Source organism: Prevotella sp. P6B4, from assembly GCF_000619985.1.
In the GTDB taxonomy this organism is placed as follows: Bacteria; Bacteroidota; Bacteroidia; order Bacteroidales; family Bacteroidaceae; genus Prevotella.
Genome location: NZ_JHVE01000026.1, coordinates 1 through 50,176, shown reverse-complemented (window position 1 = coordinate 50,176; position 50,176 = coordinate 1). Strand labels below are relative to the sequence as shown.

The 50,176-nt window shown below is 48.6% G+C and carries 47 protein-coding genes, 2 tRNA genes, 1 pseudogene and 1 riboswitch; of the genes and pseudogenes, 33 read left to right on the top strand and 17 right to left on the bottom strand.

Features of this window, described 5'->3' with window-relative positions; genetic code table 11:
- Positions 1 to 213: helix-turn-helix domain-containing protein (locus T491_RS17505; RefSeq protein ID WP_197018848.1), on the bottom strand; the 213-nt coding region annotated here is incomplete at its 3' end.
- 383 nt (positions 214 to 596) lie between these two features.
- Between T491_RS17505 and T491_RS0114170 the strand changes: the two genes are divergently transcribed.
- The gene (locus T491_RS0114170; RefSeq protein ID WP_028904467.1) at positions 597 to 1,091 is read left to right on the top strand and encodes a hypothetical protein; all 495 of its coding nucleotides are present in this window, start codon (positions 597 to 599) and stop codon (positions 1,089 to 1,091) included.
- A gap of 964 nt (positions 1,092 to 2,055) precedes the next feature.
- Here T491_RS0114170 and T491_RS0114165 read toward each other — a convergent pair.
- Positions 2,056 to 2,568 carry an alpha-L-arabinofuranosidase C-terminal domain-containing protein gene (locus tag T491_RS0114165; protein ID WP_028904466.1) on the bottom strand — a complete coding sequence of 171 codons (513 nt, stop codon included), beginning with the start codon at positions 2,566 to 2,568 and terminating at the stop codon, positions 2,056 to 2,058.
- Positions 2,541 to 2,999, bottom strand: a complete 459-nt coding sequence (locus T491_RS0114160; protein ID WP_155950159.1) for a hypothetical protein — start codon at positions 2,997 to 2,999, stop codon at positions 2,541 to 2,543. The genes T491_RS0114165 and T491_RS0114160 overlap by 28 nt, the downstream gene beginning before the upstream one ends.
- 171 nt (positions 3,000 to 3,170) lie before the next feature.
- On the opposite strand from T491_RS0114160, the gene T491_RS0114155 reads away from it, so the two are divergent.
- Positions 3,171 to 5,675 (top strand): alpha-L-arabinofuranosidase C-terminal domain-containing protein, encoded by a 2,505-nt coding sequence (locus tag T491_RS0114155; protein ID WP_369699760.1) that lies wholly within the window; start codon positions 3,171 to 3,173, stop codon positions 5,673 to 5,675.
- A 193-nt stretch (positions 5,676 to 5,868) separates the two neighbouring features.
- Here T491_RS0114155 and T491_RS0114150 read toward each other — a convergent pair whose 3' ends face one another.
- The 4 genes from T491_RS0114150 to dinB form a co-directional block, all read right to left on the bottom strand.
- On the bottom strand, positions 5,869 to 7,491 hold the full coding sequence (locus T491_RS0114150; RefSeq protein WP_028904463.1) for a hypothetical protein: 1,623 nt from the start codon (positions 7,489 to 7,491) through the stop codon (positions 5,869 to 5,871).
- Complete coding sequence (locus tag T491_RS0114145; RefSeq protein ID WP_028904462.1) at positions 7,491 to 8,519, bottom strand: HlyD family secretion protein; 1,029 nt, start codon at positions 8,517 to 8,519, stop codon at positions 7,491 to 7,493. The genes T491_RS0114150 and T491_RS0114145 overlap by 1 nt, the downstream gene beginning before the upstream one ends.
- Before the next feature lie 3 nt (positions 8,520 to 8,522).
- Entirely contained in the window at positions 8,523 to 9,905 is a 1,383-nt protein-coding gene (locus tag T491_RS0114140) for a TolC family protein (RefSeq protein WP_028904461.1), read from the bottom strand.
- 313 nt (positions 9,906 to 10,218) lie between these two features.
- Positions 10,219 to 11,325, bottom strand: a complete 1,107-nt coding sequence (gene dinB / locus T491_RS0114135) for a DNA polymerase IV (RefSeq protein ID WP_028904460.1) — start codon at positions 11,323 to 11,325, stop codon at positions 10,219 to 10,221.
- 295 nt (positions 11,326 to 11,620) lie between these two features.
- On the opposite strand from dinB, the gene T491_RS0114125 reads away from it, so the two are divergent.
- From T491_RS0114125 to T491_RS0114110, 3 genes are all read left to right on the top strand, one after another.
- Positions 11,621 to 12,337: a porin family protein gene (locus T491_RS0114125; protein ID WP_081773401.1), complete on the top strand. Its 717-nt coding sequence runs from the start codon at positions 11,621 to 11,623 to the stop codon at positions 12,335 to 12,337.
- 405 nt (positions 12,338 to 12,742) lie between these two features.
- Positions 12,743 to 12,928: riboswitch (cobalamin riboswitch) on the bottom strand.
- A 556-nt stretch (positions 12,929 to 13,484) separates the two neighbouring features.
- Complete coding sequence (locus tag T491_RS0114115) at positions 13,485 to 14,036, top strand: hypothetical protein (protein WP_155950157.1); 552 nt, start codon at positions 13,485 to 13,487, stop codon at positions 14,034 to 14,036.
- 18 nt (positions 14,037 to 14,054) lie between these two features.
- Positions 14,055 to 14,936: a hypothetical protein gene (locus T491_RS0114110; protein WP_028904456.1), complete on the top strand. Its 882-nt coding sequence runs from the start codon at positions 14,055 to 14,057 to the stop codon at positions 14,934 to 14,936.
- A 140-nt stretch (positions 14,937 to 15,076) separates the two neighbouring features.
- On the opposite strand, the gene T491_RS18275 is transcribed toward T491_RS0114110, so the two are convergent.
- From T491_RS18275 to T491_RS0114095, 3 genes are all read right to left on the bottom strand, one after another.
- A complete protein-coding gene (locus T491_RS18275) occupies positions 15,077 to 15,583 on the bottom strand; it encodes a HepT-like ribonuclease domain-containing protein (RefSeq protein WP_028904455.1) in 507 nt (168 codons plus the stop codon).
- A complete protein-coding gene (locus T491_RS0114100; RefSeq protein WP_028904454.1) occupies positions 15,570 to 15,866 on the bottom strand; it encodes a nucleotidyltransferase family protein in 297 nt (98 codons plus the stop codon). The genes T491_RS18275 and T491_RS0114100 overlap by 14 nt, the downstream gene beginning before the upstream one ends.
- Before the next feature lie 102 nt (positions 15,867 to 15,968).
- A complete protein-coding gene (locus T491_RS0114095; protein WP_028904453.1) occupies positions 15,969 to 16,184 on the bottom strand; it encodes a helix-turn-helix transcriptional regulator in 216 nt (71 codons plus the stop codon).
- A gap of 178 nt (positions 16,185 to 16,362) precedes the next feature.
- Here T491_RS0114095 and T491_RS0114090 point away from each other — a divergent pair, with 178 nt between their 5' ends.
- The 8 genes from T491_RS0114090 to T491_RS17760 all read left to right on the top strand — a co-directional run bounded on the left by T491_RS0114090 (position 16,363) and on the right by T491_RS17760 (position 22,488).
- Positions 16,363 to 17,310 (top strand): hypothetical protein, encoded by a 948-nt coding sequence (locus T491_RS0114090; protein ID WP_028904452.1) that lies wholly within the window; start codon positions 16,363 to 16,365, stop codon positions 17,308 to 17,310.
- A complete protein-coding gene (locus T491_RS0114085; RefSeq protein WP_028904451.1) occupies positions 17,282 to 18,214 on the top strand; it encodes a hypothetical protein in 933 nt (310 codons plus the stop codon). Before T491_RS0114090 ends, T491_RS0114085 begins: the two co-directional genes overlap by 29 nt.
- A gap of 288 nt (positions 18,215 to 18,502) precedes the next feature.
- Positions 18,503 to 18,811 carry a hypothetical protein gene (locus T491_RS17955; protein WP_197018880.1) on the top strand — a complete coding sequence of 103 codons (309 nt, stop codon included), beginning with the start codon at positions 18,503 to 18,505 and terminating at the stop codon, positions 18,809 to 18,811.
- Positions 18,812 to 19,024: 213 nt separating this feature from the next.
- A complete protein-coding gene (locus T491_RS0114075; protein WP_155950156.1) occupies positions 19,025 to 20,335 on the top strand; it encodes a hypothetical protein in 1,311 nt (436 codons plus the stop codon).
- Complete coding sequence (locus tag T491_RS0114070) at positions 20,248 to 21,249, top strand: CHC2 zinc finger domain-containing protein (RefSeq protein ID WP_081773400.1); 1,002 nt, start codon at positions 20,248 to 20,250, stop codon at positions 21,247 to 21,249. The genes T491_RS0114075 and T491_RS0114070 overlap by 88 nt, the downstream gene beginning before the upstream one ends.
- Positions 21,246 to 21,446, top strand: coding sequence for a hypothetical protein (locus T491_RS17765; protein ID WP_155950155.1), 201 nt, complete (start codon positions 21,246 to 21,248; stop codon positions 21,444 to 21,446). The genes T491_RS0114070 and T491_RS17765 overlap by 4 nt, the downstream gene beginning before the upstream one ends.
- Positions 21,447 to 21,657: 211 nt before the next feature.
- Positions 21,658 to 22,278 (top strand): HU family DNA-binding protein, encoded by a 621-nt coding sequence (locus T491_RS0114065; protein WP_231480264.1) that lies wholly within the window; start codon positions 21,658 to 21,660, stop codon positions 22,276 to 22,278.
- Between the two features lie 93 nt (positions 22,279 to 22,371).
- Positions 22,372 to 22,488 (top strand): smalltalk protein, encoded by a 117-nt coding sequence (locus T491_RS17760; protein ID WP_155950154.1) that lies wholly within the window; start codon positions 22,372 to 22,374, stop codon positions 22,486 to 22,488.
- Between the two features lie 103 nt (positions 22,489 to 22,591).
- Here T491_RS17760 and T491_RS0114060 read toward each other — a convergent pair whose 3' ends face one another.
- From T491_RS0114060 to T491_RS0114050, 3 genes are all read right to left on the bottom strand, one after another.
- Positions 22,592 to 23,419: a carboxypeptidase-like regulatory domain-containing protein gene (locus T491_RS0114060; protein ID WP_028904446.1), complete on the bottom strand. Its 828-nt coding sequence runs from the start codon at positions 23,417 to 23,419 to the stop codon at positions 22,592 to 22,594.
- Positions 23,420 to 23,809: 390 nt separating this feature from the next.
- A tRNA-Pro gene (locus tag T491_RS0114055) sits at positions 23,810 to 23,882 on the bottom strand.
- A 200-nt stretch (positions 23,883 to 24,082) separates the two neighbouring features.
- Positions 24,083 to 25,270 carry an aminotransferase class I/II-fold pyridoxal phosphate-dependent enzyme gene (locus T491_RS0114050; RefSeq protein WP_028904445.1) on the bottom strand — a complete coding sequence of 396 codons (1,188 nt, stop codon included), beginning with the start codon at positions 25,268 to 25,270 and terminating at the stop codon, positions 24,083 to 24,085.
- A 162-nt stretch (positions 25,271 to 25,432) separates the two neighbouring features.
- Here T491_RS0114050 and T491_RS0114045 point away from each other — a divergent pair, with 162 nt between their 5' ends.
- The 3 genes from T491_RS0114045 to T491_RS0114035 all read left to right on the top strand — a co-directional run bounded on the left by T491_RS0114045 (position 25,433) and on the right by T491_RS0114035 (position 26,825).
- The gene (locus T491_RS0114045; protein ID WP_028904444.1) at positions 25,433 to 26,470 is read left to right on the top strand and encodes a diacylglycerol kinase family protein; all 1,038 of its coding nucleotides are present in this window, start codon (positions 25,433 to 25,435) and stop codon (positions 26,468 to 26,470) included.
- A 56-nt stretch (positions 26,471 to 26,526) separates the two neighbouring features.
- Positions 26,527 to 26,727: a hypothetical protein gene (locus tag T491_RS0114040; RefSeq protein ID WP_028904443.1), complete on the top strand. Its 201-nt coding sequence runs from the start codon at positions 26,527 to 26,529 to the stop codon at positions 26,725 to 26,727.
- Positions 26,728 to 26,753: 26 nt separating this feature from the next.
- A tRNA-Cys gene (locus T491_RS0114035) sits at positions 26,754 to 26,825 on the top strand.
- A gap of 48 nt (positions 26,826 to 26,873) precedes the next feature.
- Here the strand turns inward: T491_RS0114035 and T491_RS0114030 are convergent.
- From T491_RS0114030 to T491_RS0114015, 4 genes are read right to left on the bottom strand one after another with little or no spacing between them, the layout of a single operon-like run.
- A complete protein-coding gene (locus T491_RS0114030) occupies positions 26,874 to 27,266 on the bottom strand; it encodes a YkvA family protein (protein ID WP_028904442.1) in 393 nt (130 codons plus the stop codon).
- A gap of 33 nt (positions 27,267 to 27,299) precedes the next feature.
- Complete coding sequence (locus T491_RS0114025) at positions 27,300 to 28,163, bottom strand: N-acetylmuramoyl-L-alanine amidase-like domain-containing protein (RefSeq protein WP_028904441.1); 864 nt, start codon at positions 28,161 to 28,163, stop codon at positions 27,300 to 27,302.
- Positions 28,160 to 29,251 (bottom strand): DUF4421 domain-containing protein, encoded by a 1,092-nt coding sequence (locus T491_RS0114020; RefSeq protein ID WP_036916169.1) that lies wholly within the window; start codon positions 29,249 to 29,251, stop codon positions 28,160 to 28,162. Before T491_RS0114020 ends, T491_RS0114025 begins: the two co-directional genes overlap by 4 nt.
- A gap of 13 nt (positions 29,252 to 29,264) precedes the next feature.
- Positions 29,265 to 30,257, bottom strand: a complete 993-nt coding sequence (locus T491_RS0114015) for a Gfo/Idh/MocA family protein (RefSeq protein WP_028904439.1) — start codon at positions 30,255 to 30,257, stop codon at positions 29,265 to 29,267.
- A 98-nt stretch (positions 30,258 to 30,355) separates the two neighbouring features.
- On the opposite strand from T491_RS0114015, the gene T491_RS0114010 reads away from it, so the two are divergent.
- From T491_RS0114010 to T491_RS0113930, 17 genes and pseudogenes are all read left to right on the top strand, one after another.
- Positions 30,356 to 30,970: a hypothetical protein gene (locus T491_RS0114010; protein ID WP_028904438.1), complete on the top strand. Its 615-nt coding sequence runs from the start codon at positions 30,356 to 30,358 to the stop codon at positions 30,968 to 30,970.
- On the top strand, positions 30,967 to 32,037 hold the full coding sequence (gene hisB / locus T491_RS0114005) for a bifunctional histidinol-phosphatase/imidazoleglycerol-phosphate dehydratase HisB (RefSeq protein WP_028904437.1): 1,071 nt from the start codon (positions 30,967 to 30,969) through the stop codon (positions 32,035 to 32,037). The genes T491_RS0114010 and hisB overlap by 4 nt, the downstream gene beginning before the upstream one ends.
- Positions 32,038 to 32,107: 70 nt before the next feature.
- On the top strand, positions 32,108 to 33,721 hold the full coding sequence (locus T491_RS0114000) for an ABC-F family ATP-binding cassette domain-containing protein (protein ID WP_028904436.1): 1,614 nt from the start codon (positions 32,108 to 32,110) through the stop codon (positions 33,719 to 33,721).
- Positions 33,722 to 33,771: 50 nt separating this feature from the next.
- On the top strand, positions 33,772 to 34,356 hold the full coding sequence (locus T491_RS0113995; protein ID WP_028904435.1) for a nucleotide exchange factor GrpE: 585 nt from the start codon (positions 33,772 to 33,774) through the stop codon (positions 34,354 to 34,356).
- A gap of 6 nt (positions 34,357 to 34,362) precedes the next feature.
- The gene (dnaJ, locus tag T491_RS0113990) at positions 34,363 to 35,523 is read left to right on the top strand and encodes a molecular chaperone DnaJ (protein ID WP_028904434.1); all 1,161 of its coding nucleotides are present in this window, start codon (positions 34,363 to 34,365) and stop codon (positions 35,521 to 35,523) included.
- A gap of 20 nt (positions 35,524 to 35,543) precedes the next feature.
- Positions 35,544 to 36,857 carry a folylpolyglutamate synthase/dihydrofolate synthase family protein gene (locus T491_RS0113985; RefSeq protein ID WP_028904433.1) on the top strand — a complete coding sequence of 438 codons (1,314 nt, stop codon included), beginning with the start codon at positions 35,544 to 35,546 and terminating at the stop codon, positions 36,855 to 36,857.
- A 107-nt stretch (positions 36,858 to 36,964) separates the two neighbouring features.
- Complete coding sequence (locus T491_RS0113980; RefSeq protein WP_028904432.1) at positions 36,965 to 38,056, top strand: aldose epimerase family protein; 1,092 nt, start codon at positions 36,965 to 36,967, stop codon at positions 38,054 to 38,056.
- A 33-nt stretch (positions 38,057 to 38,089) separates the two neighbouring features.
- Entirely contained in the window at positions 38,090 to 39,367 is a 1,278-nt protein-coding gene (locus T491_RS0113975; RefSeq protein WP_028904431.1) for an MFS transporter, read from the top strand.
- 26 nt (positions 39,368 to 39,393) lie between these two features.
- Positions 39,394 to 40,557 carry a galactokinase gene (galK, locus tag T491_RS0113970; protein WP_028904430.1) on the top strand — a complete coding sequence of 388 codons (1,164 nt, stop codon included), beginning with the start codon at positions 39,394 to 39,396 and terminating at the stop codon, positions 40,555 to 40,557.
- Positions 40,558 to 40,741: 184 nt separating this feature from the next.
- Positions 40,742 to 41,920, top strand: a complete 1,179-nt coding sequence (locus tag T491_RS0113965) for an aldose epimerase family protein (protein WP_028904429.1) — start codon at positions 40,742 to 40,744, stop codon at positions 41,918 to 41,920.
- 41 nt (positions 41,921 to 41,961) lie between these two features.
- A complete protein-coding gene (locus T491_RS0113960; RefSeq protein WP_028904428.1) occupies positions 41,962 to 43,641 on the top strand; it encodes a sodium:solute symporter in 1,680 nt (559 codons plus the stop codon).
- A gap of 13 nt (positions 43,642 to 43,654) precedes the next feature.
- Positions 43,655 to 44,329: an NUDIX domain-containing protein gene (locus T491_RS0113955; RefSeq protein ID WP_028904427.1), complete on the top strand. Its 675-nt coding sequence runs from the start codon at positions 43,655 to 43,657 to the stop codon at positions 44,327 to 44,329.
- 5 nt (positions 44,330 to 44,334) lie between these two features.
- Positions 44,335 to 45,045, top strand: a complete 711-nt coding sequence (locus tag T491_RS0113950; RefSeq protein WP_028904426.1) for an L-ribulose-5-phosphate 4-epimerase — start codon at positions 44,335 to 44,337, stop codon at positions 45,043 to 45,045.
- Positions 45,046 to 45,063: 18 nt separating this feature from the next.
- Positions 45,064 to 46,602: an L-arabinose isomerase gene (gene araA, locus T491_RS0113945; RefSeq protein ID WP_028904425.1), complete on the top strand. Its 1,539-nt coding sequence runs from the start codon at positions 45,064 to 45,066 to the stop codon at positions 46,600 to 46,602.
- Between the two features lie 23 nt (positions 46,603 to 46,625).
- Positions 46,626 to 48,212: a xylulokinase gene (locus T491_RS0113940; RefSeq protein WP_036916167.1), complete on the top strand. Its 1,587-nt coding sequence runs from the start codon at positions 46,626 to 46,628 to the stop codon at positions 48,210 to 48,212.
- A 15-nt stretch (positions 48,213 to 48,227) separates the two neighbouring features.
- Complete coding sequence (locus T491_RS0113935; protein WP_028904423.1) at positions 48,228 to 49,820, top strand: alpha-N-arabinofuranosidase; 1,593 nt, start codon at positions 48,228 to 48,230, stop codon at positions 49,818 to 49,820.
- A gap of 140 nt (positions 49,821 to 49,960) precedes the next feature.
- Positions 49,961 to 50,176: pseudogene (locus tag T491_RS0113930) on the top strand (IS5/IS1182 family transposase); the annotation flags it as partial.

Genomic DNA, 50,176 nt, shown 5'->3' with positions numbered 1-50,176 from the left:
CATGCGGGGACACTCGACATTGCGTGCTGGATACTTGGGCTTACTGGCAAGACAGATGTCCAACCCCTCCTCAGGATCCTCCCTGATAGAGGCCTCATACTCACGGACGTAACGTGTTACGGTCTTTCTGTTAAGACCTACTCTACGGGAAATCTCCCGTAAACTCAAACCATCAACACGATGGTAATGAAGGATTTGTTCTTTCTGATCCATCTCAATCATCTTTAAACTCTCTGTACGTTAAACAGCACTCATGCGAGCAACTATTATATAACGTAGAACTCTGATTGGATGGTATACTTTTCGATTATTATGGTGGTATACTTTTCAATTATTATCTACACTACAAATTGAATTCAGGCGTGTTCGCCTCAATTTTTGAAATTTTGTCTCTAAATTCAATAATTTTTTGCTCATATGCATTGAAATCCAAATTATTTTTGTATTTTTGCAGCAAAATTGCGTTATCCTTTTAAACAGAATTTTCAGAATTTTGTGCAAAGGTATAGTAAAACTTCTATGTTTTCAAACATTTGGAGTTAAATTTCAAATATTTCAATATTATTTAACAGATTTTTAAACTAATTTGCCAAGATATGAGACTGATAGACAGATTTGACGAGTACATGATGTTCAAGAAGCTGAACGATAACAAGGCTACGATTCAGCTTGGTTTTTCCGTTGGAACAATAGGAAAGTCTAGGGGCGAAGGACGCGACTTATCCAAGAAAGCCGTCCAGAGGATTCTAGCAGTGTACAACGACCTCGATGAGAGATGGCTTAAAACCGGTGAAGGAGAAATGATTTGTGAGCCAAGAAAGTCAAGAATCGGACTCTACGGAAAGGAAGAAGAGGATGTTAAGAGCATACCATCCAAATCCAACTCCTCAACATTGGACCGCTTGGTTGACCAGATTTTCAACAATAGTACGACTATTGACAAACTGGTTGATGAAATTGCCGTTGCACACTCACTCATTGCAAAGTCACAGGAACAAATATCAAAATCTCAGGAGCAGACAGACAGAATTCTAACCCTTCTTGAAATAGAGAAGGGAACTAAAACTCCTGAAGACATCAAGAAAGACTAATCATTCATTATCGTCTTTTATGGAAACGTCCGCAATTCATCAAAAAATGAACAGCGGACGTTTTTTTTGAAAAATATTCAGCAAAATCGTTTTTTATATTGAAAATTTTGCCTACTTTTGCATCAGATTTGAAAAAGGTTCGTCATTTCATGATGGATGATGAGTTCAAGAGTGATTCATCTCAAATCTTAAGAGATTTATTGAAACAGAATCGGTCCTTGCGTAAATAGCCGCAAAATAGCCGCAAAATAAAAATCAAAATGTGCGAAAATGCCGATAAATACAGGGGATTCCAGATATTCGAAACTCTGCTTGTGGTTCTGAATGTCGTGGGTTCGAGTCCCACCGGGCACCCCAAAGAAGTAAGCCCCTGTAAGTCGAACACTTACAGGGGCTTCACTATTTTAGCACCGCAAATTTTGATGGAACATTGATGGAACATTTTCAAATTGTTCCATCAAAATTAAGCCCAAAATGCCATAAAAAACCACTGAGTTTCACATAAATCGAACCGTTTTATGTATGTATCTTTTTAAGAGTCATAAGCATTCATTTCAATTATTGTCCATGAACGAAATCGCCACAAACAACCGAACAAATTCACAGCAAACGACCGAAAAGTTACTAAAAAATTTGGCAATAATATAGCAGTTGGCACAGATGATTTATAAAATGCAATTTAAAAGATATATTCTGATTCATCTGTCTGTGACATATCAGCTTCCGTACGCTCGGCTCTGCCGCTCCGCTCGTCGAAGAACATCACGAAATAGTCAACCAGATAGTCAACCTCTCCCTGCTTGCGGTTGTCGTTTCAAATAGTCTTCGATGTATGATGTAATCTTCCTATACAGCATGACCTTTATACACTTTTCAATGAGTTTTGATGGCAAAAAACTACACTTTTCAAATTAAACCACCAAATAAATCACGAAAAAAATGAGAAAAAGAGCCTGTTTCGCAGTCACGACGTTTTTATTGTGACGATGTTCAGCGAATATGGGGGCACGGTTAGCATCACGTGGTCATCAGCTGTCGAGAGTTGTTGCTCTACGGGATTAATGGTTGTGGGCTGCTGGAGCGTATTCTCCTCCATACCGTCGTTGGCAGCCAACCTCACTACTCGGGCTTCGCTTGGCGCAAAGTTCTTCAGACTAATACGAGCTGTGGTGGCAGCATCATCGTTGTTCACCACTTTTACAATAATCTCGCCAGTGGCGTCGTTGATGGTGGCCGATGAGTAGATACCCTTGGTGTGGTCGCGCTTGAGCACAGTATCAAACAGCTGCTCATTGTCGAGCCATACCTTCACACTGTCGCCTGCCACCTGCAGGGTAACATCATACCAGCGTCCTGCCTCAATGCGCCCACGCTTACTGTCGGTCAGCAGTTTGCCGCCATTGCTAATCTGCTCGATGGCATGCTGCGAGTTGGTCCATCCGCCAAGGTTCACCCAACAGTAGTTCTTGTCATCCACATAGTTAAAGATGACGATAAAGCCCTCGGCCCCTTCGTCTTTGCGACAGCGGAACTTACAGGCGCAGCTGGTGATGCCTTGACATCCAACTGCAGGGCATGGTGCTGGGCACTATTGAGCAGAGGCGTTTTCTTCGAGTCTTGAATGAGACGGGCGGCCAACACAGAAGGCTCTGCAGCCACGGTAGCCCACCCCTGCATGTCGGCAGGAGCACCAAAGCGCGGTCCATCCTCAAACGAGCGGTTTCTGATCAGTTCGGCATAGATGCCTCCATCAGCGGCATGGTTGATATCCTCATAAAAGATGCCATAAAGCATGGGGCTCACCTTAGGGCCTCGCTGCTGTGCATCGATATCAATGGTTATCTGAGCCTGTGCAGTGGCAGCCATAGCAGCCCAGCAGGCCATAAAGAGCGATTTTTTACAGTTCATAATAGTTCCAAAATAGTAACGTTTTAAAAAGATAGTAATAATCATATCGGGCGCAAATATACAAAAGTTTTTGAAGATATTTCCTTCCCAAGCAACTTTTTCTGAATTTCACTCGCATTTTTACGCTATAATTCATTACCTTTGCATCCTCAAAGAATTAATGACACAATAATGATGAAGAAATCAAGATTTTACCTCTTAGGCATTTTCGCCACAGCGTCTATCAGCGTTTGCGCTCAGACCACCAAGCGCGTGTTTGTCTATAGCCCAGGTGAGCACGCCGGCTTGCATGTAGCACAATTCACCCCCAACGGTTGGCAGGAGATGGGTCAGCTATGCTCGTCCGACTATGGCACATGGGGAGCCGAGAAGCGCATGTACCACCCCTCAGTGGCCCGCGCTGCCGATGGCACCTGGCGCCTGGTGTTTCAGGTCAACGACAGTTCACCACTCTTTGCCGCAGCCTATAGCCGCAACTTGGTAACCTGGCGCCCACAAGACTATCCTGTGATGTCAACGCCACAGTGCCTCAAGCCGGTAGTCTTTGCCAATGACAATGGCACCTTCGACATCTATTATCAGACGAAGACCGGCGACAAGCGCTGGGTATCTGCATCGGGCAACTTCCGTCAATTCAGCAAAGACCAGAAGAGCCTGATCGATCAGGCTGCCTGGACGCGCGACACCGCCACCATAGCAGGCAAGTTGCACGAGGGCAACACCTTCGACATCACAGCGCAGGAACTCAGCACCATCACTAGTCACTTCCAACAGTTGCAGGCCGACGCACGTCTCAGCAGTGAGCGCATGCACGACGATGCCAAGAATTCTCTGCTGCCCCATCAGCCTGTGACAGCCACACTTCACGTGAGCAACAGCGAGAAGACCATCAGCGACAAACTGATAGGCATCTTCTTCGAAGACATCAGCTATGCTGCCGATGGCGGTCTGTATGCCGAACTGATTCAGAACCGCGACTTCGAATACAACGCAAAAGATCGTCGCGAGTGGAACGCCACCACCGCCTGGCACTCAGCCAGTCCTATCGATATTTCCACCCAGCACCCACTCAGCAGCAACAATCCCCACTATGCTGTGATTGCTGCCGACACACTGTGGAACGAGGGTTGGGATGGCATCGCCGTAGAGGCCGGCCATAAGTACAACTTCTCGATGTATGTTCTGGCCGACGGTCAGAAGCAGAACTTCACGATTCAGCTAATAGGCACCGATGGCACCATACTTGCCAGCAGCAAACTCAAAACCCAGGGCACCGATTGGCAACAGTACACCTGCGTGCTCAGCACCAAGAAGAGCTGCACCAAGGCCCGTCTGGCCATCATTCCGCAGAAGTCCGTCCGTGTGGGACTCGATATGATTTCGCTCTTTCCACAAGAAACATTTATGAACCGTCCTAACGGTCTGCGTCGCGACTTAGCTCAGGTCATTGCCGACCTGAAGCCCAAGTTCGTCCGTTTCCCAGGCGGTTGCATGAGCCATGGTCAGGGCCTCGACAATATCTACCATTGGAACCACACCGTAGGTCCACTTCAGGACCGCAAACCCGACTTCAATATCTGGGGCTATCATCAGACACGCGGACTGGGATTCTTCGAGTATTTCCAGTTCTGCGAAGACATCGGTGCCGAGCCACTCCCAGTGCTTGCAGCAGGCGTTCCATGCCAGAACTCAGCCGCCAACGCCCAGGGTATAGGCGGTCAGCAGTGCGGCATCCCTATGGATCAGATGCCAGCTTACATCCAGGAGCTGCTCGACCTGATTGAGTGGGCCAATGGCGATCCCGCCACCTCCAAGTGGGCCAAGCTTCGCGCTGATGCCGGTCACCCCGCCCCATTCAACCTTAAATATATAGGTATAGGCAACGAGGACATCATCGGCACCGTGTTCGAAGAGCGCTACGAGATGATCTGCAAGGCCATCCGTCAGAAATATCCCGAGATTAAGATTTGTGGCACCGTAGGACCTTTCCACGCCCCAAGTGCCGATTACGTCGAAGGATGGGACTTCACCAAGCGCCATCCCGAGCTGCAGTATATGGTTGATGAGCACTACTACGAGTCAACCGGTTGGTTCATGCACCATCGCAACTATTACGACGGCTACGATCGCACCATGCCTAAGGTTTATCTTGGCGAATATGCAGCCTCAACCAATGTCAAGCGTCCCAATATCGAGACCGCACTGGCCGAAGCCCTCTATCTCACCGATGTTGAGCGCAATGGCGACGTGGTAGAGATGACCAGCTACGCCCCGATGCTGGCCAAGGATAAGCACCACAACTGGGATCCCGACATGATCTACTTCTCTAACACCGAAGTCCGCCCCACCCCTGCCTACCATGTTCAGCGCATGTTCTCGGTATATGGTGGCGACAAGTACGTGAGCACCGACATCCAGATTGCCCCCGAACTTAAACATCGCGTAGGCGTCAGTCTGGTTCGCCACAGTGCCACCGGCCGTCGCTATCTCAAGTTGGTAAACGCCCTGCCCGTAGAGCTCACCATCAAAGCCAACGGCCTCACTATCCCAGCCGACAGCAAGACCGAGGAGTTCAGCGGTCAGCCCACCGACCAGACGCTTGAGATGAAGCAAGGAGTAGCAGGCCCCAACGCCCTCACGCTACCCCCTTACACTTTCCGTGTGATAGAGTTATAAAAACAAGTTTATATAAAAGTTAGGCAATAATATAGCAGTTGGCACAGATGATTTATAAAATGCAATTTAAAAGATATATTCTGATTCATCTGTCTGTGACATATCAGCTTCCGTACGCTCGGCTCTGCCGATCCGCTCGAAACGACCCGGCAGAGAGAGAGAGAGAAGAGACGGGGGGTACCGCCCCCTCCAGTCAAATCCTCTTGGCCAGATATCTGATGGCCACCACAGGCCATAGCGGCACTTTGCGGATGTTGGTCCGCACAGCAGGAATATCGCACAACAGGAAGATGGACGCCAGCAGCAGCGCAAACCAGATGACGTAGCCATACACCTGCTTGATAGCCACAAGCATCATACTGTGCAGATAGCTGCCCCCCATGAACTCGCCAAAGCGGAAATGGGCCAGATCGAGGTTGGTGAGTGTCAGCTGGCGGCCGTAGTTCATCAGGTCCTCGTTCAGGAAATGCGAGAAGATGGTGGTATAGAACCCATAGCCCATGGCACCGCCCAGATACATGTGCGGAATGTTGAACACGAACAGGCCCATGAAGAACATCTCCAGACTGGGTACCGATTCGTCCAAGGCCCACATGAGGGTTGGCGCAAGCACCCCATAGGCAAAGCCGCGGAGCAGGATGGCCAGCCGGTACTGCTCGATGTTAACCGTCATACCAACCGTGGTGTACATGAGCCAGGCGTAGGCGCAGATGGACAGAAAGCTGATGCCTATCAGTTTCCATACCTTCCACTGCTGCACCTTCAGCCAGTAGAGATCGAGCGCGATGCCCAGAAACATGCCTGGCAATGCCCACATGTACTGGCTCTCCTTGGTGAGTTCCTCCAGGCCTACCACCTCGGTGTAGAGAATCTCCTCAAGCGTGTGCTCAGCACCAAAAGCCAATTCTGCCAGAATGGTAACGATGAGGATGGGAACCACGTTGCGGCATTTCAACAAACGAAGTTCGACGTATGGATAGCGATTGTGAATCAGACGGTAAAAGGCGAGTCCGGCAAAGAGGAGTGTAAAAGCACCCATTATGCGGATGTGATGGTTAGCAAACCACCTGTAGTGATCGCCATAGACAAAGATGTACGACAGCAGGATCATCGTTGTGCAGATGAGCAGGGCGCCCTGCCAGTCGGTACCCTTGAGCGAGAACCGGTTAGGCATGGGACAGAACGGCCGGCACAGCACCAGCTGCGACAGCAGCACGAACGACATGGTGCCCACGGTGAAAGCGTGCATCATCTGCCAGGTGAAATGATGCCCCATCCAGGCTGCCAACCAGCCGCTGCCCTCGATGGCACTGAGCAGCAGGATGTGGAGCACGGGGAAGAACACGGCGAAATCGCGCCTGGGCGTGATCCACAGCTGAATGTTGCTCATACACTCGAACGTGCCCTGGATCTTGGCTATGCCCGCAATGAAGCAGGCCACCATGAGGACTGGCATCGACTGGCTATGCATGGTGATAACATTGCAGACGCCCATCACGATGGCCGAGGTGCACAGCAGCTGCTGATTGGTGAAGCGGAACTTCATCCTGAACAGCATGGGGAACCACACGGCCATGCCTGCAAGCTGGGCATAGAGCAGGAACATCACATCCTCGATCATGAAGTTGGTGGTGCCACGAATCTCGTCGAGCGCACCCAGATAGACGCCACCCGAGAACTGGAAGCACAGCGCCGTGAGCACGTAGATCCAGGGCTGCAACCTGCGCGGCACCCACCCTTTCATCATCGGCATAGCGAAACCCATGCCGGCTGGTGGTGGTGGCGCCTTCATCAGAAATTCTGTCAGCTTTCCCATTACTCTTCTACCTTACAAACAACATTATAACCTCCATGCAGCTTGTTCACCTCATCGCAGGCATCAATACGTACACGCACCGTGACACGCTGCTCAACCTTCACAAAATTGCCTGTGGCATTGTCGATAGGCACCAGCGAGAACGCACTGCCTGTGGCATCGCTGATACGCTCTACCACACCGGTATACTCCACATCGGGCACGGCATCGGCAGTAAAACGCACCTTGTCGCCCACCTTGATATGCGGCATTTGCGACTCCTGATAGTTGGCCTCAACCCATTTCTCATGCTTATCGACGATGCTCACCAGGGTCTGACCGGGGTTAACCAGCTGTCCCACATGGATATCCTTGCTACCCACCACGCCATCGCAGGTGGCAATGATGTAGCAATACGAGAGGTTCAGACGGGCAATCTCCACCTGGGCACGTGCCAGCTCGATGGCTGCCTCGGAGGCCGAGAGATGATGTCCCTGCTCAGCCACAACGGCCGTTTGCGTGGTGCGCGAGCGAAGGGCCTGCTCATAGCCGGCCTTGGCACTCAGATAACCCGTGTGGACACGGTCGTACTGCTGCTGTGTGACGGCATCCTGCTGCAGCAGTTTCTGAAAGCGCGCATCCTCACGCTTGGCATTCTCCATCTGCACACGAGCCGCCTCAATGCCTGCCTCGGTCACGCTGATGCTGGTCTTGGTGGTATGGATACTGCTGGCCGTGCCCTGCGAGCCGTGCTGGGCACGGTTCAGGTCAGCCTCAGCCTGCGCCAGGCGAAGGCGGAACTCGGCATCCTCAATCACAACCAGCGTGTCGCCTTTCCTCACCTCCTGGAACTCGCTGAAGCGCACCTCGCGGATAAAACCCTGCACGCGGCTGTTCTGGGGCACGATATTCTGGCACACACGGGCATTGTCCGTTACCTGGCCACCTCCGAAATACATGAACTGACTGGCGGCATAAACGGCGCCACCCGCGATACAGAGTATCACGATTATATTATAAATATAGGTTGTAAGCTTATTCTTTTCCATATTTTACAGTGTATTTGTGATATATTTAAGTTTAAAATAGTTGTAAAGCATGCTGATGCGGGCATTCACCAAAGCCATATCGGCAGAGAGCTTCATGTTCGAGGCATCGAGCATATCGGTGAGCAGCGCCAGGTCGTTGTCGTAACGGTTCCTCACCACGGTGTAGTTCTGGTCGGCCAGCTCCACCTGTTTCTCCTGTGTGCGAACCTCGACCGAGCTGGTGAGCAGCTGGGTATAGCAGGCCTGAACGCCATTCTCGATGCCCTCCTGCGCCAGCTGCACACGCTCGCGTGCCTGGCGGCTCTCGTGCCGGGCCTTCCGGATGGCATGCTTGTTTTTCCATAGGCTCGACAAGCTGTACTTCACACCAATGCCCACAAACCACACGTTCACGTTGGCATCCTTGGGAATGAGGTCGGAGGTGTAAGGCCCCGTCAGGTGGTTCTCGGCCACCACAGCCACCGATGGGCGCGATGCCGCACGGGCGTTTCTCACCTGCTGCTCCGACATCTGCGTAGCAAGCGAAGCCTGACGGAGGTCGATGTTGTTTTCAGCGGCCGTCTGCTGCCACTCGCCTTCGGAGGTGAGCGACTGGAGCGCCACGCTCTGCTCTTCTACTGCCTGCGTATCCACATCAAAATCCTCGCCCTCAGGCAGATGGATGGTCGTGCCCAGCTGATGACGGATCACCTTCTGGGCATCAACCACCTGCGTCTGCGCCAGTTTGAGACTCTGCAGCTGCAGTTCGTAGCGTGTCAGGTCGTTCTTCAGCACCGTGCCCTGCTGTCGTCGCGCCTTCATCTGCTCGATAACCTTCTCTGTCAGTTCCATGTTTTTCGCAATCACCTGCAGCTGGTTCTGCAGCTTGCAGAGGTCGAGGTAATAACCGGTCAGCAGGAAACGCACCTCCTGACGGTTCTTCTCCACGTCGAGTTCAGCCAGCCGGCGCCCCAGCTTGGCCATCTCAATGCCAGAGCGGATGGCGCCGCCAGCATAGATCACCTGACTGGCCTGAGCGGTGAAGCTGTTGCCCCAATGCGGGGTGGGCTGTTTGCCATTCTGCACCTGCTGAGGACCCAATCCCGGAACGATATACTCTGTGGTGCCACTGGTGGAAAAGCCGCGCGACATGAGGAAAGCATTGCCCGTGTAAGAGCCCTGCAGGCTGAATTCAACACTTGGCAGCATGGCTGATTGGGCCGATGCCACCCCTTCTTCTGCTGCCTTCAATGCCGCCTCGCTCACCTTGATGCGCTGACTCTGCTGGTCAGCCAGGTCGAAAAGCGACTGAAGACTCATCTTTTGCTGTGCATACGTAGGGACACAGCTACCTGCTCCAACTATCGTCGAGACAGCCAGAGCACAAAAAATCTTGTGTTTACTCATTAAAATGTAACTTTTTCTCTTACTATTCATTACTCGTACTAAAAACATTCCTTCCCTCGGAAATACGAATAATGAACCTTCATAGTTCGGACAAACCTCCCGTTTGCCACAATGCGCTACAAACCTCCCGGATTAGGGAACAAATCCAGAGAAGAATTTCGAGCACTATTAATTACGAAATCCCAAAAACGGGTGCAAAGATACAAAAAAAACATTAAAAACAATACACTTTTCATCTTAAAAAATCGAAAAAGTGATGCTCTGTAGCGTTCAAGCAACGCCACCCGAAATGATAATGGTCATTATAATAATTTTACTCATCGGGCCAGGGGGCGAAGTCCAGTTCCAGTTCTACCCATTGCGGCTGCTGGCGCGAGGCTTGCTCACCGCCCAACGGGTGGCTACCTGGATTGGATACTCCCAAGCCCAGCAAACGGATGGGATGCGAGTGGAATTCCACCTGCTGCATCAGCTGCTTGGCCAATGGCAGGATATCGTCCTTGGTGCGTAGCAGATGATCGACGGTTATGCTGCGGGTGATCTGCTTAAAATCCAGAAATTTTACCTTCAGCGTCAGCGTGCGCCCCTCGAAGTCGTTCTTCCCGATACGACGCACCAGCTCCAGCACCGTGTGATAGAGTTGGATGGTAACAGCCGCGTTCTCGTTGATATCCGTCTCAAAGGTCTGCTCACAGCTCACGCTCTTCCGCTCCCACTCGCTGACAACAGGCCTATCATCGATGCCTCGCGCAAAGTTGTAGAACACCTGCCCCATCTTACCGAACTCCTGCGTCAGTCGTGTCAGCGAGGTGTTTCTAAGGTCAGAGCCCGTGAAAACACCCATGCGATGCATCTTTTCAGCAGTCTTATGCCCCACGCCCCATATTTTCTCCACCTTCAGTTGGGCGATGAAGTCGAGCGCCCTGTCGGGGTGTATCACCGTCAGTCCGTCGGGTTTGCGCCAGTCAGAGGCTATTTTCGCCAAGAATTTACAGTAGCTCACGCCTGCCGATGCCGTGAGTCCGGTGGTGCTGCGGATGCGCTGTTTGATTTCGCGTGCGATATCCACGCCCAGCTCTATGCCCCGTTTATTCTCCGTCACATCGAGAAAGGCCTCGTCGAGGGATATCGGCTCTATCAGGTCGGTATAGTCGTGGAATATCTCGTGCAATTGCGCCGACACCTCCTTATAACGCTGAAAGTGCGGCTCTACGATGATGAGCTGCGGACACAGACGCTTGGCCAACTGAATAGACTGTGCAGAATGCACGCCGAACCGTCGGGCCTCATAGCTGGCAGTCGACACCACGCCACGCTCGGCATCGTGGCCTACCGCTATCGGTTTGCCCTTCAGTTCCGGATTATCCCGCTGCTCCACAGCCGCGAAAAACTGGTCCATATCCACATGGATGATCTTCATGCTGCAAAATTACGCTTTTCGCCCGAGCCTATAGTAACAGCCGTAACCTCTTCTGTAACAGTGAGTTCGCTTGTATGTTTCTGTCCTATTTCTATCATCATTTCTTCTATCTTCATTGACGTTGCAAAGGTACAACGAATATCATCTATCACCAAATTATTTAAGCGAACGTTCCTTAAATAATGTTAACAGCAATACTGACAAATCATCCGGATTGGCGGTTTTACAAACTATTATCGTACCTTTGCACCTGATTTAAAATACACTTAAAATAACATTACTTAAATTAACGAAAATGAAAAGATTTGTTTTATTGGCTGCACTGGCCTGCTGTATGGGTGATGTGCAAGCACAAAACGAGAAAGGTGGATTTTCCATCAAACCTGTGGCTGGCGTCAACATCTCAACACTGGGCAACACCTCTACCGGGCTCTACCACACCAAAGTGGGAATGACGGGTGGTATAGAGGCAGAATACGGTGTGACCAACTGGTTTGGCCTTTCGCTGGGCATGCTCTATTCTGAGCAGGGTGCCAAGTTGAAAGGCGGTGCCTATACCATCGTTACCGAAAACAACCAGCAAACGATTGTTGCCACCACCATCAAGGGCAAGCTGAAGGCAACTTATCTGAACCTGCCTCTGCTGGCCAATATCTACATCCCAAAGATCAAGGGTCTGGCCCTGAAAACAGGTGTTCAGTTAGGCATTCTCACCAGCAGCAAGATGAACACCGATATCGCTATTGCCTCGGCATCCAGCATCCCGACTGGGGAAATACAGTTTAATGACCAAACAAACCAGTCAACGTATCAGGAGGGATCCTTCTCGGCTTCTGATGTGTGCAAGTCGGTCGACGTGGCTATCCCTGTAGGTATCTCTTACGAGTACAAGAACATCTCGCTGGACGCGCGTTATCACTTCGGTCTGACGAAGATTGACAAGACAGAGAATCCCGATACAGCCCACAACCGCTATCTGAGCCTCACCTTGGGCTATCGCTTCCATCTGTAACAGACACGCAACGGAGCCCCCAACCTCACACTAACATAGCGACAGGCGATGATTGACATTTGGGTCACAATAGTAACATTTAGGGAATATTGATCAGTTTGTGAGTTTGCAGCGAGAGATGCCAGTGGGGGTGATGCAGAATATAGTCGACACACTGCAGAATAAAGGGAGAAAGCATTGTCTCGCGACAGGTTTTCTCCCCGTTTTGAACTTATATAATAATAATACACGTATGCCAGCCATGAAGGCCAGGCGCCCCCCAAAGAGCGCCTATGCCTTGTGGTTATAATACCTGATAAGCATACCCACGCCAACAAAGGCGAAAAGGAATTCGATTGCGACTACAATAATGTACTGCATAATAAAATAAGTTTATGCTTCATGCCCTTACATCGAGAGCACTCGGCTGGGTTACCAATAGAAGGCTGGTCTTCAGACTTTCCTCCACTCCCAGACGCCTTCTCATCCAATTGGACAATGGCTTTATTGTCTGGAAGCCATAATGGAGTTCACTGCTGCGGGACAGTCGGAGATTCTCACTCACATTCCCAATTAATCGCGGTTAAGCAAACCTTCCTGGGTGAAGCCTCAATCTTCACATAGATTCTTCAGAATCACGGTGCAAAGATACAACTTTTTTTTAAAACCAATCGCATCCTTGCATTTTTTTTTTCATTTTTTCTCCTACAGTTACTTATAGCACCCTATTCTAACATAGTTACCTGCCCTTTAATCTCAATAGTAGAACTTAACAGGGGAATTTTTGATTATTGAAGATTCTTCTCGTACACTACAATGCACGTGGCAAAAGAGAAAAAGAGAAAAATTCGTCGTATTTTATGTATTTTTTTTATATAATTTGCGAAATACAATTTATTTTTCGTATCTTTGCCCCAGCATTCATCAAAGAGTGCAACGACATATTGGAACAACGAAGCGTTATGCTCGACTTGCTGATAGAAATGTGAGAAACTTCTGTAGTACGCAAGGAAAGTGTGGCGGTTCGCGCGTATAGCGTGGGCTGGTTACATTTCTCGTACTAAGGTAATTCTCACAACCTCTATCAGAAGAAGTGCATATCAGCACCACGCTTCTAATGTAAAAAAGGCTTTAAGGTGCTGAAGGCCGGATGGAAAAAAGCCTAATTATGGGAAAGACATTTGATTCTTTCAAGAGAGAAATTGGCAAAAATACAGGCAAAGCCGTTTCCAATTTCATTTTTGGCGACAGTCACTCAACACCCTATCGTCGTGTGGACGTAAATCGTATGGCACGTGCGCAGGAAGCTGCGTTGAAACACCAAGAAGAGAGCGATTTGAATTTATTAGACGGAGCAGTACTTAACAATGTAGACATTGTCCTGCAAACGCCAATTCCACAGGAAGAACAGGCATTACTGCAACTGATGTCAATATGGGGAGCGCAACTTGCCAATAGCAAATGGGACTTCGACGACGAGAAAGGAAAAATCCGTGCACAATACCCTGATGCCATACTTGAGAAGTTCAAACAATGTATGATTGTAATGAGAAGTATTTCTCCAACAAACCCAATGACAGATCATTACGAGAAGATATTGCAGAAAGCCAGAAGACGGCGCTCCATAGCAAAAAACAAAAACTATATAGTATTTGGAATTTGTATTCTTGCTTTGGCTATTTTTACTATACTAGGACTTTGTGGAGTATTTGACAAATAATAATTTAAAACTATTAATATGAACAACTTTCAGAATCTTTTGTACAGCAATCCTGACCAGTACGTTGGTTACGGAAATCCTAATGCCGACATTTGTTTTGTCGGAAAAGAGGCTACTGGTATGTTACCACTACAATGCGGACTTGGCAGCACAAACTATTGGATGACTTCCCTGCCGATGTTTTTCGACCGCATCAAAACTGACAATCCGAGTGACCCAATATGGAAAGAGGGACACACATGGAACAAGTATCAAAAACTTTTTGATGCCATCTTCCCGGAAAATGCAGCAAATCCAGGCACAATGAACTTTGAACAGCATGTTTTTGTTACAGAAATGAGTGCTATGCCTGCTACAACCACTATCGAAGGTAAAAATACTATAGGATTTGAGGAGCAACTTGCTCTGCGGAAACAAAGATTTTTTGCCCATCCCTACTTCAAAGATTTCAAAGTAATTGTCCTTGCCTGTTCCGATTACATCGTGAATTACGGTGACCGACGCGAGATAGACTCTTTGTTCGACGTAACATTCGACATTAACGGCGGTGCACATGAAATAGGACCCCAAAATGCTTTCTGGGTACATCATAGTGCAGACGGCAAAAGAATGGTCATTCACACACGCCAACTCAGCGGTGCCGTTTCAGACAGATTACTTGAAGAAATGGGAACTGTAATAAGACAGCATCTTAATGGTTATAAAGGCATATTTGTAAATACACCTACCACAAACAAGCTAAGCATAGGAATGAGCATGGATGAATGCAGGAACATCTGGGGCAATCCTCAAGACATAAACAAGACCACCACTTCACTCGGAGAGACCGAAATGTGGTTTTATGGGAATCAAAAATCTCTAGTCTTTGAAAACGGAATATTGAATTTAATAAACGAATAAGGCTTACAGATTGCTACCGGTAAGCGTTTGACATTGTACCGTTCAAAAAAGTCAGGACTTTATAACTTCTCGGGAGGCCACCGCTGAATTATCAATGAAGACCTCCCGAATTAGTTTTTTACCTACATCTTTATTATATACTACAGACGTTCGATTTCCTCGTTAGTAAGACCAGTAATCTCAACAATATCCTCTACGGCATAACCCTTTGCCTTCATACGGCGGGCTGATTCGATCGCCTGTTTGTAAACTGCATTGTCAATTTCGGTGTAGGGATTTTCACCCTGTGCCCATTGTTCCCAGTCAATATCAGACAGGTAACGCTGTACCTGCTCGCGAAGGGGCAGAATATCATTAGTCGCCGTCTGCCAAAGGTCGGCATCAGATACCTGTGCATAGCCATGCACCAACACGTTACGCATGCTGACAATGAGTCGCCATGGCAGTTCTGTATGAGTCTCGCGGAAATGGCGGGTAAGCATATTGGCAGCCTCGCCGATAACTTCGATATTCTTCATCACAGAATAATAGATACGGATATCGTCTACAAACTGCTCGTAGGTGATACCATTTACAATCTGCTCCACGTTTTTGGCATACTTCAGAATATCCTCCAGGCGCCCGTGGTCTCTGCTATGCTCTCTCATAGATCAGTTTCTTGTCACGATTTACGCTTTCCACAGCCCATGGACGAAGCGTGCCTTCTTCCACGAGATCTACCTCGCATTTCAACAAATCTTCGAGATCCACTTTCATGCCAGCGATTTTCATCAGACCAATAGGACTACTCCTGTCATACTGGACGAGGATATCGACATCGCTCCATGGTCTCTGCTCGTTGCGCGAATATGAGCCAAAAATCCAAGCCTTCACGACGGGTTGGGTCTTGAAGTACTCGGCAATTTGCTGGTTCATCATCTGGGTACTCATAAGCGTTTAAATTAGAATTCCGCTGCAAAGATACATTATTTTATGACAATATCCAAATTTCTTAGAAAAAGATTGTGTTAATTGGCATTTTAGCACAACTAATTATAGTTCGGGCAGTTCGTCGAATCTCAGCAGATCATCTACCTTCACTTCCAGGAGGCGGGATATCTGCATGAGGGTTTCGAGTGAGGGCTGGGCATCGTTGGTGCACCACTTGCTGACTGTTGATGCTGCTACGTTTAATTGTTCGGCTAGCCACTTGTTGGTCTTGCGCTTGTCGACCAGAACTACTTTAATGCGGTTAATATTACGTCCCATATCGTACTTAATTTTTAGGTTTTGTGTGCAAATATAGGAAATTTATCGAATTAATGGACGAAAACAACTAAAAATATTCTAAAAATTAGCATTATCTTCACTTTTGTGGTGAATAATAACTATTTTTGCAAGAAATTTAAAACCAAGCTCAACAAAAAAATCATTAAATTAACTAACTATGGCAGTATACGCTATTTACACTTACGAAATCAGAGAAGGCAGCAAAAGTCTTTTCTATAAAGACACAGGCAGAAAAGCCATTGATATGTCAAACGAGATCATCGACAATTTGCTTAAAGATGGCTTGACTGTTATTGGCAAGAAAAGGAATGAAGACCAACTATTAACGAATCGTCACTTCAAAGGAAGAGAATGCGTATTCGCATGGGAGTTGTGCAACGTAAAGGATAAGACTCTGCTCGAGGGGCATGAAAAGATTCCCCATGAAGAGCATCCTGGTAGCTACGTGATTGTTGACAACAGACCAGAGGTATGTCAGATGGCGATTGAAAAGAATAGTGCTTTTGGCCCTGATACCGACAAAGTGGTTAAGTATCTTAGCAAATCATTCAATGCTCATCTGTTTGAATATGGTCTGAAGATGGTTTTCAAGAGGAAATGGCAGGCAAGTAATTTCAAGGATATCATACGTAAGAGAATTATCAAACAGAAGGATGCTGTAAAAAGAGTTGTATGGGAATTCCCCAATCCTGACAGGGTTAAGGGTATTGATGCCACCCAGCAGATGATAGACCGATTAAATGGTCTTATGATATTTGTTCAGGCTTCAAATGCCTTAAAAGGAAAACTAACACTAACCGGGTCAAAGAGAAATCCTATAGATGTGGACGACGATAGGATAGAAGACTGGGCTCAGATTATTGCTTTAAGTGCGCAAAACAACTATAAGTTATCGTACTACTTTTATAATTCGCCTGTGGTAAATTTCAAGGATGTGGCCGACGCATTTGCCTCTATCGATAACAAAATGATAAGCGCTTTTGAGTCAGGACAACTCACAAACAAAGGCGAAGGTTCGACTTTCGAACTCATTGAGCGACTTGACGAAATCAGAAACCAAATAGCAGATTATGATCATGAGAAGATTGTTAACTACGGAGAGTAAGCGGAGTATAAAGGAAGCCTTCAAAGGTAACCCAATTTACCGAACTATCTATGCGGCATACAAAGAGCAAGAAACACAGATGGCGACGCTCAGGTTCTCGCCTGAAGAGATTTTTGTCAACTGCTTCATAGGCTATGACCAGATTCTAAAGAACCGTGACAACTTAGGAGAAACTTTATTTCATATGTGGCACGAAACCTTCTGCGAGCTGAGAGATGAAGCTATAGATACTTCGCGAGAGTTTGAGGAGGAAGAACTTAAAACGGCAACATCGTGCATCCTCTATTCTATCGTTACATGCATGCTGGCAAGCTCTGATTGGGAGATGATTAGATATACAGACCTTCTTTTGGGTCAAATTTGCATGAATTCTGACCTCACTACTATCCATGGGCCTTTCGTCAGCAATATCGAGAATAAATTTACTAGTTATATACTAAATTATATCAATACTGGCAAATACATCAGCGAGAGTTTTATAAGTCCTAAAAGTTATATTGACCCTATAAATCCTATAGGCACACCCCAAGAAAGGACAAAAGCAAAAGTTGGCGTAAAGAAACGGCTTGAGTTTATGAAAGGGTATCTGCCAGATAGCGAAATGCTGATCATGACTTCCTCGGATTTCAATACAATGATAGAGGCTGTAGAATACCTCATAGAAAACGATGTTGTGAAAAAACAGGAGGCAAAACTTCACACGAATCTGTCGGTTGCCCATTTGCGTTACACATTTTATCTGGTATTCAGAAATGAAGGAAAATGTGTTAGCCGCCAGTTATGGTTAGAATTCCTTGGTGAGACTTTCGCACAGATGCAAGATAATAAAGCCTCTATTTCCAATCACTTCTCTGATAAGCCAGAAAACTATACCATCTATATTAAACCGAAAAAGAAAAAGTGAGTGGGATAATGGGATTTTAGGAATCCCACAAATATTTTTTTCAGTGGAGATTAGAAAATTGTAGTATTTTCAATCTCCACTTTTTTATTTGTATATCAGATAGTTATACTTTTCTACCGAATGGGATTTTAATAATTCGCTAATGGGATTTCGTACTGTAGAAATCCCATATTGACTCCCTTTTATTCCCATATTTCCTTTGCAGCCGAGATTTGAATATTTCAGTTCTTGGCCGTCTGTGGTTGTGGCAAAGCAGGTGGTCGTACCGCCAAAATCTTTTTATACATTATGCCAAAAGATTTCATTTTTAAGAAGGAGGCAGGTTCACAGAGATTACACGCAACTCGCCTTCTCAGAAGCATCAACGGAGATGCAATAACCTTTACTTTTGTAGAGCTGCCACCTAAGGCAGCGGTTAAGCACAACCCGAGGGTTTACGACGGTAAACACATTACAATTACCGTACGCAATGATGGAACTTACCGACCAAACTTCAAACCGATGCGTGAGGAAGATGTGCTAAACCTGGCACGATATACTCACGAGGTGTACGTTGAACTTTGCGAGGGATTGGCTGGCCTGATAGAGGAAGGCTGAACCTAACAGCAAATGGCTATGAAAAGTGTGACGGTTACAGTTGTGACAATTGGAAAATGAGGTTACAATATGCTTATAAATATATATAACTAATTGATATATAAGTAGTTATATAATAATACCACTAAAAATCGGGACCCCAAAAACCAAACTGTCACAATTGTAACTGTAACGCTTACACCACATTTTATTCATCTAAAAAGCTGATATTCAATGAAATACGAAATTAGTAAAGCGACTGCGCCCGCTATGCCGAACCTCGGCAAAGGCACAGAATGTATAAAACTACTGCTCTCGCAGGCCTCGAAGATGATGCACGAGCCATTTCTTCCGATGTTCTTCCCCGTACTTGGCGCACACATGAGCGGCACGGAATTCATGTATCCCGACAACAGTTGGAAGGAACCCTGCGGCATGATGGCCAATCTGGTGGCAAGAAGTAGCGATAACAAGGGCCAATTGTCACCTCTGATAGAGGCACTTTGCCGCGACTTCCGCCAGCACGACAAGGCTGAGGAGGACAAGTATAAGGAATGGCAGAGGCTCAATAAGACCGAGCCAAATAACAAGAAAAAGACAGCCGAGCCGATTCTGGCCTATTGGTTTCCGCCGACCGACACCACCAAACCGGCCTTTATCAAAAACGCCATTGCACTCGAGGAACAGGGCGGTCGAACGCAGTATTTCAACCTGCCTGAAGTGGAGATGGCCGACAAGTTGTGTGGCAGTCATAAGCAGGTGTCGCTGATGTTTCGCAACATCTACGACCGTGCCCGTGCCGGTGCCTTGCGCGCCACTGCCGACGGTATAACGGGCAACCCGCTCCTCCGTGCATGCATCACCATCTCGTCGAACACGGGATCAACCCGTAAGTTCTATCGGTTCGAACTGAACAACGGCACCTTCGGTCGAATGGTGTTCTCCTATAAGCCGCGAAGCATCCGCGATGGAAATATTCCCCTGCAGGGTAAGTATCCCAACGAGTTCTACCGCCAACTGGATGAGTATCTGATACGACTCGACATCTGCAAAGGCCGCTTCATCATCCATCCACTCAACAGGCTGATCAAACGATTGGCGCAGGATATGGCCACACTGGCCGACCTGACCGACGACGATCTGCTGTTCGAACTGTCGCACCGCTCGCTGGTATCAGCCTGGAAGGCTGGCTGCATCCTTTGGGTGCTCAACAACCAGACGTGGACCAAGGCAATGAGCGAACTCGTTGAGTGGCTGGTGTATCACGACCTTTGGAGCAAGATGCAGATATTTGCCGACATGCTAAAGGAGAACGACCATGGCGCCTCGGAGACCGCCAAAACCGGTCCCCAAAACATGCTCGACTTGCTGCCCGATACGTTTAACCAGGCCCAACTGGAGGCGCTACGCGTAAGCATGGACAAGTCGAAGGATGGCACCAAAGTCCAGATACGCCAATGGCTGCATCGCAAGTTCATCGAATACTGCGCCCAAACGGGCCTTTACACCAAGACCGAAGAGTATCTGAAAAAAGTAAAAATGTGAAAATGAATAAGACCGAACTACAGAAGCTCCGCGACCTGCCCATAGAGGCGGTCGCTGAGCGACTGGGACTCAGCGTGAAGCACCACAAGAGCCTCTGCCCGTTTCATGCCGACAGCCACCCCAGTATGTCGTATCGCGTTAAAACCAACACCTGCCGCTGCTTTGTGTGTATGACGCAATCGATAGGTCCCATCGATCTGGTGATGCGCCATCTGAACCTCGACTTCAAGGCTGCATGCCGATGGTTGGCCGATGAGCACAACATCATTCTTGAGGAATGGCAGCCTGCCACAGCGAACAAGGAGCCTCAGCCCTTCGATGCCAAGCGCTACGAGCGATTCTTTGAGCACCCCTGGCTCAACGAGCCGGCACGCCGGTTCCTGTTCCATGAGCGCAGGCTCGACCCCCGCGTGGTGCGCTGGTGCCGCCTCACCTCGTGGACCGACCGGCAGGGCACGCCATGGCTGCAGATACCTTATTATAATATAGAGGGCCAGCTGGTGGGCGTGCAGAACCGCAACCTGGTGCGTGGCGTCCAGCCCCGCTTCCGGTTTCCCCAGGGCGCCGAGTGCGGCATCTACAACCTGCCCGTGATCCAGCTGCTCAAACCCGGCGAGCGGCTCTTCATCACCGAGGGCGCCTCCGACTGCTGGGCCATGCTCTCGGCGGGCCACAAGGCCATCGCCATCCCATCGGCCACGCTGCTCACACAGAAGGACATCGAACAACTGGCGGCCATCAATGCCCAATGTTCAATGCTCAATGTCCAATGGGCTATGTATCCCGACAGCGACGAGCCTGGCGAGCGCCTCTACCTGCAGCTCAAGCAGGCGCTGCCCTCGCTGGTGCACCACCAGCTGCCCAAGGGGTGCAAGGACTTCAGCGACTATTACCTCATGAAGACTACCGTATGAAAGCCATGTATAAATCGGAACTGGCACGGCTGGCTGGCGTAAGCGCCAACACGTTTCGCCGATACCTGAACTCGCGCAGAGATGTGCTTGAAAAGATGGGCGTTTCGCCACGAGCCCAAACGCTTCCGCCACGAGCAGTCAGGTATGTGGTAGACGACTATTGTATCGATGTGCCAGATGAAATGCAATCATTTTAAAAAAGTTTTGCCGATGTCCACCAATGTCCACCAACGCGCTCCGCCGATGTCGTAACTTTGCATTGGATTTGAAAATCAGGCGCGAGCGCCTACATTTGCAGACTCCCCGAGCCAGCACGTGTACACTCCCGGGAACAACACGTGCAGACTCCCGAGGCAGCAAAAACGAGAAAAAAAAAGAGTATCTAACCCAGACTGCCCAAGCCCCGTTTTGCAGTCCCTCCCTCGGGAGGTTCAGGAGGGGGTTGACATTATGATTCAGATCAAAGCAAAGCAACAGAACGTATCGTTCGAAAAGAACGTGGAGAAGCTGGCATTCGTGCTCTCTGCCCACCTGTACAACACCCTCGACGCCAGCAAGGTCATCGAAGAGGCCGCCAAGCGCTCGGGCATCAGCGAGGGTGTGATCAAGGCCGCTTGGGACGCAGCAGGTGAGGTGATCCGCACCTGGGCCACCGAAGGCCACAACGTGCCCCTGCCCGGTCTGGGCTCTATGCGATTCGGCGTGCGCTCCAAGAGTGTGCAGAGCGTTGACGAGGTGAAGACCTCGCTCATCTCCGCACGTCGCGTCATCTTCACCCCATCCAAGGAGGTTAAGGACGAGCTGCAGGCCACCAAGATTGCCATCACCTGCTACGACAAGGACGGCAACATCGTGAAGCGCGTAACCAGCGCCGACACCAACGATGTGGAAGACCCCGAGCAGGAGAACCAGAACGGCGGCAACACCGGCGCTGGCGGCAACCAGAACGGCAACCAGAACGACAACCAAGGCGGCAACACCGGCGCTGGCGGCGGCGAGCCCAACCCCGACGGAAGCACGGAAGATTAGCGCTTAGGGGCGAAAGCCCCAGCGCTTTAAAGAAAGTTCAAAGCTTAAAGTTCAAAGCTTAAAGTTCAAAGTTCAAAGTAAATGTTAAATGTTATGAGTAAGAAAGAAAGTATCAAGTTTATCGTGCAGCTGATTGCATCAATCGCAACAGCCATCCTGACGGCACTGGGAGCCACCAGTTGCATGGGCCACGGACCTATCCCTATGTAAACAACCTGACGTTCACTAAGGGTAGCAAATAATCAGGAAACAAGAATCCCCTGCAGGTGTTTAAAGCCGGCAGGGGATTTATTTTTGTTTGTTATGAGGATTATCACTCCGACAGCATGGTCACCTCTATGCAGCGCTTAGCAGCCAGAATCTTCTGCGCCATACGCTGTACGTCGGCTGCGGTTACCGCGTTCACCAGCTTGCAGTAGTCGCGGTCGAAGTCGGCATCATCGTCCAGCTCGTGCCAGATAATGTAACTCCAGTAATCGTTGGTAATCGCCATCTGGGCATACTGCTTGGTGAGATACTCCTTCACCTTCTTCAGCGAGGTGGCGGCAGGACCGCGGTCGGCAATATGCTGCAGCTGCTGGTAGATGATAGGATTCAGCTCACCATAGCGACTGGGATCGGCGTTATAGGCTATCTTCAAGGTGGCATTAGGACGCTCCTCCTTATCCAGCTCGAAATCAACACTCACGCCATAGGTACCGCCCTTCTCCTCACGAACCGAGTCGGTATAGGCTATAGAGAGGCAACGCTTCAGGAAGTCGAGCTCAAGGTCGCTCTTGGGACTGAAATCCACATCGGCCGTCAGGTAGATGCTCACATTAGCCAATGGCGTTGCCATCTTCTTGGTGAACTTCACCACCTGCTGCCCATCCACTATCTGTGGCACGTTGGCAACAGCTGTTACCACCAGCGGTTTATATCCAATATAGGTAATCTTGAGATGTTGCGTAGAGTGTTGCGCATCCCCCCTTTTAGGTATCACAAAACGCCCCTCAGCATCAGTAACTGTCAAGGGTTTATGTTTGGTCTCATCCGAAATCGTAGCTCCAACTATCGCCTCATGGGTATCTTTATCTATTACTATTCCTTTCAGAAATCCCTGAGCCTTAGCAACTTGCAGTATCACTACTGCTATTATCATCAACAAAAATCTTTGCATCCAAATACATTATTTATTCCGTATGCAAAGTTACGCCAATAAAAAAAAGTGTGCAATACCAAAAAACGGGTATTTTTCAAAGCATAGATATATATAAAATCAAAAGAGGCGCGTTTCACAACGAACCTCTTTCTCAAAAATTACTTAAAAAACTAAATTAATCAACCATAAACCTTAACCATAAAAATCTGTTTCTGCTGCAAATATATAAAAAGTAGCTGAAACTTATGTCTATTTTCTGTTAAAAACTGTTCAAAATGCGTGAATTAGCGTATTTTACACAAAAATTAGCTATAATCAAACATTTTCAGTCTTAAATTTGATAAAGAATCCCGCTGAATCATCTTGAATCAGCGGGCCTTTCTTGCTTTGTCGAGGTGACAGGACTCGAACCTGCGACAGCCTGGTCCCAAACCAGGAACGCTACCAACTGCGCTACACCTCGTTTTTGCGGGTGCAAAGGTACGAAGATTTTTCGAAACAAAAGAAGATTAATGTTTAAAAGTGGTATTTGTTTGCATATTTTAACAAATAAATATCTCAAGACCTCCACCGCACAAAAAAAGCCTCCCGATTTGGGAGGCTAATTATTATTTGTCAGCTCGGCTTTGCCGCTTGGCATCGCCAAGATTTCCCGAGTATCAATTACTTGATTATACCCTGCTCTACGAAAATCTTCTTCAGAGCTACTACTGAGCGGTCAACCTGCTCCTTAGTGTGAGTAGCCATCAGAGCGTAGCGCACCAAGGTATCCTGAGGTGCACATGCAGGAGGTATTACGGGGTTGATAAACACACCAGCCTTGAATGCCAATGCGGTTACCAGGAATGTCTTATTTACATCGCGCACGTAAAGAGGTATAATCGGACTCTCTGTTTCACCAATCTCAAAGCCCTCCTCGCGGAAACGCTTCAGAGCATAGTTGGTAACATCCCACAAAGCCTGGATACGCTCGGGCTCCTGCTGGATGATGTGCAGCGCCTCGAGAGCAGCAGCTGTTGCTGCAGGAGTATTCGAAGCTGAGAAGATATAGGTACGACATGTATGACGCAGATAGTTGATGGTATCCCAATCAGCAGCGATGAAACCACCGATAGATGCCAACGACTTTGAGAAGGTACCCATGATGAGATCTACCTCATCTGTCAGTCCGAAGTGATCGCAAACACCACGTCCCTGCTTACCGAATACGCCGATACCGTGAGCCTCGTCAACCATGATAGAGCAGTTGTACTTGTGCTTCAGCTCAACGATAGCTGGCAGATTGGCCAAGTCGCCCTCCATAGAGAACACACCATCAACAACGATGAGCTTAACAGCATCCTGTGGCAACTTCTGAAGCACGCGCTCCAGGTCGGCCATATCATTGTGCTTATAGTGCAACTGACGGGCAAAAGCCAAACGGCGTCCATCAACGATAGAAGCGTGGTCACGATCATCGCAAATCACATAGTCATCCTTACCCAGCAGAGCGGGGATAACACCCTGGTTTACAGAGAAACCTGTTGAGAGGCAAAGACAGTCGTCCTTACCAATAAACTCTGAGATTTCCTTTTCTAGTTTAACGTGCAGGTCGAGCGTTCCATTCAGGAATCGGCTACCGGCACAACCTGAACCGTACTTATCCAAAGCAGCCTTGGCTGCATCAATAATACGCTGGTCGCCAGTAAGACCTGTATAGGCATTAGAGCCAAACATCAGCACCTTGTGGCCACCCATCTCAACTTCCGTTCCCTGCTTTCCTTCAATCTCGCGGAAATAAGGATATACGTCAGCCTCCATAAACTTCTGTGGCTCACGATAATGCTTGAATCTTTCTTGTAACTGTCCCATTCCGATATAGGTAATGTTCTACTAATTTTAAATTTCAGGGTGCAAAGATACACATTTTTCGGCAATTCGTGCAAATTTTTATCAATAAATAATTGATTTTACTACTTTTTGCTCCATTTTGCCCTCTTTTTTCACTCAAAATTCGTAAATTTGCACACGCTTATGACGAAAAAGAAGAAAATTACATTTATCCTGAACCCCAAATCGGGAACCCACTCCAAAGAAGAGATTCCCGCCATGATAGAACAGATACTTGACAAGGAGCTGTTCGACATAGAAATTTGCTTTACTGAATATCGCGGCCATGCTGCAGAAATAGCTAAACATAAAGTCGAAGAGAGTGTTGATATCGTTGTGGCTGTGGGTGGCGACGGCACCGTCAACGAGGTGGCACGCTCGCTGGTACACACAGATACAGCACTCGCCATCATCCCCTGCGGCAGCGGAAACGGACTGGCAAGGCACCTGTGCCTGCCCATGGACTTAAAAAAGGCTATTGGCGTCATCAATAGCTGTAAGGTTGATAAATTCGACTATGGCGTCATCAACGGTATGCCTTTCTTCTGCACCTGCGGCATGGGATTCGATGCCTTTATCTCGCTGAAGTTTGCCGAAGCAGGCAAACGCGGACCTATCACCTACGTGGAGAATGTACTGAAGGAAGGACTGAAATACAAGCCTGAAACCTACGAAGTGAGCGACGATACCGGCGCCAAGAAATATAAGGCATTCCTGATTGCCTGCGCCAACGCCTCGCAATACGGCAATAACGCCTATATTGCGCCAGGCGCCACCATGAAGGATGGCGAGATGGACGTGATTGTGATGGAACCGTTTACAGCACTCGATGCACCACAGATAGCTGCCGACCTGTTTATGAAGACCATGCACAACAATTCAAAAATCAAGACGTTCCGCACCAAAACGCTGCATATCACCCGTAAAGCGCCAGGTGCAATACACTACGATGGCGACCCCATTATGACCGACAAGGACATCGATGTGCACATTGAGCATCAGGGCATTAAGATTCTCATCAACCCCGACGCCACCGAGGACGCCGGCCAACCCAACCCACTACTGAATGCTTTCAGCGACTTTTTTAATAATATAAACAATGTACGCGAGGACATCGAGCGTCAAGGTCACCGCTTCCAGGTCATCAATAAGGTACTGTTACGCAAGCTCACAAAACTTTAATCCCGAAGGCTACCTATGCAGACTATTGCAGTAACTATAATTCTGATTGGAGCAATATGCTACGCTGGCTGGTGGGGTTACCAACGCTTTCAGAAAACCAAGAATCCATGCGAAGGATGCGACGGATGCCAACTGAAAGAGCTGAAAGAACACGCCAAGGAGTGCAAAAAACAGAAAAAAAGCACGTGCTGCACGAAAAAGTAGCTAAAAAATTTGGTGGTCTCAAAAAAACTCACTACCTTTGCACCCGCGTTTAAGAAAGCGCGCTGGCCATACCAATCATGGTGCCTTGGATGAGTGGCTTAGTCAACGGTCTGCAAAACCGTCTACGGCGGTTCGAATCCGCCAGGCACCTCACGAAAAACCTCCCAATTCGGGAGGTTTTTTTCATTTTCTACAGATCTTATTCTTCGGGACCGAAAATATCGCCTATCTCAGCAATCTCTTCCTCGTCGAACCAACGCGACAGCTTGCTCTTGGCCTGCTCCACAATCTCGGGATCGATACCAGTCCACACTTTCTTCAGCACATAAAGCAGTACTGCCAGATCGTCGGTCAAGCCTGCGATGGGAATGGCATCGGGAATCACATCAAGCGGACTGATCATATAGCCCAATGCACCAATGATGATAGCCTTATCGGCCTTGCTCACCTTGTCGCTCTGCAACGTGTAATAGAGGATCAGAGCGGCATAAACCAGTTTAGCACCTGCACGCTTTGCGATACGTGCAATCTTCTCTGCAAATTCCGACTGCGAAAACTTGTTCGCATAACTCATAAAATCGGGTAATTCCATAATTTTCACCTTTGGTTAAGTTATTTTTTTAAGTTACTTAATAATTCGTATAATTCTGATTCCTGTATGCGAGGGGTGCTTCTGCAGATACTGGTAGAGCGTCATAGGCTCAATCACCACTTTGTGATGCAGTTGCGATGCGTTGAGCAGATGCAACCCATCCTTACGCCACAAGGCAAACCCCAGATGAGCAATATCCAGGCCCGCCTTATTACAAGTAATCGCTATGATATCACCATCCTTAATCACCCGGCGGAGCAACTTATCATTGCCCACGGATTTCTTGGGGATGAATCGGTATTTTGCACCCGACACCCTACGCTCCATCTTACTGATAGCACTCACGAAATCAGGATGCTCACGTAATGCCTGATAGCTCTGGGGATGGGTACTCATATAATTGACATTGACATGCTGTACTGCCGTAAAAGGCGGATTAGGCGCTTGAATCTCGCTAACCACACCGGCACGGGTATTATCCGTGATCCACTCGGTAAAATAATGCAACCTGCTGGGATATTCCTTGATAACACCACCACGATAACGCAGATCAATGAGCGCATGCTGGTAAGCGAACCATGAGTAATCCTTATGCTGGGCACAAAGAGTCAGAGCGGTAACAGTCTCAACAAGCGTGGTACAGTCCAGCTGGCGGGTATTTATCACCAGTCGCTCATGCTTATCACCCTCAAGGGTAAAAGCAACATAGGGCACGCCCAGGAACTTCTTGGCAAAGAACAGCGGCAGACAGGTCGACGCCGGCTGCTTTTTCGCCTCAGCCAGAAGTCGGCAGATGGTAACACTATCCTGAGGCAGAGCTTTTACACGGCTCAGACCCGCAGCATGCGATACCAGGCAAACGCTTATACCTATTATTATATATAGAAATCGTTTCATGTCTTACGATATTTCTTTTTCAACATAAAGTTATAGCCTATATAGGCATTAAATGAGCCAAAGATGTTATTGGCTGTAAAGCGTGATGTGCGATAGTTATTTGACCGCAGGATGGCACTACAGCCGGCATACCAGCGAGTATTGTTATATACAACACCAAAGCGGCCTATTCCATCAAGATTCACTTTCTCCATACTGAACCCGGTTTTCTCATCAGCCACCTTGCCATAGCTCGACTTATAACATACAGCCAACTGTCCGCTGGCACAGAACAACCAGTTCTTGGCAAACACCCAGTTATAGGCATAGCCACCCGATATCATGAAATCGCTATATTTGATACCGCTGAACATCATACCACTATCAACCCGAAGTTCTTGCGCCCGTTCCATTCGCGACCTAAGGGTAGAAACCAGCTTATCGTAATCCATATCCAGGCTATTCTTGGTAAAGCCGATGCCAGCCATCCACGAACCGCAACTAATCTTCTGACAAGTGCTCTGACTGAAGGCTGCTGGATAAGAGAACCTACCGTGGTTAAAGATATAATAGGCGCTGGCACCTGTGATGCCCACATTGACACCATCGAAAGGTATGCCTTCAAACAAATCGCCATTAATACCATAACCCAGTCGCACGTCCCGGATCTTATAGTCGTTACCTGTACGACGATAGAAAATATCGATACCCACCTGCGACGAATAGATACTCAGATCGAACTCCTTGCGTAAGCCACTCTGACTAAACCCCAAATTGTGGATATCGAAAGTATAGCCTAAGAAGAACCAGCGCCAACCGAAGTACGGCCCGATCTTAGTGCGCCCGTCGGGAGCCAGCGTTATCTCCTGTCCGTTGCTGCCCAACACGAAGCTCTCATAGGTACGAGTAATCTGACCCATCACCGTAAACTCATAGTGCTGCGGTTCGATATACTCATCATTCAGACGGTCAAACCCACGCACGGTACGACGAATCAAACCCATCTGATTATCATTGTCGAGTGTATCAGTAGCCAACGTATCGGGCTCAGCAGCAATAGCACTCAGCCCAACCATTATCCACGACAACACCAACAACACAAACTTCATACACAATAGGAAATCAGAATTTGCCCAAGATACGATCCATCACCCAATTAACAGGTGTGGCCGACACGCTGGTACACTCACATACCCCCAAGCCCTGCAGATGCTCTATCACATTCTTAATGATAGGATATTGCACATAGGGCGGGTTAGGTACTGTGATACGCTCTTCACCCTGAGTAGTCTGTAGGCGAATAGGCGTATAATCGAACACCGAGAAACTTACCTGTCCTTCGGTGCCAATAATCTCAATACAGTCTTCGCGAGCCGACTCATGGGCCACATAGCACCACGACCCACTACCCGGCAAGCCATTCTCAAACTGGAAACAGGCGCTCACAGAATCCTCAGCCTTGTATAATCCGCCACGATTACTGCAAATACCTCGCGCCTCAAGGATAACCCCGAACAGGTCCTGAAGTATATCGAGCTGATGGGGGGCCATATCATAGAAATAACCACCACCCGCTATCTCGGGCTGCAAGCGCCAAGGCAAGGGCTCATGATTGGCGATAGCATCAAGGTCGGCCTGACGAGGCGGTTCTGTATAACGTATCTGCACATTGATAATCTTGCCAATCTGACCACTATTCACAATATCCTTTACTTTCTGGAAATAAGGCAGATAGCGACGATAGTAGGCAACAAAGCAAGGCACACCCGTTTGTTCGCTAATACGATTGATACGGGCGCAATCCTCATAACTGGCAGCCAAAGGTTTTTCTACGTAAACGGGTTTACCTGCCTTCATAGCCATAATAGCGTAGGTAGCATGACTTGAAGGCGGTGTAGCCACATAAATGGCATTCACATCAGGATCATCAATCATTTCCTGAGCATCGGTATACCACTTGGCGATTCCATGCTGAACAGCATAAGTACGCGCATGTTTCTCGGTGCGACTCATCACAGCCACCACACTCGAACCTTCAACCTCGCTGAATGCGGGACCGCTCTTCTTCTCGGTCACTTCGCCACAGCCTATGAAACCCCATCTTAATAACTTCATTATTAAAAATTTGGTGCAAAGATAAAAAAAATCTGTGAATTCCGTTTAATCCATGCCCAAAAATTACTATCTTTGCACTCGAAAAAATAGAATTAGCAATGGAAAGAGAGAAAAAAGAGATAGAAATGAAGGTGCGTAGCAGTCAGGCTTGCATTCGCGAGGGCTACCAGTTGTACAGCGCCAACTTCCGGAAAATTTTCCGTGCCACCTGGTGGCTGGCCATCGGCTTTGCACTCCTCGCGGCTGTGGCTCAGGCTCTGCCTGTACTGATATCACCCACCCTACTCTTACCCGCTTCGATACTGGCCATAGTAGCTGTAGGCACCTGGCTGGCCGCAGCCAAATGGCGCCTTAAGAAGTTGCAGATGCTCCCCCCCGTAGCCCTGCGCTACGGCGCATGGATGGCACACATAGGCAAGCTATTATTAGTAGCCTTTGTGAGCCTCATCATCGTAGCACTACTGGCATTACTAACCACCCTGCCCACAGTCATACTGATAACAGCCAACTGGCAATCGCAGATAGGCATGCTATACGGCGATCCATCGGGGATGCCCGACAGCGTAAAATGGCTAAGCATCGCAGTATTTGCAATAGCTGGTTTTATCCAGGCATACGTATGGCTCACCATGGTACTGCCCATGTATCTGGTTAAGATATCGATATACATGCAGGACAAAGAGAAAGAAGAATTCAACAAGAAAACAATATGAAAAAGATTTTATTTATCGACCGCGACGGAACGCTGATTGAGGAACCTGCCGACGAGCAGATTGACAGCTTTGAAAAACTAAAATTCGTAAAAGGCGTATTCCGCAACCTAGCCTTTATCCGCGAGAAACTGGACTTTGAGTTTGTGATGGTTAGTAATCAGGATGGCTTAGGAACAGAGAGTTTCCCCGAAGACACATTCTGGCCCGTACATAACTTCATTCTGCAAACACTTGAGGGCGAAGGCATTACCTTCGACGAGATTCTGATCGACCCTCACTTCCCCGAAGACAACGCACCAACCCGTAAGCCAAGCATCGGATTGGTAGAAAAATATATTAACAATCCCGACTACGACATCGCCAACTCGTACGTAATTGGCGATCGCGAAACCGACCGACAGTTCGCCAAGAATATCGGTTGCAAATCGCTGATTCTGAGCGACGAGGGTATCACTTGGAACAAGATAGCCGAACTGCTGTTTGCCGGCGAGCGCACAGCCGAAGTGAAGCGCACCACGAAAGAGACCGACATCTGGGTAAAAGTAAACCTCGACGGATCGGGCAAATGCGACATCAGTACTGGCTTAGGATTCTTCGACCATATGCTGGAACAGATCGGTAAGCACGGAATGATAGACCTGACCATCCACACCAAAGGCGATCTGGAGGTTGACGAGCATCACACTATCGAGGATACAGCTATCGCTTTGGGCGAATGCATCCTACAGGCTTTGGGCGACAAGCGAGGCATCGAGCGCTATGGCTATTGCCTACCTATGGACGATTGCCTGTGCTCAGCCTGTCTGGATTTCGGCGGACGCCCCTGGCTGGTTTGGGACGCCGAGTTCCATCGTGAGAAAATAGGCGAAATGCCCACCGAGATGTTCCTGCACTTCTTTAAGAGCCTGAGCGATGCCTCGAAGATGAACCTGAACATCAAAGCCGAAGGTCAGAATGAGCATCACAAGATTGAAGGCATCTTCAAAGCCCTGGCAAGAGCGCTGAAAATGGCTGTACGTCGAGATATCTACCACTATGAGTTACCCTCTACAAAGGGAATGTTGTAGAAAATTTGGTAATATCAATTATTTTTCGTACCTTTGCAGCCCAAAATAATATATAAGTTAAGAAGTTAAGATGATTACAGTTACAAATCTGGCAATCCAGTTTGGAAAGAAGGTCCTCTACAAGGATGTAAACTTAAAGTTTACAAGTGGTAACATTTATGGTATTATCGGTGCCAACGGTGCTGGTAAATCAACTCTGCTGCGCGCCATCAGCGGCGAGCTTGAAGCCAATAAAGGAACCATCGAGATGCAGCCAGGCGAGCGCCTGAGCGTGCTGGAGCAGGACCACTTCAAGTATGATGAATTTTCGGTGATGAACACTGTGCTGATGGGACATCAGCCACTTTGGGAGAACATGAAAGAGCGTGAGGCTCTGTATGCAAAACCCGAAATGAGCGAAGAAGACGGCGTAAGAGCTGCAGAATTAGAGATGGCATTTGCCGAGATGAACGGCTGGGAGGCCGAAAGCGAGGCTGCACAGCTATTACAGAATCTGGGAGTAGCAGAGAGTCAGCACTACAAGCAGATGAGCGAGATATCAAACAACGAGAAAGTACGCGTTATGCTGGCTAAAGCCCTGTTCGGACACCCCGACAACCTGTTGCTCGACGAGCCTACCAACGACCTTGATCTGGACACCGTTCAGTGGTTGGAGGAATATTTAAGCAATTTGGAGCAATGCGTATTAGTTGTTTCGCACGACCGTCACTTCCTGGATGCCGTATCGACCCAGACCGTCGATATCGACTTTGGCAAGGTAACCCTGTTCTCAGGTAACTACTCGTTCTGGTACGAGAGTTCGCAGTTGGCTCTGCGCCAGGCTCAGAACCAGAAGATGAAGGCTGAGGAGAAGAAGAAGCAGCTGGAGGAGTTTATCCGCCGATTCTCAGCCAACGTAGCCAAGTCAAAGCAGACCACATCTCGTAAGAAGATGCTGGAAAAGCTGAATGTAGAAGAGATTACTCCATCAACACGTAAATACCCAGGCATCATCTTCCAGATGGAACGCGAGCCTGGCACACAGATTCTGGAGGTAGAAGGACTGAAGGCTGTTGACAGCGACGGTACCGTATTGTTTGACAACGTCAGCTTCACCATCGAAAAGGGACAGAAGACCGTTTTCCTGAGCCACAATCCAAAGGCTATGACAGCCCTGTTCGAGATTATCAACGGCAATCGTGAAGCTCAGGCAGGTACCTACAAGTGGGGTGTTACCATCACCACCGCCTATCTGCCACTCGACAATACCGAGTTCTTCCAGAGTGAGATGAATCTGGTTGACTGGCTCTCACAATGGGGACCTGGTAACGAGGTTACCATGAAGTCGTTCCTGGGTCGTATGCTGTTCAAGGAAGAGGATGTCCTGAAACATGTGAACGTACTCTCGGGAGGAGAGAAAATGCGTTGTATGATAGCCCGCATGCAGTTGAAGAATGCCAACTGTCTGATCCTCGACACGCCTACCAACCACTTGGATCTGGAAAGTATTCAGGCCTTCAACAACAACCTGATCAACTTTAAGGGTAACATTCTGTTTGCATCGCACGACCATGAGTTCATCAACACCGTGGCCGATCGTATCATCGAACTGACACCAAAGGGTACTATCGACAAGCTGACAAGCTACGATGATTACATCTATGATGAGACCATCAAGGCGCAGAAGGAGAAGATGTACGTCTAAATTGGCACGGATTTTGCTAAACTATCAGCAGAACTTTAAAAATCGCTATTATGACAGAAAAAGATATCAACATCGAAAACGAGGAGAACCTCGAAGAGATGAACACAGAGAACGCAGAGAATACTGAGAGCGCAGAGGCAGAAAAGACCGAAGAGGCCGCTCAGGAAGAAGAAACAGAAGAACAGGATCCACTGGCAAAAGCCCAGCAGGAAATTGAGGAACTGAAGACACAGTTGCTCTACAAGGCTGCCGAATTTGAGAATTACCGCAAGCGCACCCTGAAAGAGCGTGCCGAGCTGATTCTGAACGGTGGCGAGAAGGCCATCTCAGCCATTCTCCCTATACTCGACGATATGGAGCGTGCCATTGCCAACGGCACCAAGACCGACGACCCACAGGTACTGCGCGAAGGTATGGAACTGATTTACAACAAGTTCGTAAAAGCCCTCGAGAGCCAGGGCGTTAGCAAGATTGAAACCAAGGATGCCGATTTTGACACCGACCTGCACGAGGCGGTAGCAATGGTTCCCGGCATGGGCGACGACAAGAAAGGTAAGGTTATCGACTGCCTGCAGGAAGGATACAAATTGAACGACAAAGTAATCCGCCACGCAAAAGTGGCAGTAGGACAATAAACCGATATGGCACAGAAACGAGATTATTACGAGGTGTTGGGCGTCCAAAAGGGCGCTACAGAAGATGAAATCAAAAAAGCCTATCGCAAGATAGCCATCAAATATCACCCTGACCGCAACCCCGGCGACAAAGAAGCTGAAGAGAAATTCAAGGAGGCGGCCGAGGCATATAATGTACTGCACGATCCGAAGACTCGTCAGCAGTATGACCAGTTCGGATTCGACGGTCCTAACATGGGTGGCGGATTCGGAGGATTCAGCGGATTTGAAACCAACATGAACATGGACGATATCTTCTCTATGTTCGGCGACATCTTCGGTGGTCACGGATTCGGTGGATTCGGTGGTGGTCAGCGTCGTCAGCAGCAGCATCGTGGAAGCGATCTGCGACTGAAGGTGAAACTAACACTCGAAGAGATCAATACCGGTGTTACCAAGAAGTTCAAGGTACGTAAGGATATCCCCTGCCCTCACTGTAACGGTAGCGGTGCAGAGGCAGGAAGCCAGAAGGAGCAATGTCCTACCTGTCATGGGCAGGGCTACATCACGCATACCACCCAGAGCATTTTCGGTATGATGCAGCAGCAGAGTGTTTGTCCTACCTGCGGCGGCGAGGGTCAGGTCATCAAAAACAAATGTAAGCATTGCGGCGGAACAGGCGTTGAGAAAGGTGAGGAAGTTGTTGAAATCAACATCCCAGCCGGTGTAGCTGAAGGCATGGTTGTCAACGTCCCCGGAAAAGGAAATGCCGGCAAGCACAACGGTATAGCTGGCGACATTCAGGTGTTTATCGAAGAAGAGGAGCACCAGACATTTATCCGCGATGGCAATGACTTGATTTACAACCTGTTGCTCGACTTCCCAACAGCAGCCTTAGGTGGCGACATAGAAATCCCCACTATCGAAGGCACTAAGTTAAAGGTCAAACTTGAGAACGGCACCCAGCCTGGTAAGACACTTCGTCTGCGTGGCAAAGGTCTGCCAGTAGTTCAGGGTTATGGAAGCGGACGCGGCGATTTGGTAGTAAACATCAGCGTGTATGTACCAAAGACACTCAGCAAGGAAGAGAAGCAGGCCATTGAGCAGTTCAAGGGCAGCGACAATTTCAAGGGTGATAAGCAGACACGCGACTCCATCTTCCAAAAATTCAAGAATTACTTTAATTAATATATTAATAAGGTATAGCTATGACATATCAGGAAACGTGTGAATACCTGTATAGCCAGTTGCCCATGTTTGAGCGTCAAGGCGCAGGGGGCTATAAGGAAGGGCTCGAAAACAGTCATGCACTTGATGAGCATTTCGGCCATCCCCATAAGAAGTATCTCACCATTCACGTGGCGGGAACCAACGGTAAAGGCTCATGTGCTCACACGCTTTCTGCTATTCTGCAGATGTGCGGTTACAAGGTGGGACTATACACATCACCCCATCTGGTTGACTTCAGCGAACGCATCCGCGTAAACGGTCAGCCCATTCCAGAGGACTATGTTGTAGATTTCGTCGAGAAAGAGAAACCTTTCTTCACCCCCTTACAGCCTTCCTTTTTCGAACTCACAACGGCTATGGCATTCAAGTATTTTGCTGACATGAATGTCGATATAGCCGTTATCGAGGTTGGTCTGGGCGGCCGCTTGGATTGTACCAACATCATTACCCCTATTCTGTCGGTCATCACGAATATCGGCATGGACCACATGCAATTCTTAGGCAACTCCCTGGAAGAGATTGCCATGGAAAAAGCCGGTATCATCAAACAGCATGTCCCCGTAGTGATTGGTGAGACAACCCCTGAAACACGTCAGGTGTTCAGTACTATTGCTATGGAAAAACAATCTCCTATTGTTTTCGCTGAGGACCGCCAGCAGATTATCTCAGCTTCCATCAACACCAAAGGGATAGAATTCTACACCAAGAGTTTTGGTATTATAAGCGGAGAACTAAACGGTAGCTATCAGGAGAAGAACGCCAACACTATTCTCTGCGCTGTACAGCAATTGGAGGCGTTAGGATATATGCACGCCTGCAAATGCGCTGCAAACACAACCTGCCAGAACCGCGAGGTAAAACAGGGATTTGCACACGTATGCAGCCTGACCGGACTGAAGGGTCGTTGGATGAAAGTGGGCGATGCCCCATTGACGATCTGCGACACAGGTCACAATGTACCAGGATGGACCTATCTGAGCAAGCAACTGAAGTCTGTCCAGTGCGACCACATGCACATAGTATTTGGAATGGTCGATGATAAGGACATTCATGGTGTGATGGAACTATTGCCGATTAATGCTACGTATTATTTTACAAAAGCCAGCAATAAAAGAGCAGTTTCAGAGAACGTTTTGAAGCTCTACGCCCAAGGTTTAGGACTTGACGGAGAGAGCTATCCGGATGTAAAAACTGCCTACGAAGCAGCAAAGGCTGCAGCCGACAATAACGACTTTGTGTTCGTTGGAGGTAGCAGTTACATCGTAGCAGACCTGCTAAAGAACTGTATTTAGGCTTTTTTAATACAACAAAAACTTTTTTTTCGTAGAAACGTTTGTCATTTTGATTTTTTTTCTGTTACTTTGCAGAAAAATAGTATTTTAACTAAAAACATTACGAAATGGCAAACACTACAGAGACAGTGAATCTGTGCGGTCTGAAACGTGAAAACTTTCAGGCCACTATCAACGGTAAAAAAACCGACTTGTACATTCTTAGAAACCGTAAGGGTTTTGAAGTGGCCATCTCTAACTACGGAGGAGCCATTTGTGCTATTATGGTTCCCGGAAAGGATGGCAAAGTAGCTAACGTTATTCAGGGTCACGACAACATTGAGCAGTTGACCAGCGGAAATGAGCCCTACCTGTCAACATTGATAGGTCGTTGGGGTAACCGTATCTGCAAAGGACAGTTCATTCTGAACGGCAAGGAGTATCAGTTGGCACTCAACGACGGTCCCAACCACTTGCATGGCGGTGCCGTAGGTTTCAATGCAAAGGTATGGGATGCCCGTCAGATGGGGCCACGCTCTCTGGCCTTGCATCGTATTTCATCTTATGGTGAGGAAGGGTTCACAGGCGAGCTTGATGTAACGGTAGAATTTACTTTCACCGATCAGAATGAGTTGGTAATCGAATATCTGGCTACCACCAACAAGAAGACTATCGTGAACCTCACACATCACGCTTTCTTCGCATTGGGCGGTACAGCTGATCCTACACCAGGTATCGAAGACCAGATCTGCGAGATCAACGCCGACTTCTACCTGCCTACCGATGCAACTGCAATCCCAACAGGTGAGATCCTGAAGGTTGAGGGTACTCCATTCGACTTCCGAAAGGCCAAGCCATTGGGACAGGATATCGATGCCGACAACGAGCAAATCAAGTTCGGTCATGGTTTCGACCACAACTACGTGCTGAACAAGCAGGAAGAGGGCGAGCTCTCGTTTGCAGCTAAGTTGACCGATCCTAAGAGCGGACGCACCATGGAGGTTTACACCACCGAGCCAGGACTTCAGCTCTACACCGGCAACTTCCTGAATGGTTACAAAGGCGCCAATGGTTGCACATTCCCCCACCGTTCAGCAGTATGCTTTGAGGCTCAGCACTTCCCCGATTCACCAAACCGTCCATACTTCCCAAGCGTGATACTGAATCCTGGTCAGCGCTATAAGCAGAAGACGATTTACCGCTTCGGTGTAGTTGAATAATCTCTCCAACTTAAAAAATTAATAGACAACAATATGACTGAAACAAACAAGAATGGCAAAGTAATTGCCATTATCACGATGTGCTTCATCTTCGCGATGATTAGCTTTGTAACTAACATGGGTGCTCCCTTTGGAAACATCTGGGGTTTTGAATATCCTTTTGCCAAAGCTTGGGGTAACCTGATGAACTTTGCTGCTTACCTGTTCATGGGTATTCCTGCAGGTAAAATGCTGACGAAATACGGATACAAGAAGACTGCCCTGATTGCTCTGATCGTGGGTATCGTTGGTTTGTGTTTCCAGTATCTCTCTAGCCTTGTAGGCGCAGGTACTTACGTATTCACATACGATAGCATCCCTGTAGCCCTCAATCTGGTTATCTACCTGCTGGGTGCTTTCGTCTGCGGTTTCTGCGTATGCATGCTCAACACCGTTGTAAACCCCATGCTGAACCTTCTTGGAGGTGGTGGTAACAAAGGTAACCAGCTGATTCAGGTTGGAGGTACGCTGAATTCGCTGACCGGTACACTCACTCCGCTGTTGGCAGGAATTCTGGTAGGTACTGTTACCGCAGAGACCAGCATGAGCGACGTTGCTCCCCTGCTGTTCATCGGTATGGCCGTATTCGCTATTTCGTTCGTAATCATCAGCCGTGTTACGATTCCAGAGCCCACACTCGGCAAGGTTTCACCAAAGTACGAGCGTAGTCCGTTGGCATTCCGCCATTGCGTACTGGGCGTTATCGCTATCTTCTTCTATGTAGGTATCGAGATTGGAATCCCTATGGAGCTTAACTTCTACGTGACCGACCTCGGTTTCGAAGGTGCAGCCGCCATCGGTGGAACTCTGGCAGCCGCCTACTGGCTTCTCATGATGATTGGTCGTGCCTGCTCAAGCGCTATCTCTGGCAAGGTTTCTACCAAGTTGCAGCTTTCTACAGTTAGTACTGTAGCCATCCTGCTTCTTGTTGTTGCCATCTTCATGCCCGAGAGCGTAACAATCTCATTCAGCGGACACGATGTACCTGCTAAGGCATTCCTGATTCCCGCATGCGGTCTCTGTACCTCTATCATGTGGGGCGGTATCTTCAACCTCTCTGTTGAGGGATTGGGTAAGTACACCGAGGCAGCCTCAGGTATCTTCATGACAATGGTTGTTGGTGGTGGTGTAATGCCCCTCATTCAAGAGGCTATCGCCAAGTCAGCTGGTCCAATCTTCAGCTATTGGCTTGTCATCACTATGTTGGCCTACATTCTGTTCTACGCCCTTGTTGGTTGCAAGAACGTAAACCAGGATATTAAGGTAGATTAATATTAACCCCTTAAAATTTTAAACTTATGGACATCGAATTTGTAAGAAGCCGCTTCATCAAGCACTTTGATGGAAAGACAGGAAACGTATATGCATCTCCCGGACGTATCAACCTGATTGGTGAACATACCGATTATAATGGTGGTTTCGTATTCCCAGGTGCTGTAGACAAGGGCATCATAGCTGAGATGCGTGCCAACGATACCGAAGATACAGTAATGGCTTATGCTATCGACCTGAAGGACCGTGTAGACTTCAAGCTTTCCGACCCTGCAGGTCCCAAAGCATCTTGGGCCCGATATATTTATGGTATCGCCTTGGAAATGAAAAAGTTAGGCGTTCCAGTTAAAGGTTTCAACATTGCTTTCGCTGGCGATGTGCCCCTTGGAGCAGGAATGTCATCTTCAGCCGCTATGGAGAGCTGTTTTGCTTGCGGTCTGAACGATATTTTTGGTGAGAACAAGGTATCGCAGTGGGATATGGTTCTGGCCGGTCAGGCTACCGAGCACAACTACTGTGGTGTTAAGTGTGGTATCATGGACCAGTTTGCCTCGGTATTTGGCAAGGCTGGCTGTCTGATGCGTCTCGACTGCCGTTCTCGCGAGTTCGAGTACTTCCCATTCAAGCCCGATGGCTATCGTCTGGTATTGCTCGATTCTGTTGTTAAACACCAGTTGGCAGGTTCACCCTACAACGATCGCCGCAACAGCTGCGAAAATGTTGTAAAGCATATTGCCGCTAAGCATCCAGAGGGTAAGTTCGAGACCCTGCGCGACTGCACATGGGAGCAGCTTGATGAGGTTCGTGCAGAAGTTGGCGAAGAGGACTACAAGCGCGCCAAGTTCGTTCTTGGCGAGAAGGACCGTGTACTTGCTGTCTGCGACGCGCTGAACGAGGGCGATTATGAGAAGGTAGGTGAGTTGATGTATCAGACCCACGAAGGCCTATCGAAGGACTACGAGGTATCTTGCGAAGAGCTTGACTATCTGAACGACTTGGCAAAGGAGAACGGTGTTACCGGTAGCCGCATCATGGGCGGTGGATTTGGTGGCTGTACCATCAACCTGGTTCGCAACGATCTCTACAAGAAATTCATCGACGATGCCAAGGCCAAATTCAATGCCAAGTATGGACACGAGCCAAAAGTTTACGATGTAGTAATTGGCGACGGTTCACGTAGAATTTGCTAACTCCGAACCAACAAAAACACAGCATTCTGTGTTTATAAAGGTTAAATAACGAGAGTAAGGTGTGAAAATTACACCTTACTCTTTTTTTTTTCTTGTTTTAGCTTGTAAATTCGAAATTAAGGTTGTAATTTTACACCCAAAATAATAACAACAAATTATCAACAACTTAAAACATAGTAACAAAATGAAGACAATCAAAGCAACTTTGATGGGAGTTGGCGTAGCTGCGCTGATGCTCTCATGCGCAAGTGGCCAGCAGGCTCCTCAGCTAACTGTATCGGGTCTTGACCCAGCCAAATTCGACACCACTATTCAGTCAAAACCAGTGAAGCTCTACACGCTGAAGAATCAGAACGGCATGGAGGTATGCATCACCAACTATGGTGGTAGAATCGTTTCGCTTGTTGTGCCAGATAAGGATGGCAAGCCAACCGATGTTGTACTCGGATTCGACAACATCGCCCAGTATGCCGACACTATCAATACACCCTCCGACTACGGTTCAAGTGTAGGTCGTTATGCCAACCGTATCAAGAACGGTCAGTTCATTCTGAAAGGCGACACCGTTCAACTCAGAACCAACGATGGTCCTAATAGTCTGCACGGTGGTGGCAATACAGGTTGGATGCACCAGGTTCTTGATGCCGAGCAGATTGGCGATTCTATTCTGAAACTTACACTTGTTGCACAGGATGGTGAGAACGGATTCCCCGGCAAAGTCATGTCTGTTACAACCTACAAGCTCACATCCGACAACGTGCTTGATATGACTTGGGAGGCAGAGACCGACAAGCCAACTATCATTAACCAGACCAACCACAACTATTACAACCTGAGTGGTGACTTTACACAGCCCGCTTACGATATGGTACTCTATGTCAATGCCGACAACTTCACACCAAGCGACAAGCTTTACATCCCCACAGGCGAGATTAAGTCGGTTGAGGGCACTCCAATGGACTTCCGTCAGCCTCACGCTCTGGGCGATAGCATCAACTCTCAGTTCGATCAGATTCAGAATGCTACAGGTTACGACCACAACTATTGTCTGAACACCTATAAGGACGGTAAGGGCGATGATACTCAAGTATGTGCCAGCCTCTACAGCCCCAAGACAGGTATCCTGATGGAGATGTTTACCAACGAGCCAGGTGTACAGGTTTACAGCGGTAACTTCCAGGGTGTAGGAGCTGACAAAGATATCCCTCGCAAGAATGGTATCACCTACCCCAAGCACGTGAGTGTATGTCTGGAGAGCCAGAAGTACCCCGATTCTCCCAACCACCCAGAGTGGGTACAGCCCACACTGAATCCTGGTGAGAAGTACTTCAGTCACGCTGCCTACAAGTTCTCCATCAAATAAACGGATTCTATAGTTACTAACAAATATCAATCAATTAAAAAATGGCATTATTAGACTGGATTGTCATCGGTGCTTTCTGTTGTGCACTGGTTGGCATTGTATTATGGGTTATTTCTCAGAAGAATAATAACTCAGCAGATTATTTCTTAGGTGGTAAGGATGCAACATGGATTGCCATCGGTGCATCAATCTTCGCTTCAAACATTGGTTCAGAACACCTGATTGGCTTGGCTGGTGCCGGAGCTTCATCAGGTATGGCTATGGCCCACTGGGAGATTCAGGGATGGATGATTCTTATCTTGGGTTGGGTGTTTGTACCATTCTACACTCGTTCTATGGTTTACACTATGCCAGAGTTCCTGGAGCGACGCTACAACACACAGAGCCGTACCATCCTCTCGGTGATTTCACTGATCTCTTATGTGCTCACAAAGGTAGCCGTAACAGTTTATGCAGGTGGTCTGGTGTTCCAGCAGGTATTCGGTATCGAACAGCTTTGGGGTATCGACTTCTTCTGGATTGCAGCTATCGGTCTGGTCGTTATCACAGCTATCTACACCATCTTCGGTGGTATGAAGAGCGTGCTCTACACCTCGGTTCTGCAGACTCCTATCCTGCTGCTCGGTTCACTCATCATCCTTGTACTTGGTTTCAAAGCCCTGGGTGGATGGGACGAGATGATGTCTGTTTGCGGTGCCGTTGATGCTAACGAGTATGGCGACAAGATGACCTCACTCATTCGCGACAACCGCGATGCCAACTATCCTTGGCTGGGTGCCCTTATCGGTTCTGCCGTTATTGGTTTCTGGTATTGGTGTACCGACCAGTACATCGTTCAGCGTGTACTCTCTGGTAAGGATGAGAAGGAAGCTCGTCGTGGTACCATCTTCGGTGCTTACCTGAAGCTGCTGCCCGTATTCCTGTTCCTGATTCCTGGTATGATTGCCTTCGCCATGAGCACCAAAGGCATCACCCTGCCAAACGGCGAGGTATTTGTACTGAGCACACCCGATGCAGCCTTCCCTACCCTCGTAGCTAAGTTGCTGCCTGCAGGTGTTAAGGGTCTGGTAGTTTGTGGTATCCTGGCTGCCCTGATGTCTTCTTTAGCATCTCTGTTCAACTCTTCAGCCATGCTGTTCACCATCGACTTCTGGAAGCGTCTGCGTCCTGAGACTCCTGAGAAGCAGCTGGTTCGTATCGGACAGATTGCAACTGTAGTTATCGTGATTCTCGGTATCCTGTGGATTCCCATCATGCGTTCGGTAGGTAACGTACTCTACAACTATCTGCAGGATGTACAGTCAGTACTGGCTCCTGGTATCGCCGCCGCCTTCCTGCTGGGTATCTGCTGGAAGCGTGCATCTGCCAAGGGTGGTATGTGGGGATTGCTCTCTGGTATCATCATCGGTTTGACACGTCTGGGCGCTAAGGTTTACTACAGCAACGCCACCGATGCAGCCGACAGCTGGTTCAAGGCTGTATTCTACGACTTCAACTGGTTGTTCTTCTGCGGTGTCATGCTGATTGTATGCTGCCTGGTTGTAATCGTTGTATCTCTGCTGACAGAGGCTCCCGACGAGAAGAAGATTCAGGGTCTGGTATTCGGAACTTCTACCCCCGAGCAGATTGAAGCCACTCGCAAGAGCTGGAATAAGTGGGATGTATTCCACACCATCGTTATTCTTGGCTTTACCGTAGCATTCTACATCTATTTCTGGTAAATCATAGCAATATATGACATATTATCATGAACATTCCAAAGTCTGGTTGTCGGTCGACTGTATCATCTTCGGTTTCGATGAGAACAAGCTGAAGATTCTGATCGGTCGCCGCAACATGGACCCAGGACGTGGCGAATGGAGCCTCTACGGAGGCTTCGTTTCCGCCAACGAGAGCGTTGACGAGGCAGCCTCACGCACCCTCTTCGAACTCACGGGTCTTCGTAATCTCTACATGCGCCAGATAGGTGCCTTCGGTAATGTAGACCGCGACCCGGGTGAGCGTGTGGTATCTATCGCCTATTACGCCCTTATCAATGCCAATGACTACGACGACAAATTGCGTGAAGAACACGGACTGGAGTGGGTAAACATCGACGAGATGCCACAACTCTACTCCGACCATAATGAAATGGTAGCCAAGGCACGCAAGATGATGAAACAAAAGATGGCACACGAACCGGTTGGTTTCCGCTTACTGCCCAGCCTGTTCACCCTCACCCAGCTGCAGCGACTCTATGAGGCTGTATATGGTACCGAGCTCGACAAACGCAACTTCCGCAAACGTATTAAAGAGATGGACTTCATCGAGAAGACGGAGCTTATCGACAAGAAGAGTTCTAAGCGTGGTGCTTATCTTTACCGATTTAATAATAAAGCTTACAACGAAGATTCAAATTTCAAATTGTAATAACTATGTTAGAAGAATTAAAAGAAAAAGTATTCAAGGCCAACTTAGACCTTGTAAAGCAAAACCTGGTAATCTTTACCTGGGGCAATGTTTCAGGTATCGACCGCGAAAAAGGGCTCGTTGTCATCAAGCCCTCAGGTGTTGACTACGACGTTATGAAGGCTTCTGATATGGTAGTTGTCGACCTCGAAAGCGGTAAGGTTGTTGAAGGCGACCTCAACCCCTCGAGCGACACCCCTACCCACTTGGTATTATATAAGGCATTTCCCAACATCCAGGGTGTGGTTCACACCCACTCTACCTATGCCACAGCTTTCGCACAGGCCGGCCGCGATATCCCCAACATCGGCACTACTCACGCCGACTATTTCTACAAGGATATCCCCTGCACCCGCGATATGACCGAGGCTGAGGTAAAAGGCAACTACGAGTTGGAGACCGGCAATGTGATTGTCGATGAGATTCTGAACATCCGTAAGATCAATCCCGACCACACACCTGCCGTATTGGTTAAAAACCACGGTCCCTTCTCATGGGGAACTTCTCCCGACAACGCTGTTTATAACGCCAAGGTCATGGAGCAGTGTGCCAAGATGGCCTTCGTAGCCTTCTCAGTAAACCCAAGCCTCACCATGAATCCACTGCTGATAGAAAAACACTATATGCGTAAACATGGTCCAAACGCTTACTACGGACAAAAAGGACAGAAACATTAATCAGTAATAACAATGAGTATGAAAGCATTTGATAATTACGAAATTTGGTGGGTGACCGGTGCTCAGCTCCTCTACGGAGGCGATGCAGTCATTGCAGTCGACAGTCACTCAAAGGAGATGGTAGAAGGTCTGAACGCCTCTGGCAACATCCCCGTTAAGATTGTTTATAAAGGTACAGCAAATAGCAGCAAGGAGGTTGAGCAGGTGATGCTCGCTGCTAATAACGACGAAAAGTGTGTAGGTATCATCACTTGGATGCACACCTTCAGTCCTGCCAAGATGTGGATCAAGGGTCTACAGCAGCTGCAGAAGCCTTTGTGCCACTTCCACACCCAGTATAACGCCGAGATACCCTGGAACGACATCGACATGGACTTCATGAATCTGAACCAGAGTGCTCACGGCGATATCGAGTTCGGACATATCTGTACGCGTATGCGCGTAGCCCGCAAAGTGGTTTGTGGTTATTGGAAGGACGCGAAGGCTCAGAAGCAGATTGCCGTATGGGCTCGCGTAGCCGCTGGTGTGGCTGATGCTCACAACGTACGCTGCCTGATGTTCGGTATGAACATGAACAACGTTGCCGTTACCGATGGCGACCGCGTTGAGTTCGAGCAGCGTCTGGGCTATCATGTTGACTATTACCCTGTATCTTCTCTGATGGAGTACTTCAAGCAGGTAACCGATCAGGAAGCCGACGAGCTCGTTGAGGAGTACAAGAAGCTCTACACCATCAAGATCGACGAGAGCGGCGAGCAGGTTTACTGGGAGAAGGTGAAGAATGCTGCCAAGGCCGAGATTGCCCTGCGCCGCGTACTGAAGGACGAGGGCGCAACTGCCTTCACCACCAACTTCGACGACTTGGGCGATGCTAACATCGACGATCCTAACTTCTGCGGTTTCGACCAGATTCCTGGTCTCGCTTCACAGCGCCTTATGCAGGAAGGTTATGGTTTCGGTGCCGAGGGCGACTGGAAGACAGCTTGCCTCTATCGCACCCTGTGGGTTATCCAGCAGGGCATGCCTACCGGCTGCTCATTCCTTGAGGACTACACCCTCAACTTTGCTGGCGACAAGAGTTCTTGCCTGCAGAGCCACATGCTCGAGGTTTGTCCGCTGATTGCTACCGACAAGCCCAAGCTCGAGGTTCACTTCCTGGGCATCGGTATCCGCAAGCAGCAGACCGCCCGTCTGGTATTCACCTCAAAGACCGGCGCTGGTATCAAGGCTACCGTTGTTGACCTGGGTAACCGTTTCCGCCTGATTTCTCAGGAGGTAGAGTGCATCGAACCACAGCCCATGCCAAAACTGCCTGTAGCTTCAGCACTCTGGGTTCCACAACCCACATTCGAGGTTGGCGCTGCCGCATGGATTCTGGCTGGTGGTACTCACCACAGCGCTTTCTCTTACGATATCAACGAGGAGTACTGGGAGGACTTTGCTGAGATGACCGGTATCGAGTATGTCCGCATCAACAAGCAGACCAACATTGCCGACTTCAAGCAGCAGCTCCGTAACAACGAGGTTTACTACATGTTGAACAAAGCACTTCGTTAATTGAAAATTGACAATTGACAACTATGACAGCAAAAGAAACTATACAAGCAGGTAAAGCCATTCTCGGTATCGAGTTTGGCTCTACCCGTATCAAGGCCGTCCTCATCGACGAGGACAACGAGCCCATTGCACAGGGCTCACACGAGTGGGAGAATCAGTTGGTAGATGGTCTCTGGACCTACTCTACCGAGGCTGTTTGGTATGGTCTGCAGGACTGCTATGCCGATCTCCGCAAGGACGTGTTAAAGCAGTACGACTGCGAGATTGAGAGTCTGGCTGCCATCGGCTTCAGTGCTATGATGCACGGCTACATGGCCTTCAACAAGGACCAGCAGATTCTGGTTCCCTTCCGCACATGGCGTAACACCAACACCGGTAAGGCAGCTGCCGAGCTCTCTCAGCTCTTCAACTACAACATCCCCCTGCGCTGGAGTATCAGCCACCTCTACCAGTGCATCCTCGACAACGAGGAGCATGTTTCCGACATCAAGTACCTGACCACTCTGGCAGGTTATGTTCACTGGCAGGTAACAGGCGAGTTCGTACTGGGTGTAGGCGATGCTTCAGGTATGATTCCCGTGGATCCCGTTACCAAGACTTACGATGCCGAGATGGTTCGCAAGTTCGACGAGCTCATTGCGCCTAAAGGCTTCGCTTGGAAGTTGCTCGACATTCTGCCCAAGAGCTTGAATGCAGGCGAGAACGCCGGTTTCCTCACTCCCGAGGGTGCTAAGAAACTCGACGTTTCCGGTCACCTGAAGGCAGGTATCCCCGTTTGTCCTCCTGAGGGCGACGCTGGAACAGGCATGGTAGCTACCAACGCTGTCAAGCAGCGCACAGGTAACGTATCGGCCGGTACTTCTTCATTCTCTATGATTGTATTGGAGAAGCCACTCTCTAAGCCTTACGAGATGATCGATATGGTGACCACACCCGACGGTTCACTCGTAGCCATGGTTCACTGTAACAACTGCACTAGCGACATCAATGCCTGGGTAGGCCTGTTCAAGGAGTACCAGCAGCTGCTGGGTGTTCCCGTTGATATGAATGAGCTCTACGGCAAGTTATTCAACAAAGCCCTCGAAGGCGATACCGACTGCGGTGGCTTGATGGCCTACAACTACGTTTCCGGTGAGCCTGTAACAGGTCTGGCTGAAGGACGTCCCATGTTCGTTCGCTCTGCTGGCGATAAGTTCAATCTCGCCAACTTCATGCGCGCTCACCTCTATGGTGCTATCGGTGTGCTGAAGATTGGTAACGACATCCTGTTGAAGGAGGAGAAGATCAAGGTTGACCGTATCACCGGTCATGGTGGTTACTTCAAGACTGCCGGTGTAGGTCAGCGCATGCTGGCTGCCGCCCTCAACTCACCTATCTCGGTGATGGAGACAGCAGGCGAAGGTGGTGCCTGGGGTATTGCCCTGCTGGCTGGCTACCTGATTAAGAAGAACGGCAAGAACCTGGCCGACTACCTCGAAGAAATTGTCTTCGCAGGCAATACCGGTCTCTCTATCGCTCCTACTGCCGACGACGTAGCAGGTTTCGAGAAGTATATCGAGAACTACAAGCGCTGTCTCCCCATCGAACAGGCCGCTGTAGATAATAAGTAAGATTTCAACAACGACATGAAGAAAGTTATTCTAACCGCGACTATCGCACTGGCTTTTGCCGCATCGGCATCAGCCGCAGAAAATGTGAAAGCTACGGTTCATGCCGATCAGGCAGGAGCCAAGATTAACCGTGAGATCTATGGTCAGTTCTCAGAGCACCTCGGCAGCTGTATCTACGGCGGTCTCTGGGTGGGCGAGAACTCACAGATCCCCAACATCAAGGGTTACCGCAAGGATGTGTTCGAGGCTTTGAAAGCCCTGAAGATTCCCGTAATGCGCTGGCCTGGCGGCTGCTTTGCCGACGACTACCACTGGATGGACGGTATCGGTCCTAAGAACCAGCGTCCTTCTCTGCGTAACAACAACTGGGGCGGCACCATCGAGGACAACTCGTTTGGTACCCACGAGTTCCTGAACCTCTGCGAGATGCTCGAATGCGAGCCCTATATCTCTGGTAATGTAGGTTCTGGTACCGTAAAGGAGATGGCCCAGTGGGTTGAGTACATGACCAGCGATGGCGATACACCTATGGCACGTCTGCGCCGCCAGAACGGTCGCGACAAGGCCTGGAAGGTGAAGTACTTCGGTATCGGTAACGAGGCATGGGGCTGTGGTGGTAACATGCGCCCGGAGTACTATAGCGACGAGTATCGCAAGTTCAACACCTACCTGCGCAATCAGGGTGGCAACCAGCTCTACCGTATTGCCTCGGGTGCCAGCGACTACGACTACAACTGGACCAAAGTGCTGATGGATCGTATCGGTGGTCAGATGCAGGGTATCTCTCTGCACTACTACACCTGCACCGGTTGGAATGGTCCTAAGGGGTCTGCCATCAACTTCGATACCGACCAGTACTACTGGGCACTCGGTAAGTGCCTGGAGATCGAAGAGGTTATCAAGAAGCACAAGGCCATCATGGACGAGAAGGATCCTAAGAACACCATCGGTCTGCTCGTTGACGAGTGGGGTACCTGGTGGGACGAGGAGCCCGGCACCATTCCTGGTCACCTGTACCAGCAGAATGCCCTGCGCGATGCTTTCGTAGCTGCCTTGAGTCTCAACGTATTCCATAAGTACACCGACCGTGTAAAGATGGCCAATATCGCTCAGGTAGTTAACGTTCTGCAGTCGATGATCCTCACCGATCAGGAGGGTACAGGCCACATGGTACTGACACCTACCTACTGGGTATTCCAGATGTACACCCCGTTCCAGGAGGCAACCCATCTGCCTGTCGACCTGCCTACAGAGACTGTACAGTGCAGCACCGACTACTGGAAGAAGAAGCAGGACACCAAGGACAACTCTACCCGTCCCTGCCCACTGCTCTCAGCCTCGGCTGCCAAGACTAAGGACGGCAGCATCGTGCTTGCTCTGACCAACGTCAGCCTCGACAAGGCACAGACCATCGATTTCAACTTCGCTGGTTTCAATGCCAAGCAGGTAAGCGGTCGCATCCTCACTTCGAAGAACGTAGCCGACTACAACGATTTCAAGAATCCTGATGTTGTAGCCCCCACCGACTTCAAGGATGCAAAATTGAAGAAAGGTGTTCTCACCGTGAAGATCCCCGCTAAGTCGATTGTTGTTCTGAACATCAAATAAAAAAGAAGCCCCGCCGGTTGGGAGGGCACTGAAAAAGTCCTATTAGGCACTTTTTAACAATTACAGTCTGCACATAGTCAGTAAAACATTTGGCTATGTGCAGATTTTTTTGTACCTTTACAGCATAAAAGAGAGTGCTTATGCTGTCGCAACAACAAGAGTTAGTATTGAGTGAGTATAGTGCCTTGTACGACATAGTTGTCCCACAAGACAATCTTCTGAGACGTATCAACGGGCTCGTTGATTTTTCTTTTGTCTATCAAGAGTTGTTAGACAAATACTGTCCAGACAATGGTCGTATGGCAGAGTCTCCTATCCGCATGTTCAAGTACCTGCTCCTTAAGGTCATCTATGAT

Coding starts and splice junctions, on each gene's coding strand:
- T491_RS0114145 (WP_028904462.1), bottom strand. CDS start 8,519: ATGGAAAAGAATAAGCTTACAACCTATATTTATAATATAATCGTGATA.
- T491_RS0114000 (WP_028904436.1), top strand. CDS start 32,108: ATGATTACAGTTACAAATCTGGCAATCCAGTTTGGAAAGAAGGTCCTC.
- T491_RS0114050 (WP_028904445.1), bottom strand. CDS start 25,270: ATGGGACAGTTACAAGAAAGATTCAAGCATTATCGTGAGCCACAGAAG.
- T491_RS0113985 (WP_028904433.1), top strand. CDS start 35,544: ATGACATATCAGGAAACGTGTGAATACCTGTATAGCCAGTTGCCCATG.
- T491_RS0114125 (WP_081773401.1), top strand. CDS start 11,621: ATGAAAAGATTTGTTTTATTGGCTGCACTGGCCTGCTGTATGGGTGAT.
- T491_RS0114090 (WP_028904452.1), top strand. CDS start 16,363: ATGGCAGTATACGCTATTTACACTTACGAAATCAGAGAAGGCAGCAAA.
- T491_RS0114030 (WP_028904442.1), bottom strand. CDS start 27,266: ATGGAATTACCCGATTTTATGAGTTATGCGAACAAGTTTTCGCAGTCG.
- T491_RS0114170 (WP_028904467.1), top strand. CDS start 597: ATGAGACTGATAGACAGATTTGACGAGTACATGATGTTCAAGAAGCTG.
- T491_RS0114045 (WP_028904444.1), top strand. CDS start 25,433: ATGACGAAAAAGAAGAAAATTACATTTATCCTGAACCCCAAATCGGGA.
- T491_RS0114015 (WP_028904439.1), bottom strand. CDS start 30,257: ATGAAGTTATTAAGATGGGGTTTCATAGGCTGTGGCGAAGTGACCGAG.
- araA (WP_028904425.1), top strand. CDS start 45,064: ATGAAAGCATTTGATAATTACGAAATTTGGTGGGTGACCGGTGCTCAG.
- T491_RS0113950 (WP_028904426.1), top strand. CDS start 44,335: ATGTTAGAAGAATTAAAAGAAAAAGTATTCAAGGCCAACTTAGACCTT.
- T491_RS0114020 (WP_036916169.1), bottom strand. CDS start 29,251: ATGAAGTTTGTGTTGTTGGTGTTGTCGTGGATAATGGTTGGGCTGAGT.
- hisB (WP_028904437.1), top strand. CDS start 30,967: ATGAAAAAGATTTTATTTATCGACCGCGACGGAACGCTGATTGAGGAA.
- T491_RS0113960 (WP_028904428.1), top strand. CDS start 41,962: ATGGCATTATTAGACTGGATTGTCATCGGTGCTTTCTGTTGTGCACTG.
- T491_RS17955 (WP_197018880.1), top strand. CDS start 18,503: ATGCCAAAAGATTTCATTTTTAAGAAGGAGGCAGGTTCACAGAGATTA.
- T491_RS17760 (WP_155950154.1), top strand. CDS start 22,372: ATGAGTAAGAAAGAAAGTATCAAGTTTATCGTGCAGCTGATTGCATCA.
- T491_RS0113940 (WP_036916167.1), top strand. CDS start 46,626: ATGACAGCAAAAGAAACTATACAAGCAGGTAAAGCCATTCTCGGTATC.
- T491_RS0113975 (WP_028904431.1), top strand. CDS start 38,090: ATGACTGAAACAAACAAGAATGGCAAAGTAATTGCCATTATCACGATG.
- T491_RS0114040 (WP_028904443.1), top strand. CDS start 26,527: ATGCTACGCTGGCTGGTGGGGTTACCAACGCTTTCAGAAAACCAAGAA.
- T491_RS0114085 (WP_028904451.1), top strand. CDS start 17,282: ATGAGAAGATTGTTAACTACGGAGAGTAAGCGGAGTATAAAGGAAGCC.
- dnaJ (WP_028904434.1), top strand. CDS start 34,363: ATGGCACAGAAACGAGATTATTACGAGGTGTTGGGCGTCCAAAAGGGC.
- T491_RS0113955 (WP_028904427.1), top strand. CDS start 43,655: ATGACATATTATCATGAACATTCCAAAGTCTGGTTGTCGGTCGACTGT.
- T491_RS0114155 (WP_369699760.1), top strand. CDS start 3,171: ATGATGAAGAAATCAAGATTTTACCTCTTAGGCATTTTCGCCACAGCG.
- dinB (WP_028904460.1), bottom strand. CDS start 11,325: ATGAAGATCATCCATGTGGATATGGACCAGTTTTTCGCGGCTGTGGAG.
- T491_RS0113965 (WP_028904429.1), top strand. CDS start 40,742: ATGAAGACAATCAAAGCAACTTTGATGGGAGTTGGCGTAGCTGCGCTG.
- T491_RS0114110 (WP_028904456.1), top strand. CDS start 14,055: ATGAACAACTTTCAGAATCTTTTGTACAGCAATCCTGACCAGTACGTT.
- T491_RS0113935 (WP_028904423.1), top strand. CDS start 48,228: ATGAAGAAAGTTATTCTAACCGCGACTATCGCACTGGCTTTTGCCGCA.
- T491_RS0114100 (WP_028904454.1), bottom strand. CDS start 15,866: ATGAGTACCCAGATGATGAACCAGCAAATTGCCGAGTACTTCAAGACC.
- T491_RS0114095 (WP_028904453.1), bottom strand. CDS start 16,184: ATGGGACGTAATATTAACCGCATTAAAGTAGTTCTGGTCGACAAGCGC.
- T491_RS0114060 (WP_028904446.1), bottom strand. CDS start 23,419: ATGATAATAGCAGTAGTGATACTGCAAGTTGCTAAGGCTCAGGGATTT.
- T491_RS18275 (WP_028904455.1), bottom strand. CDS start 15,583: ATGAGAGAGCATAGCAGAGACCACGGGCGCCTGGAGGATATTCTGAAG.
- T491_RS0113995 (WP_028904435.1), top strand. CDS start 33,772: ATGACAGAAAAAGATATCAACATCGAAAACGAGGAGAACCTCGAAGAG.
- T491_RS0114075 (WP_155950156.1), top strand. CDS start 19,025: ATGAAATACGAAATTAGTAAAGCGACTGCGCCCGCTATGCCGAACCTC.
- T491_RS0114025 (WP_028904441.1), bottom strand. CDS start 28,163: ATGAAACGATTTCTATATATAATAATAGGTATAAGCGTTTGCCTGGTA.
- galK (WP_028904430.1), top strand. CDS start 39,394: ATGGACATCGAATTTGTAAGAAGCCGCTTCATCAAGCACTTTGATGGA.
- T491_RS0114150 (WP_028904463.1), bottom strand. CDS start 7,491: ATGGGAAAGCTGACAGAATTTCTGATGAAGGCGCCACCACCACCAGCC.
- T491_RS0114115 (WP_155950157.1), top strand. CDS start 13,485: ATGGGAAAGACATTTGATTCTTTCAAGAGAGAAATTGGCAAAAATACA.
- T491_RS17765 (WP_155950155.1), top strand. CDS start 21,246: ATGAAAGCCATGTATAAATCGGAACTGGCACGGCTGGCTGGCGTAAGC.
- T491_RS0114160 (WP_155950159.1), bottom strand. CDS start 2,999: ATGAACTGTAAAAAATCGCTCTTTATGGCCTGCTGGGCTGCTATGGCT.
- T491_RS0114070 (WP_081773400.1), top strand. CDS start 20,248: ATGGCTGCATCGCAAGTTCATCGAATACTGCGCCCAAACGGGCCTTTA.
- T491_RS0113980 (WP_028904432.1), top strand. CDS start 36,965: ATGGCAAACACTACAGAGACAGTGAATCTGTGCGGTCTGAAACGTGAA.
- T491_RS0114140 (WP_028904461.1), bottom strand. CDS start 9,905: ATGAGTAAACACAAGATTTTTTGTGCTCTGGCTGTCTCGACGATAGTT.
- T491_RS0114010 (WP_028904438.1), top strand. CDS start 30,356: ATGGAAAGAGAGAAAAAAGAGATAGAAATGAAGGTGCGTAGCAGTCAG.